We start from the raw sequence: 57671 nt of genomic DNA, 5'->3' as shown, positions 1-57671 counted from the left end.
TAGTTGTCGCTTTCTTTTTATCTGGTACTCGTATCATGGCGATCTCTTGGAGCGCTTTAGTAATAGTGCTTTCTACGGCAATGACGTATCAGCATGTGTCTGGTGTTGGTTTTCCCCAACTCGTGTTGTCAGAATCTGCGCAACGTGTGGAGATCTGGTCAGGTACCGTGTTACCGCTGGTGGTGATTTGTATCGCGCAAGCCTTTACCGCGAAGCAGCGAGACATCGCGATTGAAAGTGCAGAGAAAGCCAAAGCAGAAAGTGAGTTGGTGGCACAAAAGGCAACAGAAGGGGAGTTGCATTTGGCGGAGGTGCTTGAGCAAGCTAATCAAAATTCAAGTGAGTTGAAACAAGTTTCTCAAGTACTGGATGAACAATCATCGCAATTGGATGCTCAGGTGAATGCCCTTAATGTAAACAGTGAATCCCAAGCCAGCGCGGCAGAGCAAATGAGTCAGCAAGTGCATCACATGGCGACGGGGATTGAAGAATCTAGCAAGTTTGTCGAAGAGCTGCGTGAGAAGAGTGACGACGTTCATCAACAAGCTGAGAAAAGCTCGGAATTATTGGAGGACTCAACCCAAGCGATCAGCCAGATCATTACCAGCCATGAAGACATCATGAAAGTGGCGGACTTGATTACGTCGGTTGCGGAACAAACCAACTTGCTGGCGCTGAATGCCGCTATTGAAGCGGCGAGAGCGGGTGAGCAGGGCAGAGGCTTTGCGGTCGTTGCGGATCAAGTGCGGGAGCTTTCGGCTAAGAGCAGTCAATCGGCGGTGGAAATTCGGAACTTGCTTGATCGCAGTGAGCAAGAAGTGAAGCATGGTCAAAGCGTCGTGACGTCGAGTACAGAGCGAATGAACACCATTATCCAGCAAGTCACCACCATCTCTCATGATGTGCAGAGTCTGTCTGGCATCATGGCTACGCAAATGACGGCATTAAAAGAGTTAGATGAAGCCAGCAGTGAAGTTGCTAACGGCGTAGTGAACACCAAAACCATTGCCGAAACTGTCGCGCAATACGGCAACGAACTGAACGGGCAAGTGGTCGCGGTGCGCAATCTGACTCAACAGCTTGATCAAGTTGTCTCAAAAATCTAACCCCACCGAATAAAGGACTGGATGTCTATCCAGTTCTTTATTATCCTGTCGCAAATTCATTTCCAAAGAGTATTTATAGTGATTGGACGTCTTCGCGGCACTCTGCTTGAAAAGCAACCACCTGAAGTTTTAATTGAAGTTAATGGCATTGGTTATGAAGTTCAGATGCCAATGAGCTGTTTCTACGAACTGCCAAATGTCGGCGAAGAAGCCATTATTTATACTCACTTTGTTGTGCGTGAAGACGCGCAATTGCTTTACGGTTTCAACACAGTAAAAGAGCGTGCACTTTTCCGTGAAGTGATCAAAGCGAACGGCGTTGGTCCTAAGCTAGGCCTAGGTATCCTTTCTGGCATGACAGCGAGCCAATTCGTTTCTTGCGTTGAGCGTGAAGACATTTCAACGCTGGTGAAGCTGCCTGGTGTTGGTAAGAAGACAGCTGAACGCCTAGTTGTAGAAATGAAAGACCGTCTGAAAGGGTGGGGCGCTGGCGATCTATTTACGCCGTTTACCGATGCTGCTCCTGCGGATTCTGGTTCGACATCCAGCAACGCTGAAGAAGAAGCAATCAGTGCGCTTCTAGCTCTAGGTTACAAGCCGACTCAAGCGTCGAAAGTGGTTTCTCAGATCGCTAAACCGGATATGACCAGTGAGCAACTGATCCGTGAAGCACTAAAATCAATGGTGTAACGGAAAGCCCAAGGGAACAATATGATTGAAGCCGATCGTTTAATCGCGCCAGAGAATCCTTCGTTTCGTGATGAAGATGTTATCGACCGTGCGATTCGTCCTAAGAAACTGGCGGATTACCAAGGTCAGGATCACGTGCGTGATCAGATGGAGATTTTCATCAAAGCCGCTCAATTGCGAAATGAAGCGCTCGACCACCTTTTGATATTTGGTCCTCCAGGTTTGGGTAAAACCACACTTGCGAACATCGTTGCCAATGAGATGGAAGTGAACATTCGCACCACTTCAGGCCCAGTGCTTGAGAAAGCAGGGGACTTGGCAGCGCTGCTGACTAACTTAGAAGAAAACGATGTGCTGTTCATTGACGAGATTCACCGCTTAAGCCCAATGGTAGAAGAGGTGTTGTATCCAGCGATGGAAGACTACCAATTGGACATCATGATTGGTGAAGGTCCAGCAGCTCGCTCTATCAAGATTGACCTGCCTCCTTTTACTCTGATCGGTGCAACAACGCGTGCAGGTTCTTTGACTTCGCCACTTCGTGATCGTTTCGGTATTACGCAGCGTCTTGAATACTACAAAGTGAAAGACCTACAAGACATCGTTCAGCGCAGTGCAGATTGCTTGGGCTTGTCGATGGAAGCGGAAGGCGCATTAGAAGTTGCTCGCCGTGCCCGTGGTACGCCGCGTATTGCTAACCGACTGCTACGCCGTGTTCGTGACTATGCCGAAGTAAAGGGTAATGGACACATCTGCGCAGAAGTGGCAGACAAAGCGCTGAATATGCTTGATGTCGACGCTAAAGGTTTTGATTACATGGACCGCAAACTGCTTCTTGCGATCATGGAGAAGTTTGGTGGCGGCCCGGTAGGGTTAGACAACATGGCAGCGGCGATTGGTGAAGAGAAAGACACTATAGAAGACGTCCTTGAACCATATCTTATCCAACAAGGCTATTTACAGCGCACGCCTCGTGGTAGAATTGCCACTGATCGCGCTTATTTGCATTTCGGAATTGAAAAGTAAGATTCCATCGCTGAGCGCTTGGCGCTCAGCGTTTCCCCAATGTTGACCAACCTCTCATTTATTTAATTTGCTCTAATACTAAATAGGTAAGAAAAACTTATAGATTGTTAACTCTATGTTCCTGCCTAACTGATTATTTTCTCTCCTGATTACTCTCTCTTAACATACTCTTCCAATATCGATTGATCTGGATCAATGTGATGGATTTTTGTTCAAATTCAGCGCGCAAACATTGATATACATCAAAGCGGTTTCCCGCCATAAACCTTTTGAAACAAACTGTTTTTAGCAGTAATATTAGGCCCAGCTATATTAGCTGATGCTTAACAATTAACTAACCAATGAAGCACATTTTTGCAACAAAGAGTTGTGATAATTCAACATTTTTCAAGTGTAAATAACACTTGTGTATGGATTGCAATATGTAGAGAGTGTCATTCAGCCGACACATAGGAGTTACCATGATTGACGTAGTTGATCTGTCGCGGTTGCAGTTTGCACTGACAGCGATGTATCACTTCCTATTCGTACCATTGACCCTTGGTATGGCCTTCCTTTTGGCCATTATGGAATCGATGTACGTAATGACGAACAAGCAAATCTACAAGGACATGACCAAGTTCTGGGGTAAGCTGTTCGGTATTAACTTTGCACTTGGTGTGGCTACCGGCCTTACCATGGAGTTCCAGTTTGGTACGAACTGGTCTTACTACTCCCACTATGTAGGTGACATCTTCGGTGCACCACTGGCGATCGAAGCACTGGTTGCTTTCTTCCTGGAGTCAACTTTTGTTGGTCTATTCTTCTTCGGGTGGGATCGTCTATCAAAACGTCAACACTTAGCGGTAACCTGGTTGGTTGCTCTGGGTTCTAACTTCTCTGCACTGTGGATTCTTATCGCGAACGGCTGGATGCAAAACCCAGTTGGCGCAGAATTCAACTTCGAAACCATGCGTATGGAAATGGTGAGCTTCGCAGACGTTGTACTAAACCCTGTAGCGCAAGTTAAATTTGTACACACAGTAGCATCTGGTTATACGTGTGGTGCAATGTTCGTTCTAGGCATCAGTTCTTACTACCTATTGAAAGGTCGTGATGTGGCGTTCGCTCGTCGTTCGTTTGCTATCGCAGCTTCTTTCGGTATGGCAGCAATCCTGTCTACAATCGTGCTAGGTGATGAATCTGGTTACGAGCTTGGTGAAGTTCAAAAAGTGAAGCTAGCAGCGGTAGAAGCTGAATGGCACACAGAACCAGCACCAGCGGCGTTCACACTGTTCGGTTTACCAAACCAAGAAACAATGAACACCGATTACGCAATTAAGATCCCATACGTTATGGGTATCATCGCGACACGTTCATTTGACGAGCAAGTAACTGGTCTACACGATCTACGTGAAGAGCACGTTGACCGTATCCGTACTGGTATGTACGCGTACGAATTGCTTGAAAAACTGCGTGCAGGCGACAAGTCTGAAGCAAACATGACTGCGTTTGACGAAGTGAAAGGTGACCTAGGTTACGGCCTACTTCTAAAACGTTACACAGACAACGTGGTTGATGCGACTGAAGACCAAATCCAAGCTGCTGCGGATGACTCAATCCCAACAGTATGGCCGCTATTCTGGTCGTTCCGTATCATGGTTGCGTGTGGCTTCATCATGCTATTTGTATTTGGTGCGTCATTCATCCAAACATGTCGTCAGAAGATCGAACAGAAACCTTGGATTCTTAAAGCTGCACTATTCAGCATTCCACTTCCATGGATTGCGATTGAAGCAGGTTGGTTCGTTGCTGAATACGGTCGTCAACCGTGGGCTGTAGGTGAAATCCTACCGGTACACGTTGCTGCATCAGCACTAACAGCAGGTGAAATCTGGACTTCACTATTTGCAATCCTAGCGCTATACACTGCATTCCTAATTGCAGAAGTATACCTAATGGTGAAATTCGCTCGTAAAGGTCCAAGCAGCCTGAAAACTGGTCGCTACCACTTCGAGCAAAACGCTGACTCTGTTGAAGACAAAGTTAGTCGCCAAGTAGAAGCGTAAGACAAGGAGACAACAAGATGTTTGATTACGAAATCTTGCGATTCATCTGGTGGGTACTGATCGGTGTTCTACTAGTTGGTTTTGCAATTACAGACGGTTTCGATATGGGTGTGGGCGCGCTTGTACCTATTATCGGTAAAAACGACACACAACGTCGTGTGATGATTAACTCGATCGCACCTCACTGGGATGGTAACCAAGTATGGCTTATCACTGCTGGTGGTGCATTGTTCGCAGCATGGCCTTTGGTTTACGCGACATCGTTCTCTGGTTTCTACCTAGCGATGATCCTAACTCTAGCGGCACTTTGGCTACGTCCGATTGGTCTTGATTACCGCTCAAAAATCGAAGATCCAAAATGGCGTAACACTTGGGATATCTGTATTTCAATCAGTGGCTTCGTTCCACCAATCATCTTTGGTGTAGCGTTTGGTAACCTTCTACAAGGTGTTCCATTCCAGTTGAATGAATTCCTAATGCCAACGTACCACGGTTCATTCTTCGGTCTACTAAACCCATTTGCTCTGCTATGTGGTCTAGTAAGCTTGTTCATGATCCTGATGCAAGGTGCAACATGGCTTCAAATGAAGACAACTGGCGAAGTACATACTCGTGCTCGTAACGTGGCTCAGCTTACTGGTCTACTAACAGTGGTTGCATTTGTGCTTGCTGGTTTCTGGATCCAAAGCATCGAAGGCTACGTTATCGTCGGTGGTATCGACACTGCAGCGGCTTCTAACCCTCTAAACAAAGAGGTTATCCGTGAAGCTGGTGCGTGGATGAACAACTTCGAAGCTTACCCACTACTATGGGCTGCACCTGTACTGGGTGTTGCTATGCCGCTTCTAGCGGTATTGGCATCTCGCCTAGAGAAGTGTGGTATCGCGTTCCTAACGTCAAGCCTAGGTAACGCTGGTGTTATCTTTACTGCTGGTATCGCAATGTTCCCATTCGTAATGCCTTCAGACCTAATGCCAAGCCAAAGTCTGACAATGTGGGATGCAACTTCATCTGAGCTGACTCTGAACCTAATGACAGGTGTAGCGTTTGTTATGGTTCCAATCATTCTTGCTTACACGTCTTGGACTTACTACAAGATGTTTGGCCGCTTGGATGACCAGTTCATCGAAGAAAACAAAAACTCACTATACTAAGGAGCTATTACTATGTGGTATTTCGCATGGATTCTAGGTGTACTACTTGCTTGTGCATTCGGTATCATCAACGCTCTTTGGTTAGAGCACTCAGAAATGATGGATAAAGACAGTGAGTAATCTCGCTGACAAGGTAGCGAAACTTCACGCACCTATGGACAAGACTCTACTAAGAGTCTTGGCCTTAATCCTTGGCTTTATGCATGTAGGATTGGTGATGTGGGATCCGAACGCATACCATCGAGAAATTGGTGGCTTTAATGCGTTTATCGCACCAGCGCTGATTTGGGCAGTGTGCTCAAGCATGGTATATGGTGTGGGCTTCAAGCCAAGAAATTGGTACTGGCAGGTGCTGTTCAGTCCTTATTTCTCGCTCGCTATCTTAATTTATCTAACTGCACTGTATTTCATGTAAGCGTTACACTCTGAAATAAAGTCGGTTACTAAATCATCGAATAAAAGCCAGACGGATTGTCTGGCTTTTATTTTTTCTACAAATTTCAAAAATATTCCCTTACCTCAGTACCAATTACTGCCGCTTCAGTTATAGTAATTGCTTTAAAGAATTGAATATATTGGTACTCCCTTGCAAGGCACATCAAATCCCTTTCGCTGGCCGATCACTGTGTATTACGAAGACACGGATGCGGGTGGCGTTGTATATCACTCAAATTATTTAAAATTCTTTGAACGCGCACGCACTGAGATGTTGCGTGCAAAAGGCGTTTCTCAACATGTGTTACTGGAACAAAACATCGGCTTTGTTGTCCGACACATGGATATCGATTTCAACCAAGGGGCAAGGTTGGACGAGCATTTGACCGTTCTAACCCGAGTGTCAGAAATAAAACGTGCTTCTTTGCAATTCTGTCAAGAGTTAGTCAATGATGAAGGCAGAACATTGTGCAAGGCAATGGTTAAGGTAGCATGTATCGATAATAAGAAAATGAAGCCAATTGCGATTCCATCATTTATCAATTCGGAGCTAACAAATAGTGACTGCTGATATTTCCATTTTAGATCTCTTTCTTCAGGCCAGTCTGTTGGTAAAGCTTGTGATGTTGACACTGCTCGGCATGTCAATCGCATCATGGGCTATGATCATTAAGCGCAGCAAAGTCTTATCTCAAGCATCAAAAGATGCGGAGTCATTCGAAGACAAATTCTGGTCGGGTACTGACCTTTCTCAGCTTTACCAGAAAGTGAAAGGTCGTAAAGACGACATCACAGGTACAGAAGAAATCTTCTACGCAGGTTTTACCGAGTTTGCTCGTCTACGTAAGAGCAACGCGAACTCGCCAGCTTACATCATGGAAGGCACTGGCCGCGCAATGCGCGTTGCTGTTGCTCGTGAAGTTGATGAACTGGAAACCAGCTTGCCATTCCTTGCAACGGTCGGTTCTATCAGCCCATACATTGGTCTGTTTGGTACGGTTTGGGGCATCATGCATGCGTTCATCGCTTTAGGTGAAGTAAAGCAAGCAACGCTTTCAATGGTAGCGCCAGGTATCGCAGAAGCCCTGATTGCAACTGCAATGGGTCTATTTGCTGCAATTCCTGCAGTAATGGCATACAACCGTCTTAGCAACAAAGTAAGTAAGCTAGAGCACACTTACGCGACTTTCTCTGAAGAATTCCATAGCATCCTGCACCGTCAAGCGATGGCGGGTCGAGACAGCGCAAGTAAGGAATAGAGCATGGCGGGTTACCAACCTAAAAAGCGTAAAATGACCGCAGAGATCAACGTCGTACCATACATCGACGTGATGCTCGTTCTGCTGATCATTTTTATGGCGACCGCTCCATTTGTCACTCAAGGTGTGGATGTGGACCTTCCACAGACATCAACGGCTGAATCTATGCAAGACTTGGCTGGCGATACAGACAGCAGCTTCATCATCATTGAAATCGATCGTGACGGCAATTTAGGCTTAAGCGTGAATGATGAAGAGGTTCAACGCGGTCTATCACTACAAGACGTGATTGTTCGCGTGAAAGCCGAGCGTGAGATCAAACCTGATTCACCTGTTGCGGTAGGTGGTGATGCATCGACGCCATACGCCGACGTTGTACTTTTGCTTGACGAGTTAAGTCGTGCAGGCATCCCAAAAGTGGGTCTGATGACCGATATCAGGGAATAGACATCGAACATCTATGAAAGATAACAAGAAAAAATCCAAAGAATACACCAAGCCGATAGCAATATCGGTTGGTTTGCACGCGCTATTAGTCGTGGCTCTACTTTGGGGGACGGACTTCACTATGTCGAAACCAGAGCCGACAGGCCAGATGGTTCAGGCTGTGGTGATTGATCCAAAACTTGTTCAGAAACAAGCGAACGAGATTCGTCAGCAACGCGAAAAAGCCGCGAAGAAAGAGCAAGATCGTCTAGATAAATTGAGACGTGAAGCTGAGCAGCTTGAGAAAAATCGCAAAGCTGAAGAAGAACAGATCCGTAAGCTAAAAGAGCAGCAGGCGAAAGATGCCAAAGCCGCTCGAGAAGCCGAAGCTGCTCGCAAGAAGAAAGAACAAGAACGCAAAGTTGAGGAAGAGCGTGTTCGCAAAGAGAAAGAGCGAGCAGCGAAAGCCGAACAAGAGCGTAAGGCCAAAGAAGAAGCGGCCGCAAAAGCGGAACAAGAACGCGTAGCGCGAGAGAAAGCAGCGAAAGAAGCTGAAGAAAAAGCGAAACGTGAACGTGAAGCCGCTGCGAAAGCCGAGCAAGAACGCATCGCGAAAGAAAAGGCAGCTAAAGAGGCCGCAGAAAAGGCACGCCAAGAGAAAGAGCGTCTTGAGCGATTAGAGCGTGAGCGTAAAGAGCAAGAAGCTGCACTGGATGATATTTTTGCAGGCCTTGAAAGTGAGGCAAGCCAAAACAGTGCGGCTCGTAACCAATTCATTGACGATGAACTTTCTCGTATGTCATCCATCTATAAACAGAACATTCAGCAAAGGCTGATTAAGGATGATTACTTGCTGGGAAAGGAGTGTAGGGTAAACATCAAACTGATCCCAACAGGGACAGACATGATGGTTGCTGGCGTGACCATATTAGACGGCGACGCCCGAGTATGTGCGGCTGCGAAGAGTGCGATTGCGCAGGTAGGGACTTTCCCTAAATCGTCAGAAGAAGCGGTCAACGAAAAATTGAAAGACATCAACTTAACTGTTGCTTTGGACTAAAAGGAACTGAGACGTGATTAAACGCCTTTTACTAGGAATGTTTGTACTGCTTGGCAGTCTGACAAGTGTGGCTCACGCCGCATTAGAGCTAGTCATTACCGATGGTATTGATTCAGCACGACCAATTGCTGTTGTTCCATTTAAATGGGAAGGCAGTGAACCTCTTCCAACGGACATCTCTGCTGTGATTGCTTCAGACTTGCAACGCAGTGGTAAGTTCAGCCCGGTACCAACTAGCAAGATGCCACAAACACCATTCAACGAATCAGAGGTTAACTTTGATGCGTGGACTGGCCTTGGGGTTGATGCGCTGCTTACGGGTTCAATCAAAAAGAACGAGCAGGGCAACTACGTTGTGAACTACCAATTGGTTGACGTTGTTCGCGGTCAATTGACTGGCGGCAATAGCAAAGCACTTGGTGGCGACGGCGAGCTGGTACTTTCTAAAGATCATGTTCTGTTCAACAAAGTGGCTACGGTTGAAGGCCCACGCATGCGTGAGTACGCGCACCGTATCTCTGACCTTGTCTACGAGCAACTAACGGGTGAGCGTGGTGCGTTTATGACACGTATCGCTTACGTGGTGGTGAACGATAAAGATAACTTCCCTTACCAACTTCGCGTGGCGGATTATGATGGCTACAACGAGCGCCTAGTGCTTCAGTCTAAGCAACCGCTTATGTCTCCAGCATGGTCTCCAGATGGTCAGAAACTGGCTTACGTAAGTTTCCAGAATGGTCAGGCTGAGATCTTCATCATGAACATCTACACCGGTGAACGCGAGAAGGTCACGTCATACCCTCGTCACAATGGTGCGCCAAGATTCTCGCCGGACGGCAGCCAGTTAGCCCTTGTGCTTTCTAAGACTGGTTCGCTTCAGGTTTACACTTTGGATCTAAAAACACGCAAATTGACACAAATTACGCGTGGCAGATCAAATAATACAGAACCATACTGGCACCCTGATGGCAAATCGCTGATTTTCACATCTGACAGGGGTGGTAAACCTCAGATTTATAAAGTAGATTTGGGCAGCGGTTCGACTAATCGCTTGACTTGGCAAGGCAGTCAAAACTTGGGTGGTCAAATCACTCCTGACGGCCGATTCCTAGTCATGGTGAACCGCAGTGATTCGGGTTTCAACTTGGCCAAACAAGATTTGGAAACAGGTGCTCTTCAGGTGCTAACAAAAACGTTGCTTGATGAGTCTCCGAGCATTGCCCCAAATGGTGGCATGGTTATCTATAGCTCGATTTACAACAAGAAAAACGTACTATCGATGGTGTCAATTGATGGTCGATTTAAAGCTAGATTACCGGCAACTAATGGGCGTGTAAGAGCTCCCGCGTGGTCACCGTTTTTGTAGTAAGAAAAATTGATTAATAAAGGAAAATAAGATGCAACTGAACAAGGTTCTAAAAGGGCTACTAATCGCGATTCCTGTGATGGCTATGACGGCATGTAGCTCAAGCGATGATGCTGCTTCTAACACGGGTGCTGAGACAAACACTGGTGCTGCAGAAACTACAGTAGTTACTCCGATCGATCCAAATAGCCAGCTAACAGAGCAAGAGCTAAAAGAGCAAGCGCTACGTGAAACTCAAACAATCTACTTCGCATTTGATAACTCAACAATTGCTGGTGATTACGAAGAGATGCTAGCGGCTCACGCTTCTTACCTAAGCAAGAACCCAGCTCTTAAAGTAACGATCGAAGGTCACGCTGATGAGCGCGGTACTCCTGAGTACAACATCGCTCTAGGTGAGCGTCGTGCAGAAGCAGTATCAAACTACCTACAAGCACTAGGTGTTCAAGCTGATCAAATCTCTATCGTTAGCTACGGTGAAGAGAAGCCACTTCTTCTAGGTCAATCTGAAGATGTTTACGCTAAGAACCGTCGTGCGGTTTTAGTATACTAATTCGAGGTAAACCTCATGTTCAGTAACACTAAGCGCGCTGTTACGCTTACGTTACTGGCAAGTGCAGCGAACTTCGCGTTCGCTGCACCAGCTCCAGTATCAGATCTCAACAGCACATCATCAGTATCTACTCGATCTTCTTCCGAAAGCGACATCGAGCGTTTAGAGCGCTTGTTGCAAAACCGCAACCGCGTTCAGCTTCAAATGCAAGAGCAAGTTGACCAAATGGCACAAGAGATCAGTGATCTACGTGGTCAATTAGAGCGCAACAACTACGAGATGCAGCAAATGCTTAAGCGTCAACGTGAGTTGTTTGTGGATCTTGATCGAGTGCGTGGCGAAATGAAAGCCGCACCTGTTAAAGAAACCAAACCAGCGGAAACTGGCGGTAAGTACACATCGAATGCCGATGAACAAACGGCTTACCAAGACGCGGTGGATTTAATCCTTAAAAAACGCGACTACACCGGTGCGATTGCTGCATTCCAGCAGTTCCAAAAGGACTATCCTGATTCAACATATTCAGCGAACTCACATTATTGGCTAGGTCAGTTGTACTTCGCGAAGAAGCAGGATAAAGATGCCGTGAAGAGCTTTGCTGCGGTGGTCTCTTACAAAGATTCCAACAAGCGTGCAGATGCGTTGGTTAAACTAGGTGATATCGCTGAGCGTAACAACAATGACGCACAAGCGAAGAAATACTATCAGCAAGTGGTAGACGAGTACCCAGGCAGCGCCTCGGCGAAAGTCGCAAGCTCTAAGCTGAAGTAACGACGCCTAAGCAATATCAAGATGATTAAAAAGGGAGCCTCGGTTCCCTTTTTCTTTGCATTGGCGTTACGACTTTAGAAGAAGAATGATTCATGCAACGAATGTTCATGAGTAACAATTAGAATTGTTACTTACAACAAAGATATACGGCTAGACTGCTATAAATTCCGGTTACGGGTTGGTTTTTGAAAATCAACAAGGTTACAATACTCGGATTAAAGGAAGTTGCGTAGAGCAAGAGCAATGAGCCACATATTAGATAAAATCGACACAGTTTACCCATTCCCACCAAAACCAATCCCATTAAGCCAAGAAGAAAAAGCCGATTACATCGAGCGAATCAAAAAGCTGCTTAAAGAAAAAGACGCGGTACTTATCGCCCACTACTATACCGATCCTGAGATCCAAGCTTTGGCTGAAGAGACCGGCGGTTTTGTTGGTGATTCGCTAGAAATGGCAAAGTTTGGTAACCGTCATCCAGCAAGTACGCTGATCATTGGTGGTGTTCGCTTTATGGGTGAGTCTGCGAAGATCCTGACACCAGAAAAGCGCATTCTAATGCCAACGCTAGAAGCAGAATGTTCACTTGATCTTGGTTGTCCTGCGGATAAGTTCAGCGAGTTCTGTGATGCGCACCCAGACCACACGGTTGTGGTTTACGCAAACACATCTGCAGCGGTAAAAGCACGCGCTGATTGGGTGGTGACTTCTAGCATCGCTCTAGAGATTGTTGAACACCTGGACGCAGAAGATAAGCCAATCATCTGGGGCCCTGACCGTCACTTAGGTTCTTACATTGCAAACAAAACTGGCGCTGACATGTTGCTATGGCAAGGTGAATGTGTTGTTCACGATGAGTTCTCTGCAGATGCGCTACGCAAGATGAAGAGTGTTTACCCAGACGCGGCAATCCTAGTGCACCCAGAGTCTCCAGCGAGTGTGGTTGAACTAGCCGATGCGGTTGGTTCTACAAGTCAGCTAATCAAGGCTGCGAAAGAGCTTCCTCATCAACAAATGATCGTTGCGACTGACAAAGGCATCTTCTTCAAGATGCAGCAGCTAGTGCCAGAGAAAGAATTGATTGAAGCACCAACGGCAGGCGCGGGCGCGACATGTCGCAGTTGTGCACACTGTCCTTGGATGGCGATGAACGGTCTTAAAGCGATTGAAAAAGCATTGAATGAAGGTGGCGCAGAGCACGAAATCTTCGTTGATGAAGCGCTACGTGTGAAATCACTTATCCCGCTGAACCGCATGTTAGATTTTGCTGAGCAGTTGAACATGCAAGTGAAAGGTAACGCTTAATCTTTCCGTTATTTAGACTGCGGTTTGTTAAGACAAATCTCAAAAACCAGCCGAATATGGCTGGTTTTTTTGTTTCTTACAATCAATAGGTTAGTATTTAGTTATAGCAATCAGAAAGGAATCGGACACTTATGGCTGTATGGCTAGTACTGAAAAAGTGGTTTAGTGCTCACCTTTTCAAATTGAGCAACCGAAACCTACTCGTCATTAGCGGCGCATACATTGCCATCTCATGGTGGTTGCTGACTCTCGCCGGAGAGCATGCTCTGACTGATAACTTCTCAAACTTCATTTACTACCTCATGGTGACCGCATCAACGGTTGGTTATGGCGACTTATCACCCTCAAGTGATATGGGTAAGTGGGTTGTGGTGTTGTTTATTATCCCGGGTGGTTTGAGTTTATTTGCTGCCATTTTGGGACGAGTGGCGGGCGGTGCTATTGATTATTGGCGAGCAGGCATACTAGGGAAACGGAGAGTAAGAGTGGAAAACCATATCGTATTACTGGGTTGGAATGGCGCACGTACCATGCATCTGATCCGTATGTTGCAACATGAAGAACATGGTAAACGTCCTATTGTTTTGTGTAGCCGTTCAGACATTGAAAACCCACTACCGGGTGAGATTGGTTTTATCAAGGTGAACAGCTACACCGACGCGCAAGAGATGAAGAACGCCAATATCATCGGAGCTAACTGTATCATTGTTGATAATCTCACCGATGATATTACCCTCTCAGCCGCCTTGTATTGTGCGTCTGTGAATCCTGATGCACACTTGCTTGCCTATTTTAAAGATGATGCTTTGGGTCGCTTACTTAGTCAGCACTGCCCGAAAGCAGAGTGTATTCCTGCAGTCGGTGCAGAGATGCTTGCTAAAGCGGCAGTCGATCCGGGTTCCAGTGCATTGCACCAAGAGTTACTCGCTTCAACACGCGGTATGACTCAGTACTCTGTGATTTACCCTGACGATCAACCAACCACGAATGTTGAGATGATCTTTGGTTTTATTAAGAAGCATCATCAAGCGACGTTGATCGCCTTCGATCTTGGCAGCGGTATTGAGTTAAACCCTGAACTCAGCGCTCAAGTGCCGCCAAACACCAAACTGTTTTATATTGCCGACGAGCGAATTGATGACTTCGCTTGGACAGACATGAACAAGGACAAATAATGCATATGATTGCCGACCTGTTGGCAGGTTTCCCTAACTTTCTTCTCTATTTTTCGGTGTCGATTATTTTCGTACTGGCGTTCAAATTCATTTACGTCAAACTGACTCCATACGATGAGTGGCACTTGATCAAAGAAGAAAAGAACACTGCCGCTGCCGTTGCATTAAGCGGTGCTTTTCTAGGCTACTGCCTTGCGATTGCAGGTGCTGCGACTAACTCAGTTAACATCGTCGATTTTATGGTGTGGGGCGTTGTAGCCATGCTTGCGCAGATCATCGCATTCGGTATTGTGCGCTTCATTCTTTTGCCAAAAGTCTCAGAGCGTATTGAGAACGATGAAGTACCAGCCGGCATTGTTCTGGCTGCAGTTTCGGTATCTGTCGGCGTGCTAAACGCGGCTTGTATGACGTATTAGGAGGGGCGATGAAACGCAGTTCTAACGTCAAACGTTCTTCAATGGACAAAAGCTTTAAAGTCGGACGAATCATTCCATTCGTCGCTTTTGGTGGTATCTTTTTTCTGGCAACGCATGAGTCGAAAACCGAAGGTTATATCTATGCCGATGCGGATGAATGTAAATCGGACGCGCCAGAGTTCAGTGAACAATGTGAAATCGCTTACCAAGAAGCAATGGCGAGAGCAGAAGAAAACGCACCGCGCTACAACAATGAGTTCGAATGTGAAGACGATTTCTACGAGGACGATTGTTATTACAGCTCACGCCACCGTTCTTACGTACCGTTTGTGGGTGGCTACTTTTTCAGCCGCGCAGTGAGCGGTTTGAGTGGATACAACAAAAGCTACTACTCCGAGCCGATGTATCGCTACAAGTCTAAGTACTACAACGGTGCAGGGCAGTTCTACGGTTCTTACCGCAATCAATCCACCAAAGTTGCGACAAGTAACTTAAACAAGCGAGGCGGCGGTACGATTGGCCGTGCTATGTCCCGAGGTGGATTTGGTAAAGCGGTATCAGTGAGCCGTGGCGGTTAACAGCGATGTTTCGACGAGAAATACAAGAAAGAGAAAACTGGCGTGAATTGGCACGCCAGTTTGGTTTTGGCTTTCATTCAATGTATGACCAACCCTACTGGGATGAGAGCGCTTACTATCAGTTTTCCCTTTCGCAAATAGAGCAAGATATTGAAGCGCCAACCGAGGAGCTTCATCAAATGTGCCTTGAAATCGTGGATCAAGTAGTAAGAAGTGAGCGATTACTGACTCAATGCGCTATTCCTGAAGCCATGTGGTCACAAGTTGCTTCTTCTTGGCAGCGAAGAGAACCTTCTCTCTATTCGAGAATGGATTTTGCGTACAACGGCTCCTCTCCTGCAAAGCTATTAGAAAACAACGCAGATACGCCAACGTCGCTGTTTGAGACTGGCTTTTGGCAGTGGGTGTGGCTAGAAGATATCGTCAACAAAGGCCGCATCCACCAAAGTGCAGATCAGTTTAATATTCTGCAAGATTTCCTTATTGAGCGCTTCGCTGACATTGCCAAACTGCAACCGGGACAAACGCTGCACTTTAGTTGTTGCAAATACACCGAAGAAGACAAAGGCACAGTGCAATATCTAGAAGATTGCGCTCGTGAAGCCGGGTTAGCAACCGCATTTGTTTTTGTTGAAGACATTGGTGTGACAGAAGACGGACAGTTTGTGGATGCTGATGACCGAGCGATTCGCTGGATGTTTAAACTCTATCCTTGGGAATTTATGTTCGAAGAGGAATACAGCCAGTATTTAGCAACATCCAGCGTAAACTGGTTAGAGCCGATGTGGAAATCAATTCTGTCCAACAAAGCTCTATTGCCGTTACTTTGGGAGCGTTTTCCAAATCATCCTAATCTCCTGCCTGCGTATTTTGCCAACGATCCAAAAGCGAGCCGTTTGAAAGACTATGTCATTAAGCCACTGTTTTCTCGCGAAGGCGCGAACATAGAGATCGTCAAAAATGGGCAGCGTTTGGTGAAAACTCCTGGGCCGTACGAATCGAGTCAAAACATCGTTCAGCAATATCATCCGTTACCCAAATTTGGCCAAAGCCATACGCTCATTGGCAGTTGGCTCGTAAATGACAAAGCTGCAGGGATCTCGATTCGAGAAGACAGCAGTTTAGTGACTCAAGATATGGCGCGCTACATTCCTCACGTTATTCTTGATTGATCAAAAAAGCTCTCCGGTTTGGAGAGCTTTTTCATTGTATGTCGCCTGTTTTACTGAGCAGAGCGTTTACTCTTCTTCCGCTAGCATAACACCGCGTTGAGTCAGGCCGCCAAGCATCATTGGCATCGCATGGAAGATTTCTTCAAACTGCTCAAGACCTTCCATACCTTGTTCTGCAAGTGTTGCGATAGTCGTTTCTGGATCGTAAAGCATGGTGAGAGAAAGCAGAACACCACCTAGTAGAGCACTGTCTTCGCTATCTGCAGGCATTAAGTTTTCCCAATCATCACGAGTAATTTGCCAGCCTTGAAGTACACCTTCACAGAAATCGCGAGTGTTTGCTGACACGATATCTTGTTCATCTAGCTCGCAACCTTCAGGCCATTGCCACGCACCTTCTAGAAGTGCTGGGCGAGTTTGGTTCCACATTTGAACGATTTCATCGATGTACTGTTCTAGTTGCTCACCATCAGAGAAAGGTGCAGTTTCTTCACCGCCCCATAGGAATGGCAGCCACTCTTGAGGATTCAACACGTTTGGCGCACACGCCATAGACGTTACAAAGCCTTGAGTTTTCGCTAGGTTTAGTAGTTTTCCATCAAGTTCTGGAAGAGAAAGGATGTCTTGTAGTTTCAAAATAGAATACCATTTGTTAATGGGCTGGTTGGTTGCGCTCATATTACCAATCAATTATTGATAAATCGATATTAGGGAATGATTCGTCTACATCTATGGAAATTCGTTCGTCACTCAGAAAAAAAAGCATTCTCGCCCTAACGCTTTATTTGTGCTTTTTCATCGCGACCATTGGTTCTGTTGTGTACCTTGTGGTCGAGCCTCCAGTGCGTGAAAAACTCGAACGTAATCTGGATCTGCGTACCCAATTGCTTGCCTCACAGATAGAAGGGCCTCTGACGAGCTCGGTTGGACTCCTAAATAGCTTAGTGGGGTTAGGGCAGACGCCAACGCCAAGTATTTCACTTCAAGATACCATTCCACAATTACTTGCAGTCAGTGACGACATCATTGTGAGTGGTGGTTTATGGCCAAAACCGATACTTAAAGATGAACGCTGGCAATATACAAGCTTGTTTTTCAATAAGAATGAAAACGGCAGTCTTGACCAAATTCACTCCTACAATAATCCAGAATCCGGTGGCTACGACAATGAGCCTTGGTACCAATCTGTAGTAAACCAGCCAGCAGGATCAGTCAGTTGGTCTGGCGTGTATATCGATACCTTCACTCAGGTACAGATGATCACCGCTTCAGCGCCTTACTATAAAGATGGCGTTTTTGCTGGAGTCGCAACCGTAGACTTATCTTTAGAGGCGTTATTCCAGTTCATTCGTGAGCATACTAACCAATACTCATTGGGCGTTGTGATTCGTGATGCTGACGACCAGGTTGTTATTGAGCACAACTTCCAGCTTACCAAAGACATTTACATTAGCCAGTTAGGCTTTGGTGGTTTTGATTGGCGCATGGACGTGGTCAACGCGAAAGTCAAAGTATCTGATCAAGTCTTTAATCAGGTAATGAGTGTCGAGACCGGCATCATCCCATTTTTGCTACTGTGTGTTCTGGTGGGTTACTACTTGTTGAACCGATACATTGTTGAGCCCATCGTACGTATTGCTCAGAAAGTGGATGACTCCAAAACTGGGGGCATCATCGATATTGCTTATGACAGCGAAGACGAGATTGGCCATCTGATCACCAAGTTCAACGAGAAAACCATCTACCTTGAGCGTGAGAGAGTAAAAGCCCAAGCGTCCACCAACGCGAAAACGGCTTTCCTAGCAACTTTGTCTCATGAAATTCGAACACCGATGAATGGCGTGTTGGGAACCGCCCAAATCTTGTTGAAGACCCAACTGACGGATGAACAAAGAAAGCATCTCAACACCTTGTATGATTCAGGCGATCATATGATGACATTGCTCAATGAGATCCTTGATTATTCGAAGATCGAGCAGGGGCACATTGAGCTGGATAACACACCTTTCCCAATTGAATCGATCCTCGGCAGTATCAACAGTGTTTATCACACCTTATGTGCTGAAAAAGGTCTGCAATTCCGCATTATTTCGAATGTGCCGGAAGGTCGTTGGTACAACAATGACAAAGCACGTTTGCGCCAAGTGTTATTTAACTTGCTCAACAACGCTGTGAAATTCACAGACCGAGGCTTTGTCGAAGTCGAGTTGGCAGAGCATGTACAAAATGACAAAACCAAGCTGACCATCAGTGTGAAAGATACGGGTATCGGTATCAATCCAGACGCACAGAAGCGTATCTTCAGACCGTTTGAACAAGCGGAGTCCTCTACAACTAGACGTTTTGGCGGCACAGGTTTGGGGCTTGCGATTGTGAAGCAAATTTCTGAACACATGGGCGGAGGGATTACAGTACAAAGCCAAGAGTGCATTGGCACCAAGTTTGTTGTCGAACTGGAACTTAATCCGTGTGAAGCGGGTGTGTTGGAATCAACCAATACACATAAACTCGATTGCCAAGGGTTACGCGCACTTATCGTAGAAGATAACCGCACCAATACCATCATTATGGAGACCTTCTTACGTTCGAAAGGCTTTGTGTGTGTTTGTGTCGAGAACGGGCAGCAAGCGGTAGAGCAGGTAACGAAGCAAGAGTTCGATTTGGTCTTAATGGATAACCACATGCCAGTGCTCGACGGAGTGGGAGCCATTGCAGTGATTCGCTCTATGGATACGCCGGCAAGTTCTGTGCTGATCTTTGGTTGTACTGCCGATGTATTCAAAGAGACCCAAGAGCGCATGCTTGACGTGGGTGCCAACCATATTATTGCCAAACCTATTGTTGAATCTGAGCTTGATGATGCCTTGTACCGACACGCTTCAATGCTTTATCAGTATCAAGTTAAAAAGAGTGACGAGCAGCCCAAATCACAAAACGCAGAGGCATTACTGCTGAACTTCTATATGGCGCTAGATGACGATAATTTGGAACAGGCAATGTCAACGCTTTCTCATATTTTTGAGAGTGTACAGCCAACTGTCTCAGACGAGCTAAACAAGGTTATCCAACGTATCGAGGGTTATTTAAGTAAAGCGCTCGCTCCTGAACAAGAAGATATCGACAAACTGACTATGTTGCTCGCAGATCAATAACCTATTCATTTCGACCAAGTGGTGCGGGCGTTTGTCTGCACTACTTTTGGCTTCTTTCCATCTCCCCAACTTTACAAACTTCGCATTTACTCTGAATTTACTCTCCCAAGTAGCATAAGCTGATCTTTTTGAAATTTACTTACCAGATATTCCTCTGGTTTTTTGTGTTTTTGCGCGAGCTAAGTCGTTTATTGGTAAATAAATTACGTTTTTAAACTTCATTTTAGATCTATCTAAGGCGGTTTTTACTGATTCTGGTGAAAGCTGCTACTTTTAACCTTAAAGTTGGTTATTAATTTACAACTGATAATTAAAAACGGAATCATAAACTGAAAATGTTGTGGTCTAATAGCGCCATTGACTGCTATGTGGTTTTAAATGCAGTAAATGATTTTATAGATGTCGTTTTTATTGGTATTTGATTTTAGAGGTTGTAAATGAAGTCTCGTGGACCATTTTGTATTCGCAATGCCGCAGCGGATACTTTTGCTATGGTGGTTTTTTGTTTTATCACAGGGATGATTATCGAGATCTTGATTTCGGGTATGACGTTTGAGCAGTCTTTAGCATCACGCACACTGTCTATCCCGGTAAACATCGCGATTGCATGGCCTTACGGTATGTTCCGTGATTGGGTATTACGCCAAGGTAACAAACTGTCACCTTCTTCGTTTATGAAGAACGTGTCTGACTTGGTGGCGTACGTATTGTTCCAATCTCCAGTCTACGCGGGCATTTTGTTAGCCGTAGGCGCGTCTACCGACCAAATCATCACGGCAGTAGCGAGTAACGCAGTTGTGTCTTGTGGTATGGGTGTACTTTACGGTTACTTCCTCGATCAGTGCCGCCGCTGGTTCCGCGTTCCTGGTTACTATCAAGAAGCATAATTGCCCCTGTTTTATGCAATTTAGCTAGATAGTGAGCAAACAAACGCAAAAGGGCGCTTTTTTTCGTGTTTAGCCTTGACCATCAGGCACATAATCATTAAATTAGCGCCTCGTTAGCCAATGATGCTAACCACAATTTGATTCGGTGAGTTGTCCGAGTGGCTGAAGGAGCACGCCTGGAAAGTGTGTATACGGCAACGTATCGAGAGTTCGAATCTCTCACTCACCGCCACATTTTAAAGCCCCAGCAGAAATGCTGGGGCTTTTTCGTTTCTGTCCTTTCCTGCCAGACTCAAGCCTATTTTTCAAGCTCTACTTATTTCTTATTGTAATAAATAGTCCATTTGATGAAAAAATGATTCCACAAGTAATTACTCTAACTATTTAAAAATACAATGTTTTATTACATGTGTGTTGAGCTTCATAGGCAATGTTTTTATATATTTGGTATTGATGCCTAGTCGCTAGAAATATGTATTTGTATGATTGCTCGCCATAAGCCATTGGTTTTATTTATGTAAGTTACTGTTATATGGCTTTTTATATTCAATGTAGCTCCTCCTGATAATTACTGTGTGTGTTTGAATTGCTTGTGTTCGTGATTCGCCTTTCTCTCGTGAGCTTTATATGAAAATTAAGCTCTTCTTGGGATACGCAGTTTTTGATGTTTAGGAGGGTAGTATTTACAGGTAGTATTGGAATAGGTATGGAATCTAAAAGTATAGCTTTAGTATCTGCTATCAGTGCGATACTTGCAGCCCCAGCTTTTGCGGAAGGGGGCTCTCTCAACACACCAGTTAATGAACAAGCTGGCGCTTCAAACATCGAAAGCAATGCCTCTCATAGTGAGCACTTTTACTTAGGCGCTCGTGCTGGGTGGGCGGCTTACCAAGATGCATGTTCATCAAGTGCACAAGAATGTAATGATGATATTTTTGCCTACGGTCTTTACGCAGGCTACCAATTTAATCAATGGATTGCTCTTGAAGGCGGCTTTACCGATTACGGTAAGCCGGATGCGAAATATTCGAATGGAAAAGTCAGTACTGACACGTATGGTGCAGAAGTTGCCGCTAAACTTTCTTATGCGATTTCGCCAAACTGGGAAGTCTTTACTCGTATAGGTGCTGCTTACCAAGATATTGACAAGCAATCTGATTGGGCTGAAAGCGAACAAAGTCAAGATTGGAATGCAATGGCTTCTCTTGGTATTGACTATCGTTTGTCTCACAACTGGTCTTTGAGAGGAGAATATCAATTCATTGATGGTATTGGTGATGATATTGTCCAAGGTGCAGATTTGCACTTCACCTCTATTGGTTTAACGTACCACTTTGGTGAAGAGGCGGTGTCTCAACCGGCACCAGTCGCTATTCCTGAACCTAGGCCCGAAACCGTTATTGAAAAACAAGTGGTGATAAAAGACGTTTCTCTAGCCGCTGATGCTCAATTTGGTTTCAACTCATCCATTCTACAAGTCAGTGACGAACTCAATCGTGTTGTTGATGCGTTAAATCAATATCCGAACGGTAGCGTTGTTATTACTGGTCATACGGATAGTGTTGGTTCGGAGCAATACAACCAAGAGCTTTCTGAGGAGCGTGCCAAATCTGTTGCTGATTACTTTATCGGTAAAGGCGTGGATGCCAAGCGTTTAACGGTAACGGGAGCGGGGGAGTTAGAACCTGTCGCAAGTAACGATACAGCGGAAGGCCGCACATTGAATCGACGTGTAAACATCAAGTTTGAAACGCTTGAAGAGAAAATCGATGAGCAAGTTAAGGAGGTTCAATAATGAATTTCCTAAATACGCTTTGGAAATCGTTTCTGGCTATATTCGTCCTGATTGGTGCCATTGGTTGTAACGGAGATGATAAAGGTTTGCTTGGCGGCGGTGGGGCCACAGAACCACCTGAGACCCGAGATGTGACCATTGTAAAACTGATGGTTTCACCAAAAGACAACGCTATTCCTGTAGGGGTGCTTTTACCTTTAAACGCAAACCTTTTGCTTTCTGATGGCAGCATTGTTGATGTCACAAGCAGCGACAATATCATCTGGTCAACTTCAGATGAGTCGATAACTAAGGTAAACCCTGATGGCACTGTAGAAGGTATGGTTGTTGGTGATACAACGATTACTGCTCAATATACAGAAGATAATGAAACGGTAAGTGACATTGCACGTGTCATGGTGACCGATGCAATAGCGACAGGACTGCAAGTTACTCCAAAAGTAGAGACATTAGCAGCGGGTTATGAAAAGCCTTTTGTCGCCACAGCAACGTTTTCTGACGGCACTGCGTATGAGGTTACCACTGAATCGTATTTGAACTGGGATAGTAGCGATATCGCTGTGGCAACCGTTGATACTGATGGTTTGGCAAAAGGTATGAGTGCGGGTATCGTTGAAGTAAGTGCTGTAGCGAACATTAACGGGGTTGGCGTTCGCGATACTGCAGAGCTTACGATTACGGATGCTATTGCAACTGAGCTGAGAGTCTCTCCAGAAGTAGCGTCGGTTTCTAAAGGCTTAACTCAAGCTTTTAAAGCAGAGGTGGTTTTTTCTGATGGCAGTACACAAGATGTAACTACAGATTCTTCATTAACGTGGACTTCTTCAGATGAGGTGATTGCGACCATCGATACCAGTGGCTTAGCTACCGGAGTAACTGCAACTGAATCACCAACAACGATTAAAGCTCACATTTCTGATAGTCTGAATAGTACTGCGGAGCTTACGGTGACTGATGCGGTTATTACTTCTTTAGAGGTTTCACCAGACGCGGATACAACGACCATTGGTCAAGCAAGGCCATTCAATGTAAAAGCTATCTTCTCTGATGGCACAGGCCTTGATGTTACGAATGATCCATCGGTGAACTGGAGTACAAGCGATCCAGCAGTTGCCTCTATCACGACTGGCCAAACAATAGATAACGGAATGGTAACAGGTGTGTCTGCTGGAACGGTTGAAGTAAGGGCTAGCACTATTGTTGAAGGAGAAACGATTGATGACAATGCGCTACTTAACGTAACGACAGAACGACTTGTTTATATTGATATTGTACCTGTCACTGTTGATGTTGGTGTTGGAAAAGCAACGACCTTAACAGCAAGGGGAACCTACACTGACGGTGAGACTGCTGATATTACGAGAGAGGTAGATTGGACCGGTCAAGACACATCTGTCGCAACAGTTGGGAATGGTGCCGTTGATGGTGGAGTTGTCACTGGGGTTGCGTTAGGCGGAACAACAACTATTGCATCCTTGAGTGATGGTTATGGGAATGTTGTTCAAAGTGACCCTGCGACTATTAATGTGGTCAAGAATTTAGAGTCGATAGTATTGGAGCCAAGTGACGTTCGAATTTGGGGGACTGAAACAGTCCAACTCACGGCGACTGGCTATTATGATGATTCAACGCAAGCAGATATTACAGACCAAGTGAACTGGAGTGTCACGGGTGATGATGTGGTCTCGGTATCGGCGACCGGATTATTATCAAATGGCGCAATCTCCAATGATATTGCAATGGCGACGGCTGAGCTGCAAGGTATTGTGAGTAACGAAATTAAGGTCACGGCTTGTATCACCCTAGCGGGGCCATGTATCGACGTATTAGATTTTAATGGAACTGGTGTGTTGTATACAAGTTCACCAAGTCAAAAGTACTTAGAGAGCATAGGTGGCAGTGGGAACTCTGGGACTTTCTACGAAGAGAGTGGGCGACTCGACCCTCACTTTGGTATTAGACCGACCGGAGATTCGGGCTTTTATCATGTATTTCATCGAGATCGGGATGCAAGTGCACTATGTGACACTTACAACCGTATTGCACTGGAAGGTCGGACTAATTGGAGCTTACCGCTTCAAGCTCAGCTCAACGATGTTACTGACGTTTTTCTCCTAGGAGATCTGTACAATATCCATGGTTGGCCTTTATACATCTCTTACTGGGCAGCTGATATACCTAGCTCAAGTTATTATGTAGAAGTTGATATGTTTACAGGGGATACAAGAAACGTAACGTTTCCAGTACATGACAAATTCAACTATGTTTCTTGCATATCTGAGCCATAACACTAGATAGAAGCTTCATAGTTTTCTGTTCTAAAAGAGTACATTAGCGTTAGTTGATGTGCTCTTTTTGCTTTCTAGGTGATGGAAGCTAGATGGTTTAGGCTGATCATAGGTTGGCTGAAGATACTTGTGTATCCTCGTAGGATTCGCCTTTCTACCTATTGTCATCGGCTATCAAGTCTTATGGAGTCGATACTTTGCCAACGCCCCTCAAGAGTTTTGGACAAATGGGATGTATCACAACGCATTGCTTTTAAAGTTAAGCAGCGAGTTGCTTATGTATTTGTTTATGCTGTGGTATTTAGTGTTCAAGACGTCTTCTAAATATACGATCAGCAAGCCCATAGTGAATAGTATTTTCCTTATTACCATTCTTTATACCAGTTACGGACTATTAATAGAGTTATATTCAATATAACTTTTAGTTTTTAAATAATTTGTTTTCTTATATATATCCAAATTGGAAAGGTCATCTTTCCTTGTCTGTTTTTTATTATCTCTACTACTATGAAAATGAAGTTTGAGTAGAAATGTTCTCAAATTATTAGAAGTAAAATATTTTAAAAAATGATTAAGAGAGAGGGTATTTATGAAAAGACTGATAATCCTAAGTCTCGCAATTTGTTTTGGCAACGCAGCTGTCGCGGGTGAAGGCACATACACGGGTACGGTTGATATGACGATGCCAGAAGGCAATCAGGTACAGTATGAGCGTGTTCAACCAGAAATGACGCTCAAAGGTCGAAATGACTCACGCGCTGGTGGCTCAGTGACCCGAAGTGAAGTCGATGAATCTCAGCCAATTGAATTGAGAGGCCGTAGTTAATCCTTCGTCGTATATTCAATAAAGGTGGTTGTTTAAATATAACCACCTTTACTCTTCCTAATTAAATAATGTTCTTGATCACTATAGAAAGTGAATACGCTTCTTTTTATTTAAATACTCATTAATTCACTCAACCAAGAACCATTATAGAAATAATATTATGAAGATAAATAAATCTACACTAACGCTTGCGATGGTGGCCGCCACATCATCGGTTGCAGCCCATGCGGCTTCTAAACCAAACATGCTGGTTATTTTTGGGGATGATGTCGGTTATGGCAATATATCTGCATACAACCAAGGTATGTTGGGTTACGAGACGCCTAATATTGACCGTATTGCTCAAGAGGGCGCTTTATTTACCACTTATTATGCACAGCAATCTTGTACCGCAGGACGCAGTACATTTATTACAGGTCAGATGCCAGCTCGTACTGGTTTGACGAAAGTTGGTCTACCTGGTGCTGCGCAAGGCATGCAGATGCAAGATATCACCATGGCAACAGCGCTAAAAGACATGGGCTATGCCACGGGGCAATTTGGTAAAAACCACTTAGGTGACAAAGACGACATGTTGCCAACCAATCATGGTTTTGATGAGTTCATGGGGAACCTGTACCATCTAAATGCAGAGGAAGAACCAGAGAACCCAGACTACCCGAAAGATCCCGAGTTTCGTAAGAACTTTGGCCCACGTGGTGTGATTCACTCTTATGCGGATGGCAAGATCGAAGATACAGGGCCGCTGACTCGCAAACGTATGGAAACGGTCGATGAAGAGACCCTTGATGCCGCGATGAACTTCATGGAGCGTCAGGTCAAAGCCGATAAACCATTCTTCTTATGGTATAACGCAACGCGCATGCACATCAGCACTCACGTGAAAGCAGAGCACCGAACAACAGGGCTTGGCGAATACGCAGACGGCATGGTTGAGCACGACAACATGGTTGGGGATTTGCTTGATAAGCTCGATGACTTGAAGATTGCGGATAACACCATTGTGATTTACACCACGGATAATGGCCCGATGAATGCGACGTGGCCAGATGCGGCATTTAGCCCATTCCGTGGCGAGAAGAACACTGGTTGGGAAGGTGGCTTCCGAGTACCAGCAATGATTCGTTGGCCTGGTCATATTCAACCAAACACCAAGTTGAACGACATGTTCGCGAGTGAAGACTGGTTCCCAACGCTACTATCCATTGCAGGGAATGACACCATCAAGCAAGATTTGCTGAAAGGATATAAGTCTTCGTCGGCAGACCAGACTTACAAAAACCACCTTGATGGCTACAACCAAGTTGATTTCATTACGGGTAAAACAGACAAATCAGCGCGTGATGAGTTCTTCTATTGGTCTGATGATGGTGAGCTGCTTGCTATGCGTGACAAACGATTCAAGATGCACTTCAAGATCCAAGAACACGAAGGCTGGGATGTCTGGACCAAAGAGCTGACTAACTTGCGTTTGCCTATGATCTTCGATCTTCAAGTCGATCCACTTGAGAAAGGCGATCAAGGCTTTGGCTACAAGAAATGGCAGTTTGAGCATGTGTTCTTATTGGTTCCTGCTCAACAGAAAGTCGCAGAGATGTTGAAGTCATTTAAAGAGTTCCCTCCACGACAAGAGATCCCAAGCTTCTCAGTCGACAAAGTCATGGAGCAAATGACCAACCTTCGTAAGTTGGAAGAAGCGAAAAGCTAGCAATTACCTCTACTAAAGTAAAGCCAGAGCATGACTCTGGCTTTTTTGGTTCCAAACTTAACGTTTTATAAATGTTACTTGCTCATATGCAACATCATTAGCTTCATCAATGAAATAGCGGATCAGATTTACGTCTTTGAGAACGTGAATCATGTTTAGATTTCGCTGTTTCATTCACCTTGCAGTGGATTCCAGCCATTATCCCACTTTGAACTTGTTCTCCGAATACGCGGTTTATTTACCGATAGTTACCAGTAACATGTTACCGGTAACTTGGTTGTTGTGTTCGATTTCGTTGATTCTCATTTGAAGGTTCGCAGCAATAAAACAACCTCCCTACAGGTTGATGAATAATAATTGGAGTGAGAAAGATGGCGAAAGATTACGGCATCATTGCTCGTTCAGTACTAGAGAAGCTGGGCGGTGCAGAAAACGTAGTGGCACTAACACACTGCATGACACGATTGCGTTTTGTATTAAGCGATGAAAGTAAGATAGATGCAGAAGCACTGAAGGGCATCAAAGGTGTGATGGGTGTGGTTCACAATGGTGATAAATGTCAGGTCATCATTGGCAATAACGTATCTTATGCGTACAAAGAAGTGATGGCGTTGTGTAACCTTTCTTCATCAGAATCGAGTGAACAAGAGAAAAAGGTCAAGCTTACTCCAAAAGTGATTGGCGCTAAGATCCTTGATGCATTAGTCGGCACCATGTCGCCGCTGATTCCGGCGATCATCGGCGGCTCAATGGTGAAGCTGCTGGCTATGGTTCTTAAGATGACAGGCTTGCTTGATGATGATTCTTCAACACTGATCATCCTCAATGCGATTGGCGACGGTGCGTTCTTCTTCCTACCCGTTATGGTTGCCGCGTCTGCTTCAATTAAATTCAAAACCAACATGTCACTGTCCATTGCGATTGCGGGCGTGTTGATTCACCCGAACTTCATGGAATTGATGGCGCAAGCAGCTGATGGCAAGCACGTTGACTTCTTTAGTATTCCAATTACTTCGGTGAAATACACTTATACCGTTATTCCTGTGTTGGTGATGACTTGGGCGCTGTCTTACATCGAACGTTGGGTTGATAGCATCACACCTGCAGTAACGAAGAACTTCCTAAAACCGATGCTGATCGTATTGATTGCAGCACCACTAGCCATTGTTTTGATTGGTCCACTAGGTATTTGGATTGGTACTGCGCTTTCAGCATTGGTTTACACCATTCACAGCACACTAGGTTGGTTGTCGGTCGCGATCATGGGCGCACTTTGGCCACTATTGGTTCTGACAGGTATGCACCGCGTATTTACGCCTACCATCATTCAAACCATTGCTGAAACTGGCCGTGAAGGCATGGTTATGCCATCGGAAATTGGTGCCAACATCGGCATGGGTGGCGCTTGTCTTGCGGTTGCATGGAAAACTAAAAACCGCGAACTGAAACAAACCGCGAGTGCAGCGGGTGCGTCTGCTATTTTTGCGGGTATCTCAGAGCCTGCGCTTTACGGCGTACTTGTTCGTCTGAAACGACCACTTATCGCGACCATGATTACTGGTTTCATCGTGGGTGCACTTGCTGGCATGGCAGGGCTGGCGAGTCACTCAATGGCAGCGCCGAGCTTGTTCACTAGTGTGCAGTTCTTTGATGTGAACGACCCGATGAGCATCGCATGGGTATTTGGTCTGATTGCTCTGTCGATTGTGCTTTCTTTCGCTCTGACTTTAATCCTTGGGTTTGAGGATATTCCAAACGATGAAGACGAAGAAGGCGAAGCTATCGCGAATAAAGACGTCGCAAATAAAGAAAAAGCCGAAGAACAAGAAACGGTGTTAGAGCCTGCAAAGCCAGCTTCCGCATAACCAAGATTTGAATAATTGATAGAGCCGCCTTTGCTGGTGGCTCTATGTTAAGAGGTAAATAAGATGTCTAAATCTGTGTTCCCAGAAAACTTCCTATGGGGTGGGGCAATCGCAGCAAACCAATCTGAGGGTGGATACCGAGAGGGAGGCAAAGGGCTCACGACTGTGGATATGATCCCTTATGGTGACAACCGAATGCCAATCAAACTCGGCCTTGTCGATTCGGTGGAGTTGAGTGAAGAAGAGTTCTACCCAAGCCATCAAGCCATCGATTTTTATCACCGTTACAAAGAAGACATCGCACTTCTAGCAGAGATGGGGTTCAAGACCTTTCGCATGTCGATCGCATGGAGCCGAATCTTCCCGAGAGGCGATGAACTAGAGCCAAACCAAGCAGGCATTGATTTCTACCGCAGCGTATTTGAAGAGTGCCACAAGTACGGTATTGAGCCGCTTGTCACGCTGTGCCATTTCGATGTGCCAATGCATCTAGTGAACGAGTATGGCTCTTGGCGAAACCGAAAGATGATTGGCTTTTTTGAACGCTACGCAAGAACCTGTTTCGAAGCGTTTGATGGGCTAGTGAAATACTGGCTGACGTTCAATGAAATCAACATCCTTCTGCATAGCCCATTCTCTGGCGCGGGTTTGTTGTTCCAAGAGGGTGAAAACCGCGACCAAGTGAAATATCAAGCCGCACACCATGAGCTTGTTGCAAGCGCCTTGGTGACTAAGATTGCTCATGAGATCAATCCAGAGAACCAAGTTGGTTGTATGCTGGCGGGGGGTAACTTCTACCCATACAGCTGTAAGCCGGAAGATGTGTTCACAGCGATGCAAAAAGATCGTGAGAACTTATTCTTTATTGATGTTCAGTCTCGTGGCTACTACCCATCTTACGCACAGAAAGTGTTTGATGAAAAAGGCGTGAAGCTGGAGATTCTTGAAGAAGATTATGAGACGCTGAAACACACGGTCGATTTCATCTCATTCAGTTACTACGCCTCACGTTGTGCATCAGCAGACATGAATGCCAATAACACCAGTGAAGCCAACGTCGTGAAGTCGATTAGGAACCCGCATTTGCCTGCTAGTGATTGGGGGTGGGTGATTGACCCGCTTGGCCTGCGTATTACTATGAACACCCTTTATGATCGCTACCAAAAGCCATTGTTCTTAGTAGAAAACGGTCTGGGCGCGAAAGATGTGCCGGATGAAAATGGTGAAGTACAAGACGATTACCGCATTGATTATCTGCGCCAACACGTAGAAGCCATGGCCGATGCGATTACCGATGGTGTTCCGCTGATGGGCTTTACACCGTGGGGTTGTATCGACTTGGTAGCGGCATCAACGGGTGAGATGAGTAAGCGCTATGGCTTTATCTATGTAGATAGAGACAACCTAGGCAACGGCACACTAAACCGAACGCCAAAGAAGTCTTTCCACTGGTATAAGCGTGTTATCGCGTCTAACGGTACAGAGCTTTAATCAAACAGAAACACGCCCTTATCTTAAATGCCTTTCCAAAGAGGGAAGGCTAAGCTGTGAGGGCGTTTTTTGACAAATCTACTCGATAAGGTGAGCAATACCCTTTACCATAACGGCAAATTCATAACTCGTAATTACTTATGTCTCTACCTCCTTGCCCAAACTGTAACTCAGAATACGTTTACCCAGACCAAGACCAGCTTGTTTGCCCAGAGTGTGCCTACGAGTGGAACCCGAATCAGACGGCAGACGAAGATGCCGTAAACGTGAAAGATGCCAACGGCACGTTGCTGCAAGAAGGTGATAAGGTCACGTTAGCGAAAGACTTAAAAGTAAAAGGCAGTTCGCTGGTACTTAAAATCGGCACCAAAGCGGTGATTCGTCGCATCAAAGACGGCAAAGATCATCAGCTAGATTGCAAAGTTGATGGCGCTGGCGAGATGATGGTTACGGCGCAGTTTGTGAAGAAAGCGTAATTACTCAACGCCTTTAAAAATGAGAGAGCCCCAACCAAGTGTTGGGGCTTTTGCGTTTATTGCTGTCGGTACTTATCTGACGAAGTTCTGCAATCCTGCCACGTTGGCAAAGTTCTAGAGAATAAAACTCGATGAGTTAACTACTTTATTGATTTTCGTTCTCATTCTTTTTCCCATTTTGTGGTTAACTTGAGCCCATTAAACAAATAGAATGCAGTTCGGTGGCAAGATGACTTAAACCGACTCTTCACGCGTTCTGCACTTTTCTAACCAACTTTTTCAAATCATGAATCTGACTCATAAAGACTATTTTAAAATCGCATTTCCTTTCATTGTTTCTACGGTTACCCAACCATTATTGGGGGCGGTGGACACCGCGGTGATCGGTAAACTTGGTGTGGCTGAGATGATTGGTGGTGTGGCGATCGGCACCGTCATCATGAATACCCTGTATTGGCTGTTTGGCTTTTTCCGCGTCAGTACTACTGGGCAAAGTGCAATCGCATTAGGTAAAAATAGCCCAGAAGATCAAGCGAGTAGCTTATTCCGTCCTTTCGTGCTTTCTCTCTGCCTTGGCTTGATTTTCATTGCGTTGCAGTCCGTGATTTGGATGGGGGCAGAGTTGATTATCTCCCCTGATGCCGTTGTGGCAGAAAACGCGAAGATTTACTTCGATATCATGATCTTTGGTGCGCCGTTTGTACTGCTGAACTACACCGTGATTGGTTGGTTGATGGGGCAGGCGAAAGCCAAAGAAACCTTGTTCACGCAAGTATTCGGTAACGTGCTGAACATCGTGCTGGATATCGTATTTGTATTGTACTTCGATATGGGCATTGCTGGCGTTGCGGTAGCGACACTTATCGCGCAAATCTCGACGTTTATTATTGGTGCGGTGCTGGTGTTGAAAACTTGTCGCTTCCCACTGTTTGATTACATTCAAACAGCGAAAATGACGCGTAAAGATCTTAAAGTTATCGCGTCTTCCAATATGGATCTGCTGCTTCGTACAGTATGTCTACTGGTGTTCTTCAACATGATGGCGCGTGTAGGCTCTCAACTAGGTTCTGATGTGCTCGCGGCGAACGCAATCTTGATGCAAGTGACCTTCATCGTCAGCTACATGTTCGATGGTGTGGCGAATGCTTCGAGCGTCTTTGCAGGTAAAGCGGTAGGGCAGAAGAATCCGACATTGCTTGATAACGTGATTAAGCTAAACACGCAATGGACAGCGGCGTTCGTTCTTGTATTGACCTTGCTGTTGGTGCTGTTCAAGCACCAAGTGGTGTCGTTATTTACCACTTTGCCAAACCTTGTTGAGCTGTATCTAGACATGAGCCCTTGGTTATTGGCATTCCCGTTGGTTGCTGGTTTTGGGCTTACGTTTTACGGCATCTTTACCGGCACAGGGACGACGCGACCAGTACGTAACTCTACCTTCCTAACCATGGTGTTGTTCTTAGTGACGCAATTTATTGCGGTGCAATATTGGGGCAACCACGGTTTGTGGCTGGCATTCACTTTGTTCTACGTTGGGCGCTTTGTCTTCTTGTTCCCATACCTCGATCAAGTCAAACAAAAGTGTCAGTAATTCACGATTTTACAAACTCGGTTATTTAGATGCGCTATCGCAAGGGCGGAGCCATCTGCCCTTGCTGATAAAAGCGTGAAAAAGGTGATGAAATAACCCCTCTGAGTTGTTTTCTTGCTCAGACCTGCGTGATACTATCGTTATGTTATATTGTTACATTTAGTTTGATGTCGTGATTTCTCAACCAATACTCTCCGTTAATAATCTCAGCCTTACAGACTCAGAACGCACACTCTTCAAAGACATTTCTTTTGAGCTGTTTCAAGGTGAAGTTCTTGCCATTATGGGACCTTCCGGCATTGGTAAATCCATGTTGTCGAAAGCCGTCGCAGGTTTTTTGCCGTCAGATATTTGGGTAGACGGAAGTATCCAGCTTAACAGCAGTGAAGTCGCACAAACTGTCATGCTGCAACGTAGTCAATCTCAGCGTCCCGCGGTCATTTTCCAAGATGCACTTAAAGCGCTGAATCCATTGGCGTCTGTCGAACAACAACTGTGTTTGGCATTGACGGGCAACAAAACACGCTTGTCTTCAGCAAACCGAGAAACGGTGACGACCTTGTTGTCTCAACTCGGATTTGCGGATCCAAAAGCAGCATTAGCGCAGCATCCAAGTCAGCTATCTGGTGGTCAACGTCAGCGTATTTGTATTGCCATTGCATTGCTTGGTAGTGCCAACTTGATCATCGCTGATGAGCCCACCAGTGCGCTCGATCCAATCACCGAAGCGGAGATCCTTGAGTTGTTCCGCAGCAGTGTTCAACAACGCAACATCAGTGGTTTGTTGATCACGCACGATCTATCTGCGGCTTTGGCGTGTGACAAAGTCTTGGTGATTGCGGACAACACCATGGTGGCTTATGGCGCACCATGGCAAGCCATTCAGCAAAGTTCGCATCCTTTCTGCCAACAACTTGCGCAACTGCTGCCTTAACCTCATCTCTGGAGCCTATTTTGACTAAGCACAACTTGAGCGGGCACACGCAGCCTAAATCGGCGGAAGTTCGCTTTGAGCAAGCCAGTGTTCACTATTACTCCAAACCAAGTTGGTTAGGGGGCAAACCGTTCAAAGCGCTCGAACAATTGGATCTTGCCATCGACACAAAGAACATTGCGATTGTTGGTCCTTCTGGTGCGGGTAAATCGACCTTGATTGAACTTCTGTTTGGTCTTCGTAAACCCACATCTGGTGAAGTGTATGTGTGTGGTTATCCGCTATCGCGTAGCTCGGCTAAGCAGCGCCAAGAGTTGTGTCAGCACATTCAATTGATTCCGCAAGAGCCGCAATCGAGCTTGAATCCTTATTACACCGTTCGCCAGATCTTACTGGAGCCGCTAAGCAACATTGGTTTGACGCAAGAGCTCAACGAGAAGGTGGAAAAGGTGTTGGCGGATGTCGGTTTGGATCTCACATTGTTGGATCGTAACCCGCAGCAATTATCAGTTGGGCAAGCCCAACGCGTGGCTATCGCTAGAGCTTTGATTGTCGAGCCTTGTGTGTTGGTTGCCGATGAGCCAACGAGTAGCTTAGACCCCGTCAGTCGTAAACAGATTCTCGACCTGTTGGCAGGCATTCAAAAGAGTCGTCAGATGCGCCTGATTTTGGTGACGCATGACCTCGATGCGGCACAAACCCTATGCGATGAAATCCTAGTGTTAGACAAAGGACGCGTTGTCGAGCACGGCACGGCACAAAACGTGACAAATAACCCATCACACTTGATCACGAGAGCCTTGATGAGCGCTCAACACAAAAGTAATGAATTCACAAAAACCATTGGAGAGGTTTCTTATGCACCTTAGTACTCCCAAGTTAGCTTTGTCGCTGGCTTTAAGCGCACTGCTGACGGGTTGTTTTGACTCTGGCGAAAGCAAGCCAGAAGCGGAAAAAGCAGCCGCACCGCAAGCAACGGAAATTCGCGTTGCCATGATGCAACCACCACGCACAGGTTTGTCACCACTTTCAGATGACGCGTTCAAACTGTCACGTTGGAGCACAGCAGAAACGCTAGTGAACCTAAACGATCAGTCGGTAGCAGAGCCTATGCTGGCAACGGAATGGGAACAAGTTGATCCGATGACGTGGCAATTTACGGTACGTAAGGGCGTGAAATTCCATGATGGTTCTGACCTTGATGCCAACGCGGTTGTGAACTCTCTACAAAAAGCATTAGATGCCGCACCAAAGCCACGCATTTTGGATGGTATCGAATGGCAAGTTCGCGCATTGGACGACTTCACTGTTGAAATCAAAACGACCTTTAACGATCCATTGTTGCCAAGCCGTCTATCTAGCCCACAGCTAGCGATCCTTTCTGGTGCTGCATACCAAGAAAACGGTCGTGTTGTGCCAATCAATGCGGGTACGGGTCCATTCGTTCTGACAGAAATCAACGGTACAACCAGCGCGAAACTGAAGCGTTTTGACGGTTACTGGGGCGAAAAAGCAAAAGTAGACAGCATCTTCGCGGAATACGTACCAAACGGTTTTGCTCGTGCTGCAGCGCTGCGTACCGGTGAGGCGGATGTAGTCGAAGCGGTTCCTGTTTCGCAAATCGCGATGATGGAATCTTCACAGCTGCACGAAGTCGCAATGCCACGTACCAACACGCTTTACCTAAACAATAAATCAGATGTGTTTAGCCAGTTCGGTTTGCGTAAAGCAGCGGCTCAAGCGGTTAACCGTGAGCAAATCATCAAAACGGTTTACGAGAACCACGCCGATTCAGCGAAAGGTCTGTTAGGTCCAGCATTGGCATGGGCTCAACCAATTCGTGATGCGAACCCTCGTATGGAAACCATGGAAATGCGCCACGCGAACGGTGAGAAGATCACCATCGGTACATTTACCGACCGTGCTGAGTTGCCAGAAGTGGCGGTGCTGCTAAAGCAACAACTTGAAGCGGCTGGCTTTGTGGTTGAACTAGACGTTCGTGAATACGCACAAATCGAAAACGATGCACTAGCAGGTAAGTTCGATGCGTTCTTGTTGTCACGTGCAACGGTACTGGATTCTGGTGATCCAGTCGCGTACATGCAAAGTGACTTTAGCTGTAAAGGTTCTTACAACCTAGGTCAGTTCTGCTCTGAAGAAGTGGATGCTGCATTGAAACACGCTGATCGTCAGCCATTGGGTGAGAAACGCCAACAAGCGATCATCGAAGCAGAAAGCAAAATCCTTGAACAATACGCTGTGATTCCACTGCTTCACGAGCGTGTAATCCAAGGTGAGAGTGATCGTGTGAAGAATGCACAACGTGACCCACGTGAGCGTCGCCTGATCGACCAGTTTACTGAGGTGAACTAACTCGATGTCGTCTGTTGCCAACATGCGCTCTCGTTGGAGCGCTTGTATGCCTGAATGGTTTACGCGTTTTTTGTCGCGCTTCCTGTCTCTCGGGGTAGTGGTTGTGCTGGTGGGTTTGATGCCGGATATTGCAGGTATCGATCCAAGCCAATCAATCCTCCGTGCCCGTGCGGGTGCTCAACAATTGCTGACGGCGGAAGCTCTGCAAGCAATTCGAGAAGATCTTCAACTTGACCGCAGCGCTGCTGAGCGACTGTGGGATTGGTTGACGCTTGCCATGCAAGGTGACTTAGGTGTCTCTTGGGTGAGCGGCGCATCCGTGATGGAGAGCGTTCAACAAACTGCAAAAACGTCGCTATTACTGATGCTTACAGCGCTAGGCATGGCATTTGTAATGTGCATGGCGAGCGTACTTTACACTGTGCGTCGTTGGCAACAGAATCGTTTAGACAAGCATCATGACACGCTCAGTTCGGTGTTGGTCTCATTGCCGGAATACGTGATTGCTTCGTTGCTGATCATGGTGTTTTCCATTTGGTTGGGCTGGTTCCCGCCTTATGGTTGGCAAGGCGTGCAAAACCTCTGGCTACCAAGTTTGGCAATGGCATTGCCTGCTGCTGGCTTGTTCGGGCGCCTACTCAATGACAGCCTCAAGCGTGTATTAGATGAGCCTTGGGTGATCACTTGGCTATCGGCGAACGTCAGTCAGTTTCAAATTTTACGCTTTGCCTTGTGGCGTGCCGTTAGTAACTTGATTCCTCAAATCGCAATGACGGTGATTGGTTTAACCGGCGGTGCGGTTGCTGTGGAACAAGTGTTTTCCATTCCGGGTATCGGACGACTAATCTTAGGCGCAGCGAAGTCACAAGATCTGCCGATGCTGCAAGGTGGCTTGTTGGTGTTGCTGGTGTTCTCAATGTTGATCAGCAGTGCGAGCATCTTATTGCAACGCTGGTTACTCGGGCACAGTGTCACGAGTGGCAAGTTAATCAGCAGTCACAGCACGTTCCGTTTTACCCAAAGCACCACCAAACGCATCGTCAGCGCCACAATCTTTGCCTTGCTGATTGGTTGTGCGGGATGGGCGTTAATGCGCGATCCTTACACCATCCAATTTACTCGCCTTGAATCGCCAAGCTTCGCAGCACCGTTTGGTGCCGATGCGGTTGGACGAGATCTGCTTGCTCGCGTTGGTGGCGGTATGATGTCGACAATCAAAATGGGCATCATCGCGACGTTCCTAAGTTTGGTGATTGGCTTGCTGCTGGGTTTCGTGACTCGTTATAGCCAAGGCTTAATTGAGATAACCAAAGGTGTGCCGTACATTGTGGCGGGTCTGCTGATTGCTGGTCTAACGGGGATGAACCCAAACAGCGCTTTGATTGCGATTGTTATGGTGTCGTGGGCACCATTAGCAGCGCACTGTGCAAGTTTGTTGATGGAAGCCAAAGCGCAGCCTTACACGCATCTTGCGCCCATTTGGGGAACCAGTCAGTGGCGAGTACTCCGTTACTACTTGTTGCCTTATGTGCTGCCGCCATTGATTCGCCACGCGTTTCTGCGTTTGCCTTACATTACGCTTAGCCTGACTTCTCTGAGTTTTATCGGACTTGGTGTTAAGCCGCCAGAGCCTGAGTGGGGCTTATTGATTGCAGAGAATCTGCCTTATATCGAGCGCTCACCACTGGGTGTCTTGCTGCCAATCTCAGGCTTAGTTTTGATGGCAATTGCAATCAACTTGTTGTTCGACGATTAAACCGGACTCATGAACTTTCCAACAGCCTCAATAGCGATATTGAGGCTGTTTTCTTTCTGTTTCATTATTCGCCATTGTGCGTCCCAAAAGCCACCCATACATTTGCGCTCTGGCGTGCCATTCTTAAGCTGACTTTCTCGGTTTTTATCATGATAGGAAAGGGCATGAAGGAATATGCACCGCAGTACAGCAAACAAGAAAAGATCACCAGAGTCGCTATCGCTGGCGTATTTTGCGTTCTAGTTGGCGTGCTGTTTAAGCTTGAGGGGGAGCCTTTGTTGCAAGCAGTTGCCGAAGCGCCCGAATGCTATGAAGTGTTCGGTATGCAGGGATTAGAACTTCTGGTTCACATGCTGTTCTTTTGGATGCCACTGTCCGTGTTTTTACTTTCTGCGGTATTGATGCTGCCACTTGGTGTTCGTGGATTAATCGAAGGTCAGTTTCCACCTATAGGTGTGAAGGTATTCAGACCCACTGTGATTCAACGCGGCAAACTTGGCACGCTTAAATCCCTTATTCATCTGTTGTTCCCCTTATTGTGCTTTGGTTTTGTCGTGTGGGGTAATAGTAAAATCGAACCCATGATGGAGATGCTTAATGGTGAAGATGTGAATGTAACCTGCCAAAACGGAAAAAGAGGGGACAAGCCCCTCTAAGATAATTTATGTGGATGGTTTAAGAACAACGTCTTTTGTCCATGATCACAGAACCTTAGTTTTGGTGAGCTCTTTGATGGCAGACAGTACCGCGGTTGGCAGTGCTGCAACGCCTAAAATCATGGCAAGGTGCCTAAGCTCAATCGCCTCGGTGCTAAAAATCAGCTGACCCAAGTTGGTGTAAATCACCCCTAATGACAGAATTGCCGATGTGGCGATAGCGCCTAGCAGGTATTTGTTAGTAAACGGGTTTACTCGATACAGAGACGTGAACGTTCGGCTATCAAACAAGTGCCACAACTGACCAAAAATCAAAGTAAGAAACGCCACGCTCTGTGCGTACTGGGCACTGAAACCATGACTCAAAGCCATTAAGAAAGCGCCAAAACTTACCCCGCCTAATGCTAACCCACGAATCACGATTCGGGTTCCTAAACCATCGGAGAAGAATCCTTGGTCACGCTTACGTGGCTTTCGCTCCATCAGGTCTTTTTCTTTTGGTTCAACCCCTAATGCTAGGGCAGGCAAACCATCCGATACCAAGTTCACCCAAAGAATCATCAGCGGCGTTAGCGGAAGGATAGCCTCTGGTCCCATCACTAAGAATGCAAACAGAATCACCGACACTTCTGCTACGTTTGCGGTTAGCGCTTGGCGGATAAACTTACGCAGGTTATCGAATATCTGACGACCTTGGCGTACCGCTCGGACGATGGTGCTGAAGTTGTCATCCAGCAAAATCAGATCGCCGGAATCTTTGGCGACAGAGGTTCCCGTAATACCCATAGCGACACCGATATCGGCGCTTCTAAGTGCTGGTGCGTCATTGACTCCGTCTCCGGTCATGGCGGCAATTTCGTTGTTTCTTTGCAGCGCTTGGACGATACGCAGTTTGTGTTCTGGCGTTACGCGGGCGAACACTGCGGTTTCTTCACAGGCATATTCTAAGGTTTGCTCGCTCATATTATCGAGCTCAGTACCCGTGACCACACGTTTGTATTGTCCATTGATAATACCGATGTCTTTGGCAATCGCCGCCGCCGTTGCTGCGTGATCTCCGGTAATCATTACTGTGCGAATGCCAGCGTTGTAACACTCTTTTACAGCAGAGCGGACTTCCGGACGAGGCGGATCCATGATGCCAAACACCGCCAGCATACTAAGGTCGTTTTCCAGTTCGCTCACATCTGCGTTAAGCTCAGCTTCGTCCAATCGACGGCAACCGACCGCCATGGTGCGCAAGGCTTGTTTGGCAAAGCTTTCAATCGCGCCATCAAAACGCTTGCTGAGATCTTTGCCGATACACTGGGAGAGTTCGTTGAATCGGTTTGGCTGCTCTTCCATCGGCACCAATCCACCTTCAACCATATAGTTGCTCGATTTCTTCAGCATAAAGTCGGGCGCGCCAGCCACGGCTAAAAAGTGCTGTCCGCTTGGATCTTGGATAATCACCGAAGACATCTTGCGCTCAGAATCAAACGGGAAGCGTTTTAGAATCTGATAACCTTGTTTCTCTAGATTCTTTGGCGTAATTCCAAGCTTTGCTGCTGCCACTAATAACGCTCCCTCCGTTGGGCTGCCTCGTACACTCCATGCGTCTTCGACAAAGGCGAGCTCAGACTCATTCGACATCGCCGCAACGATCAATCCCATCTTCATTGCAGAGCTTTCTAGGGCATGCACACCGTGACTCTGAGGCACAAACTTACCTTTCGGTTGGAAGCCGTTTCCGGTCACTTCCCAGTAACGTCCAAAACTGTCATAAGCTTGCATCACCTGCATTTGATTTTGGGTTAATGTCCCCGTCTTGTCGGAGCAAATGACGGTTGTTGAGCCCAAGGTTTCGATTGCCGAGAGTTGCTTTACCAAGGCGTTGTTCTTCGCCATCTTGGTTGAGCCCATGGTCAGCACAATGGTGAGCACGGTAGGCAAGCCTTCTGGAATGGCTGCAACAGAGAGCGAGATACCCGTGGTTAGGATGTCTAGCCAATCCATGCCGTAAGCAAAACCAATCGCGCAGATAACAGCAACCACACCCAAACCGATAAACAACAAGGCTTTGGCTAAGGTATCCATACGCACTTGCATCGGTGTTTTTGTGGTTTCAGTTTGTGTCATCATGTGCGCAATACGACCGACTTCCGTCTGCATACCCGTGTTGGTGACGATCCCTAAACCTGAGCCAGTCGTGACGATGGTCGTCATAAAGCCCATATTAATTTGGTCACCTAAACTGACTTGCTTGTTGTGGATTGCACTGACTTGCTTTGTCACAGGTTCTGATTCACCAGTGAGTGCCGCTTCATCAATCGACAAGCGGTTTGCTTCGACAATGCGCACATCGGCAGGAAGAATGTCCCCCGTGCTGATTTTAATCACGTCACCAGGCACTATGGTTCGAGCTGGAACATGTATCCATTTGTTGTCACGCAGAACATCCGCTTCTGGTGCCGCCATATCGCGCAGTGCTTCCATGCCTTTCTGGGCTTTGTATTCCTGCCAAAAAGAGATGCCGGTATTAATTACGATGATGGTTCCAATCGCAATGGCGTCAATGAGGTGCCCGGTAAACCAAGACACCAAAGCTCCAACCAATAGGATGTAGATCAAAGGGTTCTTGTATTGCTCTAAATAGAGTTGCCAAGCCGATTTCGATTTGTGCGTCGCCAGTGCGTTGTCACCATACTTATTGAGGCGTTGTTGATGTTCTGTATGAGAAAGTCCGGCATTGATATCAGTAGCCAAATGCTGCTCTATCTCTGACGTTGATTGCTTAAACCAAGGTTTTATAGTCATAAAAATTACTCCAAATTTCCTTCCGGTGGAGTGGTGAATGAGTGAGTTTGTGTTGTCTTCTGATGTGATCAGAACAAGATGAAATTAACGATGTTGAAATAAATCCAGATGCCCGAAATATCGACGAGAGACGCCAAAACCGGACTTACCAAAATGGCTGGGTCGAGCTTTAGCGCACGAGCAACAATGGGCAGCAAGCCGCCTAATACCGTCGATATCGTGACTTGAATAAACAGTGCAATGGCAACGGCAGTGGCGATCAGTGACAGCCCAAACCCTTCCGACGAAGCGGCGGGTGTAAACAGGGCTATTCGACCGATAATCACCAGCGCCAGAATCCCTGCGAGTAAGAGTGCAACACGGCTTTCTTTCCACAGTACAGCGCGCCATTGGCGGTTTTTAATCTCTCCGGTGGCTAATGCTCTCACCACCAAAGTCGCAGCTTGTGATCCTGTGTTACCGCCTGCAGCCGCGATCACTGGCATGTAGATCGCAAGCAAAACCAGCTGGCTGAGTAAGTCTTCGTAGCTGGCGATGATAAAGCCCGAAAAAATGCCGAAGATGGCGAGTAACACAATCCATCCCACGCGCTGCTTAACGTGTTCCAACACACCAGTTGAGAGATAGTCGTCAGCGGGCTCAGCTTCCGAATGAACAAAGCCCAACTGAAATGAGAGATGGCTCGCGGCTTTGTCGAAGCCATATTTTTCCATCTTTACTATCCAATATTGCACGTAACCTAAAGGGCAGTAGGAGAGCAAATCGACGACCTCATCGGTATTGGTATGAGCAAGCCAATGGATTTTTTCTGCTTCACTTAGCGCGTAAAACTGAGCCAAATGCGGTTGCTGATGCTCGCCAAGGTTGATTGGCTTACCGGACTCGCTAACAGTAATCATGGTGTCGTCACTAAGCGGTTTTCATGATGATCACCGAAGCAATCACCGTAAAAATGCCGACCCAACCAATTGGTTTGAGTTTTTGTTTAAACAAGAACCAACCACCGAGTGCGGTTCCTAAAATACCGATGGCTCCCCAACTGGCGTAGGCTATGGCGAGGTCGATTTCTTTCACGGCTTGCGCCAGTAAAGTAAATGCAGCAAGCACGAGAACGATGGCGGAAATACCCCAGCCCTTGTGTTCAAAGCCGCGTGATTTAGTCAAAGACATGTTCGCCGCGATATCGAGCAGTGCCGCCAAAACGACGTAACCGAAAGAGACGGTGAGAAAAGCGTTCATGGTTATACTCCAAGGCAATTAGTGAGGTTGAATTAGCATTGCGTGTTCGTCTTTCTTACTTGGCTGGTGGTGCTCTTCACCGAGTGTGACTAGCACCACTCCGACAACCACAAGCGCGAGACCAAACAGCTCTTGTGCATTGAGCTGTGAATCGAAATAGAACATGGATACGATGGTGATTAAGGCAATGCCAAGTCCTTCCCAGCAGGCGTAAGCCACGCCAATGGAAATCTTTTTCGCTGCGAGAGAGAGGAAGTAATAAGAGAGCGAAATAAGAACATACATACCGACATAACCGGCGTAGCCTTCATTGCTGCCTGCGACATTCATGAGGCTAGTGCCCGCAACTTCAGCGATGATAGCGAGTAATAAAAATAGTCGTGCTAATAACATGATTTAAAAACCTGAAAATAAAGAGTCGTTAAACAAGTCCATGTTTATTGCCACGTCACTGTGAAGAAATATTCGAAGCAATATTTGTTGTCTCGAACGATATTTATGGTGGCATAGACAATTTAAAACCTGATGCACTGAGAGTGCATTTGGCGTGATAAATATGTTGTGGAGAATGTAAGTGTTTATTTCTGTGTGGGAATTAGACGTAAAGTGACATGGCAGAAAATAGAGATAAAACCAAGAAGAGAAGATGATAGAAAACAAAAAAGACGGCTGAGATAAGCCGTCTTTTTATAAGCAGGTAGAGAGAGAATAGGTTGAGAAAGGTTAAAACACCATGCCATCCGTGATGGAGGAGAAAGGCTCTGTTGAGTTAAACGTCACTCTGGCTTTACTGTTGGTGATCGCCCCTTGCTCCTCCCAGTAATCGAGCGTCTTGCTGACGGTGTTACGAGACATACCCAGCATGCCTGCGAGGTCTTCTACCGAGATTGGGATGGAACGTTTATTCGTGACGCGGTAGAGGCTGTCTAGTGCCAAGCCGACTTTGCGATTGGAGTTTCTCTCGTGGCTAATGAAGAGGATGCGGGAGGTAAATAAGAGCTTCTGTGAAAGGTGTTGTGCCGTTAACTTATTAAACTCTAGGCTGTTTTCGTACAGTTCCAACACAATACTGATTGGCAGCACAAGAGCGGTCATGGTCTCTTGGATGTGGTAGCGCCCATACAATTTGGTTTGATTCAAAATTGCCGATTCACTGTACATAAAGCCTGGAGGAATAAAACCCGCAAAGCGTTCTGCACCATCAAAGTTCTGTCGGTAAACGCTGATTAGCCCACTAAATACAAACAGAAAGTTTTCTAACTCTTGTCCCTGTACCTCAAGAATTTCTCCTGCTTCGATGGTTTGAACTTCTCCAGCTTCAAGTAACTGTGTTGCGAACTCTTCAGAAAGACCGAACAAATCCATGAGTGATTGTTTGGGTGTCATCGTTATTTAACCAAGCGCTATTAATCAACCACTTAGATCTTAGCCAGACAAAACAGGCTTTGCAAACCGATTATTTTTCCTCAAATGCACTCTGAGTGCATTAGGCTGATTGGTATTTTTGTTAGCTTAATAATTAACTTATGAACAGTGTTCATTTAATCATCATTGATTGAATGGAAATAATTCATTCGAGATTCGATTAATAATTAAAGGTTAGTTATGAAAAATACGATTAATGATATTTTTGAAGTGTTGCGATGTTACTTATTATTGCATGAAGACAATCGTTCAAAAATTCTCAGCTTATACATTAATACTGACAGTAAAAATCCAGCCAACCATCGTGAACGCCCTGCTTGGCAGATCGAAGTGAGCAATCAACTGGCCGCATTGCGTGAAGAGCACGGTGACGAAGGTATTCGACATATTGATTCCACACTCACATGGAAAGAAGTGGAACAACGATTGGTCAACAAGGTACTGGAAATGCGCCCGACAGGACGTTCTTTGGTGATCTTTACTGATTTGCTCGACGACATCCTGATCGAGCTGCCAATGCCTGTCGAAACAAAAGCGTATTTTGGTCAACCTCAGGTAAAGCACTTACTCTCTCAGCTCCATCGATACGGCAAATATCTCGTTATCCTTTTCTCTGAAACGGAGCACCGAGTGGTTTCCATAGACGTTCCGACGAGTTTGGGAGAGGGCACGATGGAATCGAGTATTGAATCGGGTGTATTCCTTCGCCCTGGTGGAAGAAAGTCCCGAACTCAAGCATCAGAGCGTCGAGACTTGGATTCTGAGCGTCGTGTTATTCGCGAAGCGGCGAACGAAATCAATCGCTACTTTATGGGTGACCCAACGTTTGATCGCATCGTGTTCGGCGGCAACCTAAAAATCGCCCATCGCGTTAAGGGTGCGCTGCATCATACGGTTTCTGAAAAGTTGGTTTCTATCGAACCAATTCCTTTTGATGCCACCACAGAGCAGCTAGAACGCACAGTTAAACTGCTGGCGGATGAATACGAAGAGTTGCATGACAATACATTGGTATTGGAACTACTGATTCGTCGAGATACTTGTGGTCGCGGCGTAGCGGGCTTGGCAAATGTATTGGAAGCGCTGGAAAACGGACAGGTAAGAAAAGTCTTTTTGCCTTACCCAATTCAATCGGATGCGTTCGATCTCATCCTTGTCGAAGCTTTGATGGCTAATGTTGAGGTTGAGTTGGTGCATGGAAAAGCGGCGGAGACACTGAATGAACTCGGTGGTGTGGGCGCATTGCTTTACTACATCATTCACTAATTCGTTTATAAGATTAAAGGCAGCGCTTCACCCTAATGATTCCTCGAACATTGATCGCTGATCACTGATCGCTTGATTGCTCATTGGACACCCCCAAAGAAGTGTTGCCGCTCTCTACTTTCTAATATCACTATGAATACCGTTACCTCTACAAATGACGTCGTTGACGATGTGTATCCTTTGTTTGATCTGAATGAAGATGAAATGTCAGCGCTCGTCGCCTTATATACGCTTGAGAAAACTGAAGGCACAGCCGCGTATGCTGTCGATGAACAAATTGGTGTTTGGCTTTCCGATCTCAGGTTCGATTTGAACCAACAGCTGCATAACGATCTCGGTATCTACACCATTGAGTGGCAAGTTCTGGAGCAACTCAAAGCAAAACGATTCGTTACTCATGAACGCTTACCCAACACAAAAATCGATTGGCTGAAGGATGGCGTATGCCTGTACCGTCTGTGTCCGAACGCAAAACAAATGGTTGGCGCGTGGCTAACAGTCTGCCAAGTCGAAATGCCGCTGTTGGTTCACTTCAATATCTAGTGAGCAAAAACGACTCGGTCTGAATACACGGTTTTAATTTATCTAAGCCTCATCCTGAGGCTTTTGTTTTTTGGCACAAAGAAGGTTTCAGTTTGTGACCTTGCTTCCTAGAAAAATCGTCTAATAAATCAGTTATTTGTTGAATCTAAAATATTAGTCGAAAAGACAAAAATAATTAGAGGACGTTGAACTGTATAAGCAATTTTATACGCCTTTTGTTTGATAAACTCGGTGGTGAATTGAACAATAAAACAAAGGTATCTATTCATGTTCAACAACCTTTCCATCAAGCAGAAGATAGTTCTCCCGCTGTCTTTGATGATTGTATTACTGACGGTAAGTTCAGTATTGAATGTTCTCACCATGTGGAAACAGACCGAGCTTAGTGACACGCTCAATGACCAAGTCATTCCGAGCTTATTCACTCTTGAAGATGCGTATCGCGACCTTTATCAAGCGACTTCTGCGATTCAAGGTTTGGCGTTGGCACAGACTCAAGCAGAAATCGATCACCACTTGTTTGAATACAAAGACAACGCTTACAAAGCTCTGCCTCGTATGAAGAAAGTCATGTCACTTTCTGATCAAGGCGTTCTGCCGCGAAGCCACGGTAGTGAAGTTCAACAGTTGGTCTCAACGGGTGAGCAATGGCTGCAAAGTTATGAGGCAATGATCAGCAAGCCACAATCACAGTGGGCAAACTACTACGAATCAAACAAAGCCGAATTTGAACACCAATTTGGTGCGGTCCGCGATCAATTGAACGTAGTGAAAGACGCGATTGAAGCAAAGCAAAATATGCTAAAAACGGATATCGCGGCAGCGGCGTTTCGTGCGGAAGTCATTTTAGAAGCGGGCATTGCGATCGTAATTCTAGCGGCACTTGGCATGGTGGTGGTGTTGCTTAAAACGGTAGTGAAGCCAATCAATGACATCAAAGAAGCAATGGTGCAAATCGCGTCTGGTGAAGGAGACTTAAGCCAGCGCATCAGCATCAATTCTCAAGATGAAATTGGTCAACTGGCTGGTGGCTTTAACCAGTTCGTCACTAAGATCCAAGCGACGGTGTCACAAGTGGTAGAAAGCTCAAACACACTGCGTCAGGAAATGAATAACCTAAATGCGCTGACTTCGACCATCGCAGACTCAACGGTAGGCCAACAGCGTGACAGCGAAGCCGTTGCCGCAGCCGTTCATGAAATGCAGGTGACGAGTCGTAATGTGAGCGATAGCGCGACGGAAGCTGCATTGGCAAGCCAAACCGCGAACGAAGAGTTGTCGAATACCAATGTGATTTTGGAGCAGACCGTCGCAGCGATCCGTGACCTTGCGGGTGAGATTGAAAGCGCAAGCCAAGTTATCAACACACTAGACAATGACGTAAGCAACATTGCTTCGGTATTGGACGTTATCCGTGGCATTGCAGAGCAGACCAACTTGTTGGCATTGAACGCGGCGATTGAAGCAGCGCGTGCTGGTGAGCAAGGTCGTGGTTTTGCTGTCGTGGCAGATGAAGTGCGTTCCCTAGCGAGCCGAACGCAAAAGAGCACCGGCGAGATCCAAGCCATGATTGAGAAGCTGCAAGCAGGTGCTGCTCAGGCGGTGGAAGTGATGCAGGGCAGTAAAACCAGCAGCGAAGACACCATTCAATCGGCAGGTTTAGCGACAGAGTCGTTGGCTGAAATCCTAAACGCGATCGCACGTATGAACGAGATGAACACGCACATTGCAACAGCAGCAGGCCAACAAAGCTCAGTGAGTGATGAAGTGAACAGCAACGTTCAAGGTATTGCAGACAGCAGCACGTCCATTGTGGATGTGGTAAGCCAAGCGCAACAGTCATTGTCTATGTTGTCTGAACAGACACAACAGTTAGACAAGCAAGTCAGCCAGTTCCGCGTTTAATCAAGTGGAAGATTAGGTAACTCAGAGCCCCTTTAGTTTGGGGCTTTTTTGTCTTTAGGTGTTTGAACCCACACCATTATGCGGGGCGCGGGAACTCTCTATTCATCATTGAAACTGGTGAAAAGTTGTTACTCATGGCAGCATCGATCATATAATCTGGCTCTACAATTTCACTTTTCGCTGCCAGATTTCGCTTATGCAAATTCCTCAAATTGACGTAACGTCTCTCTACATTCTTAAATACCTTCTCGAAGAAAAGCACGTATCGAATACTGCTTTGCTGCTCAATACGAGCCAGTCTTCAGTAAGTCGAGCACTGCAAAAGATGCGAGTGTTTTTTGATGATGAGTTATTGGTACGTACGAGTTTTGGCTATGAACTTACCCCAAAGGCAGAAGCGATCAAGTTAGATATATCTGCGTTGATTATTAGTCTTGAAAAGCTATCGCATAAGAATTCATTCGAACCAGAGAAGGTGGAAGGCACCGTTCGATTCTATGGTTTACAGCCGCAGGTCAACACTATGATGCCCAAGCTTGTTGCTGCCATTCGTGAACGAGCGCCAAATCTTGTGGTCAGTATCGACACAACGCCGAAACGCCATTTTGAGGAACTGGTGTCTGGCGATGTGCATTTCTCGCTTTCTTCCCACGAGCCGCCGACATCGGAACAAAATATTTATCGTAAGGTCGTGGCAAAACGAGACTTCCGTTTATTAATGAGCAGAAACCATCCACTTGCCAATAAAGCCTTAACGGCAGAGAAGTTGCGTGATTACCATTTTGGTCAAATCTCTCTACAAGGAGAGAAAACGTTGTCATTTGAGCACAAGTTCATTGAGTTAGGCCTAGCAGATAAAAAGCAGCGTTTGTCGGCGCCAGTACAACTTACTAACTTCACATCAGCGCCGAGTATTGCGGCGGAGACGGACATTATCTTTCATTTACCAACGCCATTCGCCGAAGCGGCTTGTCAGGATGAACGCCTAATTACACGCGAAGTGCCAGAACCACTACGTTTGGATTTCTCACAAGTGTATTTGTATTGGCATAAGCGTTTTCATGATGACCCAATGTGTATTTGGATCCGTGAGTTATTCAACGAGTTGTTCGAAGATAACGAAATGCATGCATAAATGCTTGATTGAGTATTGTGAATCAACGTTGCAGATCCTGCATAGTAAGATTCGATGTCGTGCATACTGTATTGATTGAAAGCATAGGGTAATGAGAGTTTAATTGATAACAATTATCAGTTGTAAATAAAATTAGTTATCAAACATGCTCAAGAATATCCCTTTTAATTGTCGCACTGCGGTAAACGTTACCGCAGGTATCTCAGCGGCACTCCCTCTTGTTTCTTTTGCTGATTCTCAAATAACTGAAGACCACACCATCATGGAAACCATGGTGGTGACGGCTTCTGGGTATGAGCAATCTACGTTGGAAGCTCCTGCGTCGATTAGTGTGATTGACCGCGCGCAAATCGAAAACCGTTCTTATAAAGATCTAACCGATGCTCTGAAAGACATACCGGGTGTTGTTATCACTGGTGGCGGTTCTCGCCAAGAGATCTCCTTGCGTGGCATGCCTTCAGATTACACCGCAATTCTCGTTGACGGACGTAAGCAATCTGGCCGTGAAACGCAGGTTAGTAGCGGTGGAGGCTTTGAACAGGATTGGTTACCACCGCTAAATGCGATTGAGCGTATTGAGGTAGTGCGTGGTCCAATGTCGACTTTGTATGGCTCAGATGCCATCGGTGGTGTGATCAACATTATTACACGCAAAGATTTTCCAGAGTGGACAGGTAGTCTGCGCGCGGAGGCAACGCTACAAGAAAACAGTAAGTCAGGCAATTTCTATCAAGGCGAAATGTACCTCGCAGGTCCTTTGATTGATGGCTTGGTGAGCACTGCGATTTCAGGGATGTATCAAGAGCGTATTGAAGACGAAATACTTTATGCAAACGGCGGTAAAACGCTTGAGAACTATCGTGCATCTGTGTATTTCACTCCAACGGAAGAAGATACATTCACCCTTGATTACACTCATCACGATCAAGAGCGAGTGAACACGGAAGGGAAGTCACGGACTAAGACCTCTGCGACCAACAATAACCGTCAATCGGTTGGTATTGCACATGATGCTAACTATGAATCTGTAACTGGTTCTTCATACATCAGCACTGAAACGGTTGAAAATGTAGGGCGCGGTTTAGAAGTGCAAAACATCAACGCCAATACTCAATGGTCCAAGGCATTTGGTATGCATTACATTTCAATCGGTGCTGCATTTGAAAGTGAAGAACTGGATAACGGTGATTTTGTTTTTAAGAACTCGCAATGGTCGGTATTTGCCGAAGATGAATGGTATCTGACAGACAACTTTGCACTCACATTGGGTCTACGATACGACGACAACGAGCAGTTTAACTCACACTTTAGTCCGCGCGTGTACGGTGTTTGGACTCTTAATCCAGAATGGACAATGAAAGGTGGTGTTTCAACGGGGTATCGCGCACCAAGTTTGACGGAAATGGAGGAAGATTGGGTGCAAGAAAGCTGTAACGGTAAATGTGAAGTTTATGGCAATGCAGACTTGAAACCTGAATCTTCCGTCAACACTGAGTTAGGCATGTATTACTCCGGAGTGAATGATTTGAACTCCAGTTTGACTGTGTTTTACAACGATTTTAAAGACAAGATCGACACGATTAACCTCGATCCAAGCTGTACTGGGCGCGCATGCGATGCAACGTATGTAAATATTGAAGATGCTATCACGTATGGTGCGGAAAGCTCGATTAACAAAGGCATTACTGAAACGATCAATGTCGGTGCCACTTACACTTATACCTATAGTGAGAAAAAGTCAGGTGAAGATAAAGGTCAGCCGTTAACACAAGCTCCAGAGCATTTGGTTGCGCTGAACGCAGATTGGGCGATTCGTGACAATATTAACTCGTGGGTTCGTGTGTCTTATCGCAGCGAAGAATCCGAGCCAATTACTGTGGATTCAAGAAATGCCTCTGCTCCGTCAATTACTTATGTTGACTTTGGTGGTAACTGGCAAATCAATCGCCAATTTAAGCTGATGGCAGGTATCTACAACCTATTCGATGCGGAAACAGCATACGATGAATATGGCTATGTTGAAGATGGTCGTCGATACTGGGTTGCTGCAGAAGCATCGTTCTAATGGTGGACTTAAAATCAATGAAGAAAATCATGACTTTGCTTAGTGCAATTTCACTGAGCATATTGACGGTAAATGTACAGGCAAACACCTTAGAAAGTGCTGTCGTTGACAAGGATATTGTGTTTAAAACCGTTAAAGGTCGAGAGATTAAACTCGATCTCTACAAACCGAAAGTGCACAGTGAGCAACCTTATCCACTTTTGGTTTGGGTTCATGGTGGTGCTTGGAAGCGCGGGAGTAAGGATGCGATACCTACTAAGAACCCACTGTTATTGCAATCAGTCATCGAGAAAGGTTATGCGCTTGCTTCAGTCGATTACCGTTTGAGTGGCGAGGCTATATTTCCGGCGCCAGTACAAGACATCAATGATGCTATTAATTTCCTTCATGATCATGCGAAGCAATACCATATTGCGGTAGATAACGTAGTGATGATGGGGCGGTCTGCGGGTGGACACTTAGCGGGCTTGATTGGCACGACGAATGCGCACGGCGACATATCATTTTATGTGAAGCCCAAATATCAGGTGGAAGCGGTTGTGAGTTTTTTTGGTCCCACTGATTTGTTAGCGCTAGGCACTAAGGGGGGAAAGAGTGCGAGTAAGAAATCATCGGTGTCTCGCTTTTTAGGTGACACGCCAAGTGCCATTCCTGAAATCGCCAAGCAGGCATCATCAACAACCTATGTTGACGACAAAGCGCCGCCGTTTATCCAGTTACATGGAACGATAGATAAGCGCGTTCCTTTGTCACAAAGCGAACTACTCAAAGCTAAGCTGGATGGGAATAACATTGAGAACCAGTTGTGGATTGAAGAAGGAGTGGGGCATAGTGCGCCGATTTTTGATTCCCAGAAGTATGTTCCGCACGTGATGGCGTTTCTTAACAAACACTTTCCTGTTATTTCGAAATAAAAGAAAACCGAGCTGAAATTATTCAGCTCGGTTTTTATGCTCTAACAGCGATTGCAATCTTCTCAGTATAAGCAGCGGAGCGTCATGTTCTTTAGAGTTCTCTCTGCTCTGCCGAAAAAGAGCAAACTGCATTGTTCATCTAGATAGTAGATACGATTGTGGCGCATGGTCACTGGCTTTTCATAGCTCAATACAATGTATTCGTTTCCCTTAGATTTTGAATATTCATATTGATAGTCAAGCGATTGATACTCTGTCACAGCACCACCGATAGGTGAGTAGTGGTTACGGGTCTCAATGTTATCTTTATAGAGCCTAGTATAGGTCGTCCACCTGTATTGCATCGCTTCTACTTTGCCAAAAAGTTGTACTTTTGACTGGTGTGCTGTGAACAAGAGAATGCCGTTGAACACAACCAATGCGATCAATATTTTGAATTTATGGGCATTGAAGTAAAAGCTGATCTTTGTGATAAATGCATTCATGGTTGTTAATTGTCACTACCGTTTTTCCGTCATCGGAACGTTTTATTTCTGGGTAAACTTTGGCTCTTAGCACTTGTTCAAAGTCGTGCTTGAAATACAGTGCTTTCGTCGTTTCATAAAGATTAAACAGCGTCACAAACAGCATGACTATAAAAAGCGCATTCCATAGTTTTGCGTTTTGCTTGCTGGTTGAGTTGAGAGCACACTGTTCTGGCTTGGTTATTGGCTTTAAAACTGGCTCTTCTGGAGCAAATTTAAAATTGAGGGAATAGCCAACCCCAGGGGTATTAACCAGAATGGTCTTTTCGTTATCTTCCAACGTTCGTCGAGTACGATTAATCAGTTGAGGCAAACTCTCTTGTGAGATGTGTTCATAGCCCCAAACCTGCTGAATAATCTCTTTATTGCTGATCGTGTTTGGATACGCATCAACAAGGCAATTTAACAACGCTTTTTGTTTATTGGTCAGCTTAACCGCTTCTTGTTCTTCTGCTTTGCCATTCAAAGGGGATGGCTGTAAATAGTGAGTCGTCCTGTCCCAAAGGTAATTCCCTAATACTAAAGAGTTATTATTGTTCATAACCAACTTATTTCGTATGTCAGGTTGTTTAGGGGGAGCGAATTATAGGGTAATAAATACGGAAATCAACGCTTATATTTGCAATTTATTTAATCAAAGCGAGCTTTAAATGTTCAATTAATGATGAAATGTTAAGCGAGTGTAAATTATTGTTTTTTCATTTATTCTCACGATATTTAATAAGCTTTCTTTTTATCCGCGATAGCAAGATCACTTACTAATTGGTTTGCTTTGTCACGAATTCTCTGGTTTTGTCTACTCTTTTTTACTGTTTTTATTAAGAAAAATCTGATTTCGATTGCTCACAGAAATTTTATTTTTCCAATAAAAAAGCACTCAAATTGAGAGATCAACGACAGCTTTCGAATAAACATTTTTGTCTATCGTAAAGAACGTTAAATTTTGTTGTATGTACAACATTGAATAATTATCATCCCGACTAATATTTGCTGACTTTTTATTGAGTCACGTTGTTTTAGTTAGGAAGAGAGAATTTTCATGACACGTAGAACCACGTTATCGCTCTTGATTGCGTCGAGCCTATTATTGGTCGGGTGTGAACAGAGCCAAGAAGGACAAGCGCAAGGTGGTCCAGCGCCGACACCAGAAGTGACGGTATTGACGGTAGAACCTGTTCGCCAAGCGCTAACAGTAGAACTGCCAGGCCGCAGCCGAGCGTTTAAAGAAGCAGAAGTTCGCCCACAGGTAACGGGTATTATTTCTGAGCGTAATTTTGAAGAGGGTGGTGTGGTTGAGAAAGGTCAATCGCTTTACCAGATCGACGATTCTACGTTCCAAGCAGACCTATTAAGCGCAGAAGCTGAACTGATCCGTGCTCAAGCATCTGAAGAGTCAACGTACTCAACGGTTCGTCGTTACCGTGCGTTGATCACTAAGAAGTCGATCAGCCAACAAGATCTCGATGAAGCAGAAGCGGCTTACAAAGAAGCGAAAGCGCAAGTGTTGGTAGCGAAAGCGAGAATCAACACGGCGAAGATCAATCTGTCTTACGCACAAGTGAAAGCGCCAATCAGCGGTGTGATCAGCAAGTCTAACGTAACGGCGGGTGCGCTGGTAACGGCAAACCAAGCGGCGACGTTAACGACGATCCAACAGCTAGACCCAATCAATGTTGATATCGTGCAATCTTCTGCTCAATTACTCCGTTTGAAAGCAGCGATGTCACAAGGCCATCTGCAAAAAGACGAATCCGCTCAAGTGACGCTAACGCTTGAAGATGGTTCGACTTACGCGCACAAAGGCACGATGAAGTTTACTGAAGTGAACGTAGACGAAAGCACGGGCAGCGTAACGCTACGTGCAGAATTCGCGAACCCAGATGGCTTATTGCTACCAGGCATGTTCGTGCGCGCAACGGTAACCGTAGGTGTGGACCCTGTGGCGATTCTTATCCCACAAAACACAGTAACGCGTGACGCAACAGGCAAAGCCTCAGTCATGACTGTGGATGCGGACAACAAAGTATCTATCACTCCAGTGACGACGGCAGAGTCTATTGGTAACCAATGGCGCATCACAGAAGGCTTGAAAGTGGGTGATAAAGTCATCACAACTGGTTTGCAGATGGTGCAACCGGGTAACCCAGTGACCATTCAATCAGGTGAGCAGGCATAATCATGGCACGATTCTTTATCGATCGTCCGGTATTTGCTTGGGTACTTGCGATTCTGACCATGTTGGCAGGCGTAATGTCCCTGTTCAACTTGCCGGTTTCTCAATACCCGACGATTTCACCGACCACGATCTCAATCAATGCCCGTTACCCTGGTGCTTCTGCGAAAACCGTAGAAGACTCAGTAACTCAGGTTATCGAGCAAAACATGACGGGTCTAGACTACCTACGCTACCTAAACTCAAGCAGTGATGCGTTTGGTAACGCAACCATTACGCTGACGTTTGATAGCGAAGCGGATCCAGATATCGCGCAAGTTCAGGTGCAGAACAAACTGCAATTGGCGATGACGTCGCTTCCGATGGAAGTACAAAGCCAAGGTATCATCGTAAACAAATCCAACACCTCATTCTTGATGGTTGTGGCAGTTTACTCTGAAGACCCTGAATTCACAGAAAACGACATTGGCGACTTTGTTGTTACCAATATTCAAGATCCGATCAGCCGTGTTACGGGTGTAGGTCAAGTGCAAGCGTTTGGTTCTCAATATGCAATGCGCGTTTGGCTAGACCCATTCAAACTGACTCAGTTCAACCTAACGGCCATCGACGTTGCGAACGCGATTCGTGAGCAGAACGCACAGGTTTCTTCGGGTCAGTTAGGCGCAGCACCTGCTCAGTCTGGTCAGTTGCTTAACGCGACGATTTCTTCAGCAAGCCGTCTAACCAGTGTGGCTGAATTCAGAAACATCATTCTGAAATCAGAAGCGAACGGTTCGAATGTTTACCTGAAAGACGTTGCGCGTGTTGAGCGTGGTGCAGAAAGCTACGATATCAAAGGTCAATACAACGGCTTCCCAGCGGCAGGTCTTGGTATCTCGCTTGGTACTGGTGCGAACGCGCTAGAAACGGCAGAAGCAGTAAAAGAACGTCTTGGTCAGCTAAGTGCGACTTTCCCAGATGGTTTGAAGATCGCTTACCCGTTTGAGACAACGCCATTCGTTGATGCGTCGATCAAAGAAGTAATCAAGACGCTGCTTGAAGCGATCGTATTGGTATTCTTGATCATGTACCTGTTCTTGCAGAACTTCCGTGCAACGATCATCCCGACGATTGCGGTTCCGGTGGTATTGCTGGGTACGTTTGCGATCCTTTACGCGACTGGCTTTAGTGTTAACACCTTAACCATGTTTGCTATGGTTCTGGCAATCGGCTTGCTGGTGGACGATGCGATCGTTGTGGTTGAGAACGTGGAACGTGTAATGCACGAAGACGGTCTCGACCCAAAAGAAGCGACGAAGAAGTCGATGGGGCAGATCACTGGCGCGCTAGTAGGCGTTGGTTTGACGCTGTCTGCGGTATTCGTACCGATGGCATTCATGTCTGGCTCAACCGGTGTTATCTACCGTCAGTTCTCTATCACTATCGTAGCGGCGATGACGCTCTCGGTATTGGTGGCGATCATTCTTACTCCGGCACTTTGTGCGAGCTTGCTGAAAAAAGGCGACGCAGAATTTTCGGATAAGAAAGGCTTCTTTGGCTGGTTCAACCGTAAGTTTGATGCGGCAACGGCGGGTTACGAAGCGGGCGTAGCGAAAATGCTGAAACGCACTGGTCGTATGCTGCTGGTGTTCGCGGCAATGAGTGCGGGCGCAGGTTGGTTGTTCATGAACCTACCAACATCGTTCCTACCGGATGAAGACCAAGGTACGGTGTTCTCAATGGCAATTTTGCCACCGAACTCGACTCAAGAGCAGACTGAAAAGACACTAGAAAAAGTCCGTAACTACTTCCTAGAAGAAGAGAAAGACAACGTTGCGTCAGTGTTCTCGGTAGCGGGCTTCAGCTTCGCGGGTCAAGGTCAGAACATGGGGATGGCGTTTATCGGTCTGAAAGATTGGTCAGAACGTGAAGCACCGGGTTCGGATGCGGCTTCGCTGACAGGTCGTGCTATGGGTTACTTCTCAACGATTAAAGAAGCAATGGTGTTTGCGTTTGCACCACCGGCGATTCAAGAGTTGGGTAACGCGACTGGTTTCGACTTCTACCTACAAGACTCAACGGGCAATGGTCACGAAGCGCTTGTAGCGGCTCAATACCAAATCCTAGGTATGGCAGCACAAAATCCGAAACTGGTGGGTGTGCGTCCAAACGGTCAGGCAGATGCGCCGATGTACCAAGTTCATATCGACCACGTGAAACTGCGTGCGCTTGATGTGAGCATTAATGATGTAAACCAAATCCTAGCTTCGGCATGGGGTGGTGCGTACATCAACGATTACATCGACCGCGGACGCGTGAAGAAGGTAATGGTACAGAGTGATGCTGAACACCGCATGCAGCCGAAAGACTTCGACTCGTGGTACGTGCGTAACTCACAAGGCGAGATGGTGCCATTCTCAGCATTCGCAACGGGTGAGTGGACTTACGGTTCTCCGCTATTGCAACGCTTTAACGGTCTACCAGCGATGAACATCCAAGGCGGCGCGGCTCCGGGCGTAAGTACTGGTGAAGCGATGGCAGAAATCGAAGCTATGGTAGAAAAACTGCCTCCTGGCTTTACGGTGAACTGGAACGGCATCTCTTACGAGGAACGTCTATCAGGTAACCAAGCGCCAATGCTTTACGCGCTGTCGATTCTGGTTGTCTTCCTTGTACTAGCTGCACTTTATGAGAGCTGGTCAGTACCATTCGCGGTTGTACTTGTAGTGCCTCTGGGTGTGCTAGGTGCGGTACTTGCGGTCATGACTCGCGGTATGGATAACGACGTATTCTTCCAAGTTAGTTTGTTGACCACTGTTGGTCTGGCAACGAAGAACGCGATCCTTATCGTGGAATTCGCCAAGGAATACTACGAGAAAGGCGCGGGCTTGATTGAAGCAACGTTGCACGCGGTACGTGTTCGCCTTCGTCCTATCATCATGACTTCGCTTGCGTTTGGTCTGGGTGTAGTGCCACTAGCGATCAGTGCAGGTGTAGGCTCTGCGGGTCAGAACGCGGTAGGTACGGGCGTACTTGGCGGTATGGTAAGTGCGACCTTGCTTGGTATCTTCTTCGTGCCTGTGTTCTTCGTTGTGGTTGAGCGTTTGTTCGACCGCCGCGCAAGAAAAGAAGCACAAAAAGAGCAAGTGGAATCTACTTCACAACCAACGGCAAGCCAAGAGTAGGACTTAGCGCTAAAGACTAAGTTATACTATTGCTAATAAGTACAAGAAAAGGGCGCTTCGGCGTCCTTTATTTTTGGATTCAATTGGATAGTTTGGGTTTGAGGTTTAATTTTTACGTCATTCTGTATATGGACTCCCAATTAATTACAACCGATTTTTAAACAGTGAAAGGTAGATAGGA

49 protein-coding genes and 1 tRNA gene (1 of these 50 running past the window's edge) are annotated in these 57671 nt (G+C 46.1%); 43 read left to right on the top strand and 7 right to left on the bottom strand.

The window, feature by feature from the left end; translation table 11 throughout:
* The 19 genes from VCHENC03_RS07110 to VCHENC03_RS07185 form a co-directional block, all read left to right on the top strand.
* Positions 1 to 1106, top strand: partial view of a methyl-accepting chemotaxis protein gene (locus VCHENC03_RS07110; protein WP_009707082.1) — the 3' portion only. It extends 346 nt beyond the left edge of the window; 1106 of the gene's 1452 nt are visible here — the last part of the coding sequence; its start codon lies off the left edge, out of view; its stop codon occupies positions 1104 to 1106.
* 78 nt (positions 1107 to 1184) lie between these two features.
* The gene (gene ruvA, locus VCHENC03_RS07115) at positions 1185 to 1796 is read left to right on the top strand and encodes a Holliday junction branch migration protein RuvA (protein WP_005450335.1); all 612 of its coding nucleotides are present in this window, start codon (positions 1185 to 1187) and stop codon (positions 1794 to 1796) included.
* A 21-nt stretch (positions 1797 to 1817) separates the two neighbouring features.
* A complete protein-coding gene (ruvB, locus tag VCHENC03_RS07120; RefSeq protein ID WP_005441695.1) occupies positions 1818 to 2822 on the top strand; it encodes a Holliday junction branch migration DNA helicase RuvB in 1005 nt (334 codons plus the stop codon).
* Positions 2823 to 3283: 461 nt separating this feature from the next.
* Positions 3284 to 4870 (top strand): cytochrome ubiquinol oxidase subunit I, encoded by a 1587-nt coding sequence (gene cydA / locus VCHENC03_RS07125; RefSeq protein ID WP_005441697.1) that lies wholly within the window; start codon positions 3284 to 3286, stop codon positions 4868 to 4870.
* Positions 4871 to 4887: 17 nt separating this feature from the next.
* Positions 4888 to 6024: a cytochrome d ubiquinol oxidase subunit II gene (cydB, locus tag VCHENC03_RS07130; RefSeq protein ID WP_009707081.1), complete on the top strand. Its 1137-nt coding sequence runs from the start codon at positions 4888 to 4890 to the stop codon at positions 6022 to 6024.
* A 12-nt stretch (positions 6025 to 6036) separates the two neighbouring features.
* On the top strand, positions 6037 to 6144 hold the full coding sequence (gene cydX / locus VCHENC03_RS27005) for a cytochrome bd-I oxidase subunit CydX (RefSeq protein WP_000270284.1): 108 nt from the start codon (positions 6037 to 6039) through the stop codon (positions 6142 to 6144).
* Positions 6137 to 6439: a cyd operon protein YbgE gene (ybgE, locus tag VCHENC03_RS0126120; protein WP_017188312.1), complete on the top strand. Its 303-nt coding sequence runs from the start codon at positions 6137 to 6139 to the stop codon at positions 6437 to 6439. The genes cydX and ybgE overlap by 8 nt, the downstream gene beginning before the upstream one ends.
* Positions 6440 to 6610: 171 nt before the next feature.
* Positions 6611 to 7030 carry a tol-pal system-associated acyl-CoA thioesterase gene (gene ybgC, locus VCHENC03_RS0126115; protein WP_005426200.1) on the top strand — a complete coding sequence of 140 codons (420 nt, stop codon included), beginning with the start codon at positions 6611 to 6613 and terminating at the stop codon, positions 7028 to 7030.
* Positions 7020 to 7718: a protein TolQ gene (gene tolQ / locus VCHENC03_RS07135; RefSeq protein ID WP_005426224.1), complete on the top strand. Its 699-nt coding sequence runs from the start codon at positions 7020 to 7022 to the stop codon at positions 7716 to 7718. Before ybgC ends, tolQ begins: the two co-directional genes overlap by 11 nt.
* Positions 7719 to 7721: 3 nt before the next feature.
* On the top strand, positions 7722 to 8165 hold the full coding sequence (gene tolR / locus VCHENC03_RS07140; RefSeq protein ID WP_009707078.1) for a protein TolR: 444 nt from the start codon (positions 7722 to 7724) through the stop codon (positions 8163 to 8165).
* 13 nt (positions 8166 to 8178) lie between these two features.
* Positions 8179 to 9204: a cell envelope integrity protein TolA gene (gene tolA / locus VCHENC03_RS07145; RefSeq protein WP_009707077.1), complete on the top strand. Its 1026-nt coding sequence runs from the start codon at positions 8179 to 8181 to the stop codon at positions 9202 to 9204.
* Between the two features lie 13 nt (positions 9205 to 9217).
* A complete protein-coding gene (tolB, locus tag VCHENC03_RS07150; protein WP_005441711.1) occupies positions 9218 to 10570 on the top strand; it encodes a Tol-Pal system beta propeller repeat protein TolB in 1353 nt (450 codons plus the stop codon).
* 31 nt (positions 10571 to 10601) lie between these two features.
* Positions 10602 to 11123 (top strand): peptidoglycan-associated lipoprotein Pal, encoded by a 522-nt coding sequence (gene pal / locus VCHENC03_RS07155; RefSeq protein ID WP_005441714.1) that lies wholly within the window; start codon positions 10602 to 10604, stop codon positions 11121 to 11123.
* A 15-nt stretch (positions 11124 to 11138) separates the two neighbouring features.
* A complete protein-coding gene (gene ybgF / locus VCHENC03_RS07160; RefSeq protein WP_009707076.1) occupies positions 11139 to 11894 on the top strand; it encodes a tol-pal system protein YbgF in 756 nt (251 codons plus the stop codon).
* Between the two features lie 243 nt (positions 11895 to 12137).
* Positions 12138 to 13199, top strand: a complete 1062-nt coding sequence (nadA, locus tag VCHENC03_RS07165) for a quinolinate synthase NadA (RefSeq protein WP_005441719.1) — start codon at positions 12138 to 12140, stop codon at positions 13197 to 13199.
* 131 nt (positions 13200 to 13330) lie between these two features.
* A complete protein-coding gene (locus tag VCHENC03_RS07170; RefSeq protein WP_009707075.1) occupies positions 13331 to 14374 on the top strand; it encodes an ion channel in 1044 nt (347 codons plus the stop codon).
* Positions 14374 to 14790, top strand: coding sequence for a DUF350 domain-containing protein (locus VCHENC03_RS07175; protein WP_005441732.1), 417 nt, complete (start codon positions 14374 to 14376; stop codon positions 14788 to 14790). Before VCHENC03_RS07170 ends, VCHENC03_RS07175 begins: the two co-directional genes overlap by 1 nt.
* Positions 14791 to 14798: 8 nt before the next feature.
* Positions 14799 to 15368 (top strand): DUF1190 domain-containing protein, encoded by a 570-nt coding sequence (locus tag VCHENC03_RS07180; protein ID WP_009707073.1) that lies wholly within the window; start codon positions 14799 to 14801, stop codon positions 15366 to 15368.
* A gap of 5 nt (positions 15369 to 15373) precedes the next feature.
* Positions 15374 to 16540 (top strand): glutathionylspermidine synthase family protein, encoded by a 1167-nt coding sequence (locus tag VCHENC03_RS07185; RefSeq protein WP_009707072.1) that lies wholly within the window; start codon positions 15374 to 15376, stop codon positions 16538 to 16540.
* A 66-nt stretch (positions 16541 to 16606) separates the two neighbouring features.
* On the opposite strand, the gene VCHENC03_RS07190 is transcribed toward VCHENC03_RS07185, so the two are convergent.
* Positions 16607 to 17218 carry a YecA/YgfB family protein gene (locus VCHENC03_RS07190; protein ID WP_083481858.1) on the bottom strand — a complete coding sequence of 204 codons (612 nt, stop codon included), beginning with the start codon at positions 17216 to 17218 and terminating at the stop codon, positions 16607 to 16609.
* A gap of 53 nt (positions 17219 to 17271) precedes the next feature.
* Here VCHENC03_RS07190 and VCHENC03_RS07195 point away from each other — a divergent pair, with 53 nt between their 5' ends.
* The 16 genes from VCHENC03_RS07195 to VCHENC03_RS07270 all read left to right on the top strand — a co-directional run bounded on the left by VCHENC03_RS07195 (position 17272) and on the right by VCHENC03_RS07270 (position 38338).
* On the top strand, positions 17272 to 19692 hold the full coding sequence (locus VCHENC03_RS07195; protein WP_009707070.1) for a hybrid sensor histidine kinase/response regulator: 2421 nt from the start codon (positions 17272 to 17274) through the stop codon (positions 19690 to 19692).
* Between the two features lie 437 nt (positions 19693 to 20129).
* Positions 20130 to 20579: an L-alanine exporter AlaE gene (locus VCHENC03_RS07200; RefSeq protein WP_005441741.1), complete on the top strand. Its 450-nt coding sequence runs from the start codon at positions 20130 to 20132 to the stop codon at positions 20577 to 20579.
* A gap of 144 nt (positions 20580 to 20723) precedes the next feature.
* Positions 20724 to 20811 (top strand) — tRNA-Ser (locus VCHENC03_RS07205).
* A 474-nt stretch (positions 20812 to 21285) separates the two neighbouring features.
* The gene (locus VCHENC03_RS07210) at positions 21286 to 22374 is read left to right on the top strand and encodes an OmpA family protein (protein ID WP_009707069.1); all 1089 of its coding nucleotides are present in this window, start codon (positions 21286 to 21288) and stop codon (positions 22372 to 22374) included.
* A 131-nt stretch (positions 22375 to 22505) separates the two neighbouring features.
* Entirely contained in the window at positions 22506 to 24662 is a 2157-nt protein-coding gene (locus tag VCHENC03_RS07215; protein ID WP_232310366.1) for an Ig-like domain-containing protein, read from the top strand.
* A 589-nt stretch (positions 24663 to 25251) separates the two neighbouring features.
* On the top strand, positions 25252 to 25488 hold the full coding sequence (locus tag VCHENC03_RS07220) for a hypothetical protein (RefSeq protein ID WP_009707067.1): 237 nt from the start codon (positions 25252 to 25254) through the stop codon (positions 25486 to 25488).
* Between the two features lie 160 nt (positions 25489 to 25648).
* The gene (locus VCHENC03_RS07225; RefSeq protein ID WP_009707066.1) at positions 25649 to 27196 is read left to right on the top strand and encodes an arylsulfatase; all 1548 of its coding nucleotides are present in this window, start codon (positions 25649 to 25651) and stop codon (positions 27194 to 27196) included.
* A gap of 371 nt (positions 27197 to 27567) precedes the next feature.
* Positions 27568 to 29061: a PTS cellobiose/arbutin/salicin transporter subunit IIBC gene (ascF, locus tag VCHENC03_RS07230; RefSeq protein ID WP_009707064.1), complete on the top strand. Its 1494-nt coding sequence runs from the start codon at positions 27568 to 27570 to the stop codon at positions 29059 to 29061.
* A gap of 63 nt (positions 29062 to 29124) precedes the next feature.
* Positions 29125 to 30552, top strand: coding sequence for a 6-phospho-beta-glucosidase (locus tag VCHENC03_RS07235; RefSeq protein ID WP_009707063.1), 1428 nt, complete (start codon positions 29125 to 29127; stop codon positions 30550 to 30552).
* A 140-nt stretch (positions 30553 to 30692) separates the two neighbouring features.
* On the top strand, positions 30693 to 31028 hold the full coding sequence (locus VCHENC03_RS07240) for a zinc ribbon domain-containing protein YjdM (protein ID WP_009707062.1): 336 nt from the start codon (positions 30693 to 30695) through the stop codon (positions 31026 to 31028).
* A 286-nt stretch (positions 31029 to 31314) separates the two neighbouring features.
* Positions 31315 to 32619, top strand: coding sequence for an MATE family efflux transporter (locus VCHENC03_RS07245; RefSeq protein WP_009707061.1), 1305 nt, complete (start codon positions 31315 to 31317; stop codon positions 32617 to 32619).
* A 172-nt stretch (positions 32620 to 32791) separates the two neighbouring features.
* Positions 32792 to 33553, top strand: coding sequence for an ATP-binding cassette domain-containing protein (locus VCHENC03_RS07250; RefSeq protein WP_009707060.1), 762 nt, complete (start codon positions 32792 to 32794; stop codon positions 33551 to 33553).
* A gap of 20 nt (positions 33554 to 33573) precedes the next feature.
* Positions 33574 to 34422 (top strand): ABC transporter ATP-binding protein, encoded by an 849-nt coding sequence (locus VCHENC03_RS07255; RefSeq protein WP_009698234.1) that lies wholly within the window; start codon positions 33574 to 33576, stop codon positions 34420 to 34422.
* Entirely contained in the window at positions 34412 to 35926 is a 1515-nt protein-coding gene (locus VCHENC03_RS07260; RefSeq protein WP_005441857.1) for an ABC transporter substrate-binding protein, read from the top strand. Before VCHENC03_RS07255 ends, VCHENC03_RS07260 begins: the two co-directional genes overlap by 11 nt.
* Before the next feature lie 4 nt (positions 35927 to 35930).
* Entirely contained in the window at positions 35931 to 37682 is a 1752-nt protein-coding gene (locus VCHENC03_RS07265; protein ID WP_009707059.1) for an ABC transporter permease subunit, read from the top strand.
* A gap of 164 nt (positions 37683 to 37846) precedes the next feature.
* Positions 37847 to 38338, top strand: coding sequence for a hypothetical protein (locus tag VCHENC03_RS07270; protein WP_009707058.1), 492 nt, complete (start codon positions 37847 to 37849; stop codon positions 38336 to 38338).
* Positions 38339 to 38383: 45 nt separating this feature from the next.
* On the opposite strand, the gene VCHENC03_RS07275 is transcribed toward VCHENC03_RS07270, so the two are convergent.
* From VCHENC03_RS07275 to VCHENC03_RS07295, 5 genes are all read right to left on the bottom strand, one after another.
* Positions 38384 to 41134: a cation-translocating P-type ATPase gene (locus VCHENC03_RS07275; RefSeq protein ID WP_009707057.1), complete on the bottom strand. Its 2751-nt coding sequence runs from the start codon at positions 41132 to 41134 to the stop codon at positions 38384 to 38386.
* A gap of 68 nt (positions 41135 to 41202) precedes the next feature.
* Complete coding sequence (locus tag VCHENC03_RS07280) at positions 41203 to 42033, bottom strand: magnesium transporter (RefSeq protein ID WP_009707056.1); 831 nt, start codon at positions 42031 to 42033, stop codon at positions 41203 to 41205.
* A 10-nt stretch (positions 42034 to 42043) separates the two neighbouring features.
* Positions 42044 to 42373, bottom strand: a complete 330-nt coding sequence (locus VCHENC03_RS07285; RefSeq protein WP_005437032.1) for an SMR family transporter — start codon at positions 42371 to 42373, stop codon at positions 42044 to 42046.
* Positions 42374 to 42391: 18 nt separating this feature from the next.
* Positions 42392 to 42766: an SMR family transporter gene (locus VCHENC03_RS07290; RefSeq protein WP_009707055.1), complete on the bottom strand. Its 375-nt coding sequence runs from the start codon at positions 42764 to 42766 to the stop codon at positions 42392 to 42394.
* 330 nt (positions 42767 to 43096) lie between these two features.
* Positions 43097 to 43759 carry a Crp/Fnr family transcriptional regulator gene (locus tag VCHENC03_RS07295; RefSeq protein WP_009707054.1) on the bottom strand — a complete coding sequence of 221 codons (663 nt, stop codon included), beginning with the start codon at positions 43757 to 43759 and terminating at the stop codon, positions 43097 to 43099.
* Between the two features lie 219 nt (positions 43760 to 43978).
* Here VCHENC03_RS07295 and VCHENC03_RS07300 point away from each other — a divergent pair, with 219 nt between their 5' ends.
* The 6 genes from VCHENC03_RS07300 (at position 43979) to VCHENC03_RS07325 (ending at position 51626) form a co-directional block, all read left to right on the top strand.
* Positions 43979 to 45064: a baeRF10 domain-containing protein gene (locus VCHENC03_RS07300; RefSeq protein WP_009707053.1), complete on the top strand. Its 1086-nt coding sequence runs from the start codon at positions 43979 to 43981 to the stop codon at positions 45062 to 45064.
* Positions 45065 to 45196: 132 nt separating this feature from the next.
* Positions 45197 to 45607 carry a hypothetical protein gene (locus VCHENC03_RS07305; protein WP_009707052.1) on the top strand — a complete coding sequence of 137 codons (411 nt, stop codon included), beginning with the start codon at positions 45197 to 45199 and terminating at the stop codon, positions 45605 to 45607.
* A 267-nt stretch (positions 45608 to 45874) separates the two neighbouring features.
* Positions 45875 to 47512 carry a methyl-accepting chemotaxis protein gene (locus VCHENC03_RS07310; RefSeq protein WP_009707051.1) on the top strand — a complete coding sequence of 546 codons (1638 nt, stop codon included), beginning with the start codon at positions 45875 to 45877 and terminating at the stop codon, positions 47510 to 47512.
* Between the two features lie 196 nt (positions 47513 to 47708).
* Positions 47709 to 48647, top strand: coding sequence for a LysR family transcriptional regulator (locus VCHENC03_RS07315; RefSeq protein WP_009707050.1), 939 nt, complete (start codon positions 47709 to 47711; stop codon positions 48645 to 48647).
* A 145-nt stretch (positions 48648 to 48792) separates the two neighbouring features.
* Positions 48793 to 50712, top strand: a complete 1920-nt coding sequence (locus VCHENC03_RS07320) for a TonB-dependent receptor domain-containing protein (protein WP_009707049.1) — start codon at positions 48793 to 48795, stop codon at positions 50710 to 50712.
* Positions 50713 to 50729: 17 nt separating this feature from the next.
* The gene (locus VCHENC03_RS07325; RefSeq protein ID WP_009707048.1) at positions 50730 to 51626 is read left to right on the top strand and encodes an alpha/beta hydrolase; all 897 of its coding nucleotides are present in this window, start codon (positions 50730 to 50732) and stop codon (positions 51624 to 51626) included.
* Between the two features lie 438 nt (positions 51627 to 52064).
* On the opposite strand, the gene VCHENC03_RS07330 is transcribed toward VCHENC03_RS07325, so the two are convergent.
* Entirely contained in the window at positions 52065 to 52691 is a 627-nt protein-coding gene (locus VCHENC03_RS07330) for a winged helix-turn-helix domain-containing protein (protein ID WP_009707047.1), read from the bottom strand.
* 498 nt (positions 52692 to 53189) lie between these two features.
* Between VCHENC03_RS07330 and VCHENC03_RS07335 the strand changes: the two genes are divergently transcribed.
* A complete protein-coding gene (locus VCHENC03_RS07335; RefSeq protein WP_009707046.1) occupies positions 53190 to 54326 on the top strand; it encodes an efflux RND transporter periplasmic adaptor subunit in 1137 nt (378 codons plus the stop codon).
* Positions 54327 to 54328: 2 nt separating this feature from the next.
* Entirely contained in the window at positions 54329 to 57490 is a 3162-nt protein-coding gene (locus VCHENC03_RS07340; RefSeq protein ID WP_009707045.1) for an efflux RND transporter permease subunit, read from the top strand.
* Positions 57491 to 57671: the final 181 nt, after the last annotated feature.

This window comes from Vibrio sp. HENC-03, from assembly GCF_000305755.2.
GTDB classification, from domain to species: domain Bacteria; phylum Pseudomonadota; class Gammaproteobacteria; order Enterobacterales; family Vibrionaceae; genus Vibrio; species Vibrio owensii.
Note: the sequence above shows the minus strand (reverse complement) of the source record. Positions and strands in the feature narration are given on the sequence as shown.

Bases quoted from the DNA above. Each gene is read 5' to 3' on its own strand.
- ruvB (WP_005441695.1), top strand. From the start codon at position 1,818: ATGATTGAAGCCGATCGTTTAATCGCGCCAGAGAATCCTTCGTTTCGT.
- cydA (WP_005441697.1), top strand. From the start codon at position 3,284: ATGATTGACGTAGTTGATCTGTCGCGGTTGCAGTTTGCACTGACAGCG.
- cydB (WP_009707081.1), top strand. From the start codon at position 4,888: ATGTTTGATTACGAAATCTTGCGATTCATCTGGTGGGTACTGATCGGT.
- cydX (WP_000270284.1), top strand. From the start codon at position 6,037: ATGTGGTATTTCGCATGGATTCTAGGTGTACTACTTGCTTGTGCATTC.
- tolR (WP_009707078.1), top strand. From the start codon at position 7,722: ATGGCGGGTTACCAACCTAAAAAGCGTAAAATGACCGCAGAGATCAAC.
- tolA (WP_009707077.1), top strand. From the start codon at position 8,179: ATGAAAGATAACAAGAAAAAATCCAAAGAATACACCAAGCCGATAGCA.
- pal (WP_005441714.1), top strand. From the start codon at position 10,602: ATGCAACTGAACAAGGTTCTAAAAGGGCTACTAATCGCGATTCCTGTG.
- ybgF (WP_009707076.1), top strand. From the start codon at position 11,139: ATGTTCAGTAACACTAAGCGCGCTGTTACGCTTACGTTACTGGCAAGT.
- nadA (WP_005441719.1), top strand. From the start codon at position 12,138: ATGAGCCACATATTAGATAAAATCGACACAGTTTACCCATTCCCACCA.
- VCHENC03_RS07170 (WP_009707075.1), top strand. From the start codon at position 13,331: ATGGCTGTATGGCTAGTACTGAAAAAGTGGTTTAGTGCTCACCTTTTC.
- VCHENC03_RS07175 (WP_005441732.1), top strand. From the start codon at position 14,374: ATGCATATGATTGCCGACCTGTTGGCAGGTTTCCCTAACTTTCTTCTC.
- VCHENC03_RS07180 (WP_009707073.1), top strand. From the start codon at position 14,799: ATGAAACGCAGTTCTAACGTCAAACGTTCTTCAATGGACAAAAGCTTT.
- VCHENC03_RS07185 (WP_009707072.1), top strand. From the start codon at position 15,374: ATGTTTCGACGAGAAATACAAGAAAGAGAAAACTGGCGTGAATTGGCA.
- VCHENC03_RS07190 (WP_083481858.1), bottom strand. From the start codon at position 17,218: ATGAGCGCAACCAACCAGCCCATTAACAAATGGTATTCTATTTTGAAA.
- VCHENC03_RS07195 (WP_009707070.1), top strand. From the start codon at position 17,272: ATGGAAATTCGTTCGTCACTCAGAAAAAAAAGCATTCTCGCCCTAACG.
- VCHENC03_RS07200 (WP_005441741.1), top strand. From the start codon at position 20,130: ATGAAGTCTCGTGGACCATTTTGTATTCGCAATGCCGCAGCGGATACT.
- VCHENC03_RS07210 (WP_009707069.1), top strand. From the start codon at position 21,286: ATGGAATCTAAAAGTATAGCTTTAGTATCTGCTATCAGTGCGATACTT.
- VCHENC03_RS07220 (WP_009707067.1), top strand. From the start codon at position 25,252: ATGAAAAGACTGATAATCCTAAGTCTCGCAATTTGTTTTGGCAACGCA.
- VCHENC03_RS07225 (WP_009707066.1), top strand. From the start codon at position 25,649: ATGAAGATAAATAAATCTACACTAACGCTTGCGATGGTGGCCGCCACA.
- ascF (WP_009707064.1), top strand. From the start codon at position 27,568: ATGGCGAAAGATTACGGCATCATTGCTCGTTCAGTACTAGAGAAGCTG.
- VCHENC03_RS07235 (WP_009707063.1), top strand. From the start codon at position 29,125: ATGTCTAAATCTGTGTTCCCAGAAAACTTCCTATGGGGTGGGGCAATC.
- VCHENC03_RS07240 (WP_009707062.1), top strand. From the start codon at position 30,693: ATGTCTCTACCTCCTTGCCCAAACTGTAACTCAGAATACGTTTACCCA.
- VCHENC03_RS07245 (WP_009707061.1), top strand. From the start codon at position 31,315: ATGAATCTGACTCATAAAGACTATTTTAAAATCGCATTTCCTTTCATT.
- VCHENC03_RS07260 (WP_005441857.1), top strand. From the start codon at position 34,412: ATGCACCTTAGTACTCCCAAGTTAGCTTTGTCGCTGGCTTTAAGCGCA.
- VCHENC03_RS07265 (WP_009707059.1), top strand. From the start codon at position 35,931: ATGTCGTCTGTTGCCAACATGCGCTCTCGTTGGAGCGCTTGTATGCCT.
- VCHENC03_RS07270 (WP_009707058.1), top strand. From the start codon at position 37,847: ATGAAGGAATATGCACCGCAGTACAGCAAACAAGAAAAGATCACCAGA.
- VCHENC03_RS07275 (WP_009707057.1), bottom strand. From the start codon at position 41,134: ATGACTATAAAACCTTGGTTTAAGCAATCAACGTCAGAGATAGAGCAG.
- VCHENC03_RS07280 (WP_009707056.1), bottom strand. From the start codon at position 42,033: ATGATTACTGTTAGCGAGTCCGGTAAGCCAATCAACCTTGGCGAGCAT.
- VCHENC03_RS07285 (WP_005437032.1), bottom strand. From the start codon at position 42,373: ATGAACGCTTTTCTCACCGTCTCTTTCGGTTACGTCGTTTTGGCGGCA.
- VCHENC03_RS07290 (WP_009707055.1), bottom strand. From the start codon at position 42,766: ATGTTATTAGCACGACTATTTTTATTACTCGCTATCATCGCTGAAGTT.
- VCHENC03_RS07295 (WP_009707054.1), bottom strand. From the start codon at position 43,759: ATGACACCCAAACAATCACTCATGGATTTGTTCGGTCTTTCTGAAGAG.
- VCHENC03_RS07300 (WP_009707053.1), top strand. From the start codon at position 43,979: ATGAAAAATACGATTAATGATATTTTTGAAGTGTTGCGATGTTACTTA.
- VCHENC03_RS07305 (WP_009707052.1), top strand. From the start codon at position 45,197: ATGAATACCGTTACCTCTACAAATGACGTCGTTGACGATGTGTATCCT.
- VCHENC03_RS07310 (WP_009707051.1), top strand. From the start codon at position 45,875: ATGTTCAACAACCTTTCCATCAAGCAGAAGATAGTTCTCCCGCTGTCT.
- VCHENC03_RS07315 (WP_009707050.1), top strand. From the start codon at position 47,709: ATGCAAATTCCTCAAATTGACGTAACGTCTCTCTACATTCTTAAATAC.
- VCHENC03_RS07320 (WP_009707049.1), top strand. From the start codon at position 48,793: ATGCTCAAGAATATCCCTTTTAATTGTCGCACTGCGGTAAACGTTACC.
- VCHENC03_RS07325 (WP_009707048.1), top strand. From the start codon at position 50,730: ATGAAGAAAATCATGACTTTGCTTAGTGCAATTTCACTGAGCATATTG.
- VCHENC03_RS07330 (WP_009707047.1), bottom strand. From the start codon at position 52,691: ATGAACAATAATAACTCTTTAGTATTAGGGAATTACCTTTGGGACAGG.
- VCHENC03_RS07335 (WP_009707046.1), top strand. From the start codon at position 53,190: ATGACACGTAGAACCACGTTATCGCTCTTGATTGCGTCGAGCCTATTA.
- VCHENC03_RS07340 (WP_009707045.1), top strand. From the start codon at position 54,329: ATGGCACGATTCTTTATCGATCGTCCGGTATTTGCTTGGGTACTTGCG.